The sequence below is a fragment of the Microbulbifer flavimaris genome, from assembly GCF_001641755.2.
Lineage (GTDB): Bacteria > Pseudomonadota > Gammaproteobacteria > Pseudomonadales > Cellvibrionaceae > Microbulbifer > Microbulbifer flavimaris.
This window is the reverse complement of the sequence record NZ_LRFG02000007.1, coordinates 7,501-65,171: the sequence shown is the minus strand read 5'-3', so window position 1 is coordinate 65,171 and position 57,671 is coordinate 7,501. Positions and strand designations below refer to the sequence as shown.

48 protein-coding genes are annotated in these 57,671 nt (G+C 60.5%); 35 read left to right on the top strand and 13 right to left on the bottom strand.

Features of this window, described 5'->3' with window-relative positions; translation table 11 throughout:
- Positions 1-3 precede the first annotated feature (3 nt).
- Positions 4-840: a sugar nucleotide-binding protein gene (locus AWR36_RS15110; RefSeq protein ID WP_096866678.1), complete on the top strand. Its 837-nt coding sequence runs from the start codon at positions 4-6 to the stop codon at positions 838-840.
- Between the two features lie 96 nt (positions 841-936).
- On the opposite strand, the gene fabB is transcribed toward AWR36_RS15110, so the two are convergent.
- Together fabB and fabA are read right to left on the bottom strand one after the other, a co-directional pair.
- Entirely contained in the window at positions 937-2,160 is a 1,224-nt protein-coding gene (fabB, locus tag AWR36_RS15105; protein WP_067086945.1) for a beta-ketoacyl-ACP synthase I, read from the bottom strand.
- Between the two features lie 71 nt (positions 2,161-2,231).
- Complete coding sequence (gene fabA / locus AWR36_RS15100) at positions 2,232-2,756, bottom strand: 3-hydroxyacyl-[acyl-carrier-protein] dehydratase FabA (protein ID WP_067086942.1); 525 nt, start codon at positions 2,754-2,756, stop codon at positions 2,232-2,234.
- A gap of 267 nt (positions 2,757-3,023) precedes the next feature.
- On the opposite strand from fabA, the gene galU reads away from it, so the two are divergent.
- Entirely contained in the window at positions 3,024-3,875 is an 852-nt protein-coding gene (gene galU / locus AWR36_RS15095) for a UTP--glucose-1-phosphate uridylyltransferase GalU (RefSeq protein WP_067086938.1), read from the top strand.
- A gap of 11 nt (positions 3,876-3,886) precedes the next feature.
- Positions 3,887-5,236 carry a phosphohexomutase domain-containing protein gene (locus AWR36_RS15090; RefSeq protein ID WP_067086935.1) on the top strand — a complete coding sequence of 450 codons (1,350 nt, stop codon included), beginning with the start codon at positions 3,887-3,889 and terminating at the stop codon, positions 5,234-5,236.
- Positions 5,237-5,725: 489 nt separating this feature from the next.
- On the opposite strand, the gene AWR36_RS15085 is transcribed toward AWR36_RS15090, so the two are convergent.
- The gene (locus AWR36_RS15085) at positions 5,726-6,688 is read right to left on the bottom strand and encodes a polyprenyl synthetase family protein (protein ID WP_067086931.1); all 963 of its coding nucleotides are present in this window, start codon (positions 6,686-6,688) and stop codon (positions 5,726-5,728) included.
- A 238-nt stretch (positions 6,689-6,926) separates the two neighbouring features.
- Here AWR36_RS15085 and rplU point away from each other — a divergent pair, with 238 nt between their 5' ends.
- From rplU to proB, 4 genes are all read left to right on the top strand, one after another.
- Positions 6,927-7,238 (top strand): 50S ribosomal protein L21, encoded by a 312-nt coding sequence (gene rplU / locus AWR36_RS15075; protein ID WP_067086925.1) that lies wholly within the window; start codon positions 6,927-6,929, stop codon positions 7,236-7,238.
- Positions 7,239-7,256: 18 nt separating this feature from the next.
- Positions 7,257-7,514, top strand: a complete 258-nt coding sequence (rpmA, locus tag AWR36_RS15070) for a 50S ribosomal protein L27 (protein WP_067086922.1) — start codon at positions 7,257-7,259, stop codon at positions 7,512-7,514.
- A 140-nt stretch (positions 7,515-7,654) separates the two neighbouring features.
- Positions 7,655-8,857 (top strand): Obg family GTPase CgtA, encoded by a 1,203-nt coding sequence (gene cgtA, locus AWR36_RS15065; protein ID WP_067086918.1) that lies wholly within the window; start codon positions 7,655-7,657, stop codon positions 8,855-8,857.
- Positions 8,858-8,910: 53 nt separating this feature from the next.
- Positions 8,911-10,044, top strand: a complete 1,134-nt coding sequence (gene proB, locus AWR36_RS15060) for a glutamate 5-kinase (protein ID WP_067086914.1) — start codon at positions 8,911-8,913, stop codon at positions 10,042-10,044.
- A gap of 69 nt (positions 10,045-10,113) precedes the next feature.
- Here the strand turns inward: proB and rpsT are convergent, their stop codons facing one another.
- The 5 genes from rpsT to AWR36_RS16270 form a co-directional block, all read right to left on the bottom strand.
- The gene (rpsT, locus tag AWR36_RS15055) at positions 10,114-10,380 is read right to left on the bottom strand and encodes a 30S ribosomal protein S20 (protein WP_067086911.1); all 267 of its coding nucleotides are present in this window, start codon (positions 10,378-10,380) and stop codon (positions 10,114-10,116) included.
- Between the two features lie 90 nt (positions 10,381-10,470).
- Complete coding sequence (locus tag AWR36_RS15050; protein WP_067086907.1) at positions 10,471-12,543, bottom strand: ATP-binding protein; 2,073 nt, start codon at positions 12,541-12,543, stop codon at positions 10,471-10,473.
- Positions 12,544-12,581: 38 nt separating this feature from the next.
- Entirely contained in the window at positions 12,582-13,271 is a 690-nt protein-coding gene (pdsR, locus tag AWR36_RS15045; protein WP_067087115.1) for a proteobacterial dedicated sortase system response regulator, read from the bottom strand.
- Between the two features lie 135 nt (positions 13,272-13,406).
- Positions 13,407-14,096 carry an OmpA family protein gene (locus tag AWR36_RS15040; protein ID WP_067086904.1) on the bottom strand — a complete coding sequence of 230 codons (690 nt, stop codon included), beginning with the start codon at positions 14,094-14,096 and terminating at the stop codon, positions 13,407-13,409.
- Between the two features lie 156 nt (positions 14,097-14,252).
- On the bottom strand, positions 14,253-14,390 hold the full coding sequence (locus tag AWR36_RS16270; RefSeq protein WP_156417401.1) for a hypothetical protein: 138 nt from the start codon (positions 14,388-14,390) through the stop codon (positions 14,253-14,255).
- A gap of 172 nt (positions 14,391-14,562) precedes the next feature.
- Between AWR36_RS16270 and murJ the strand changes: the two genes are divergently transcribed.
- From murJ to AWR36_RS14955, 17 genes are all read left to right on the top strand, one after another.
- Positions 14,563-16,170, top strand: coding sequence for a murein biosynthesis integral membrane protein MurJ (gene murJ / locus AWR36_RS15035; protein WP_231745364.1), 1,608 nt, complete (start codon positions 14,563-14,565; stop codon positions 16,168-16,170).
- A gap of 75 nt (positions 16,171-16,245) precedes the next feature.
- On the top strand, positions 16,246-17,235 hold the full coding sequence (gene ribF, locus AWR36_RS15030) for a bifunctional riboflavin kinase/FAD synthetase (RefSeq protein WP_067086896.1): 990 nt from the start codon (positions 16,246-16,248) through the stop codon (positions 17,233-17,235).
- A 48-nt stretch (positions 17,236-17,283) separates the two neighbouring features.
- Positions 17,284-20,088, top strand: a complete 2,805-nt coding sequence (gene ileS / locus AWR36_RS15025; protein ID WP_067086892.1) for an isoleucine--tRNA ligase — start codon at positions 17,284-17,286, stop codon at positions 20,086-20,088.
- Positions 20,081-20,602: a signal peptidase II gene (lspA, locus tag AWR36_RS15020; protein WP_067086889.1), complete on the top strand. Its 522-nt coding sequence runs from the start codon at positions 20,081-20,083 to the stop codon at positions 20,600-20,602. The genes ileS and lspA overlap by 8 nt, the downstream gene beginning before the upstream one ends.
- Before the next feature lie 5 nt (positions 20,603-20,607).
- On the top strand, positions 20,608-21,048 hold the full coding sequence (locus tag AWR36_RS15015) for an FKBP-type peptidyl-prolyl cis-trans isomerase (RefSeq protein WP_067086886.1): 441 nt from the start codon (positions 20,608-20,610) through the stop codon (positions 21,046-21,048).
- Positions 21,049-21,096: 48 nt separating this feature from the next.
- A complete protein-coding gene (ispH, locus tag AWR36_RS15010; protein WP_067086882.1) occupies positions 21,097-22,029 on the top strand; it encodes a 4-hydroxy-3-methylbut-2-enyl diphosphate reductase in 933 nt (310 codons plus the stop codon).
- A 259-nt stretch (positions 22,030-22,288) separates the two neighbouring features.
- Positions 22,289-22,786, top strand: a complete 498-nt coding sequence (locus AWR36_RS16310) for a GspH/FimT family pseudopilin (protein WP_067086878.1) — start codon at positions 22,289-22,291, stop codon at positions 22,784-22,786.
- Between the two features lie 10 nt (positions 22,787-22,796).
- Positions 22,797-23,276: a type IV pilus modification protein PilV gene (gene pilV, locus AWR36_RS15000; RefSeq protein ID WP_067086875.1), complete on the top strand. Its 480-nt coding sequence runs from the start codon at positions 22,797-22,799 to the stop codon at positions 23,274-23,276.
- 2 nt (positions 23,277-23,278) lie between these two features.
- Positions 23,279-24,361, top strand: a complete 1,083-nt coding sequence (locus AWR36_RS14995; RefSeq protein ID WP_067086872.1) for a PilW family protein — start codon at positions 23,279-23,281, stop codon at positions 24,359-24,361.
- Entirely contained in the window at positions 24,361-24,921 is a 561-nt protein-coding gene (locus tag AWR36_RS14990; protein ID WP_067086869.1) for a pilus assembly PilX family protein, read from the top strand. The genes AWR36_RS14995 and AWR36_RS14990 overlap by 1 nt, the downstream gene beginning before the upstream one ends.
- Positions 24,922-24,930: 9 nt before the next feature.
- Positions 24,931-28,038, top strand: coding sequence for a PilC/PilY family type IV pilus protein (locus tag AWR36_RS14985; protein ID WP_067086865.1), 3,108 nt, complete (start codon positions 24,931-24,933; stop codon positions 28,036-28,038).
- A gap of 493 nt (positions 28,039-28,531) precedes the next feature.
- Positions 28,532-29,056, top strand: a complete 525-nt coding sequence (locus tag AWR36_RS14980) for a GspH/FimT family pseudopilin (protein WP_067086861.1) — start codon at positions 28,532-28,534, stop codon at positions 29,054-29,056.
- A gap of 9 nt (positions 29,057-29,065) precedes the next feature.
- Positions 29,066-29,539, top strand: coding sequence for a type IV pilus modification protein PilV (gene pilV, locus AWR36_RS14975; protein ID WP_067086857.1), 474 nt, complete (start codon positions 29,066-29,068; stop codon positions 29,537-29,539).
- Positions 29,540-29,541: 2 nt separating this feature from the next.
- A complete protein-coding gene (locus tag AWR36_RS14970) occupies positions 29,542-30,612 on the top strand; it encodes a PilW family protein (RefSeq protein WP_067086854.1) in 1,071 nt (356 codons plus the stop codon).
- The gene (locus AWR36_RS14965) at positions 30,612-31,148 is read left to right on the top strand and encodes a pilus assembly PilX family protein (protein WP_067086851.1); all 537 of its coding nucleotides are present in this window, start codon (positions 30,612-30,614) and stop codon (positions 31,146-31,148) included. The genes AWR36_RS14970 and AWR36_RS14965 overlap by 1 nt, the downstream gene beginning before the upstream one ends.
- Positions 31,149-31,157: 9 nt before the next feature.
- Positions 31,158-34,187 carry a PilC/PilY family type IV pilus protein gene (locus tag AWR36_RS14960; protein WP_067086847.1) on the top strand — a complete coding sequence of 1,010 codons (3,030 nt, stop codon included), beginning with the start codon at positions 31,158-31,160 and terminating at the stop codon, positions 34,185-34,187.
- A gap of 73 nt (positions 34,188-34,260) precedes the next feature.
- The gene (locus AWR36_RS14955) at positions 34,261-34,719 is read left to right on the top strand and encodes a type IV pilin protein (protein WP_067086842.1); all 459 of its coding nucleotides are present in this window, start codon (positions 34,261-34,263) and stop codon (positions 34,717-34,719) included.
- A gap of 11 nt (positions 34,720-34,730) precedes the next feature.
- Here the strand turns inward: AWR36_RS14955 and AWR36_RS14950 are convergent, their stop codons facing one another.
- The 3 genes from AWR36_RS14950 to AWR36_RS14940 all read right to left on the bottom strand — a co-directional run bounded on the left by AWR36_RS14950 (position 34,731) and on the right by AWR36_RS14940 (position 38,503).
- Positions 34,731-35,312 (bottom strand): pilus assembly FimT family protein, encoded by a 582-nt coding sequence (locus AWR36_RS14950; protein WP_067086838.1) that lies wholly within the window; start codon positions 35,310-35,312, stop codon positions 34,731-34,733.
- Positions 35,313-35,417: 105 nt separating this feature from the next.
- Entirely contained in the window at positions 35,418-36,824 is a 1,407-nt protein-coding gene (locus tag AWR36_RS14945) for a sigma-54-dependent transcriptional regulator (protein ID WP_067086834.1), read from the bottom strand.
- 80 nt (positions 36,825-36,904) lie between these two features.
- Positions 36,905-38,503: a sensor histidine kinase gene (locus AWR36_RS14940; RefSeq protein ID WP_067086831.1), complete on the bottom strand. Its 1,599-nt coding sequence runs from the start codon at positions 38,501-38,503 to the stop codon at positions 36,905-36,907.
- Positions 38,504-38,602: 99 nt separating this feature from the next.
- Here AWR36_RS14940 and AWR36_RS14935 point away from each other — a divergent pair, with 99 nt between their 5' ends.
- Positions 38,603-40,231 (top strand): NAD+ synthase, encoded by a 1,629-nt coding sequence (locus AWR36_RS14935; protein ID WP_067087112.1) that lies wholly within the window; start codon positions 38,603-38,605, stop codon positions 40,229-40,231.
- An 85-nt stretch (positions 40,232-40,316) separates the two neighbouring features.
- Here the strand turns inward: AWR36_RS14935 and AWR36_RS14930 are convergent, their stop codons facing one another.
- On the bottom strand, positions 40,317-41,249 hold the full coding sequence (locus tag AWR36_RS14930) for an outer membrane protein assembly factor BamD (RefSeq protein ID WP_067086828.1): 933 nt from the start codon (positions 41,247-41,249) through the stop codon (positions 40,317-40,319).
- A gap of 129 nt (positions 41,250-41,378) precedes the next feature.
- Here AWR36_RS14930 and rluD point away from each other — a divergent pair, with 129 nt between their 5' ends.
- The 7 genes from rluD (at position 41,379) to AWR36_RS14895 (ending at position 53,123) form a co-directional block, all read left to right on the top strand.
- On the top strand, positions 41,379-42,335 hold the full coding sequence (gene rluD / locus AWR36_RS14925) for a 23S rRNA pseudouridine(1911/1915/1917) synthase RluD (RefSeq protein WP_067086826.1): 957 nt from the start codon (positions 41,379-41,381) through the stop codon (positions 42,333-42,335).
- A gap of 105 nt (positions 42,336-42,440) precedes the next feature.
- Complete coding sequence (pgeF, locus tag AWR36_RS14920) at positions 42,441-43,205, top strand: peptidoglycan editing factor PgeF (protein WP_067086823.1); 765 nt, start codon at positions 42,441-42,443, stop codon at positions 43,203-43,205.
- A 108-nt stretch (positions 43,206-43,313) separates the two neighbouring features.
- Positions 43,314-45,926 carry an ATP-dependent chaperone ClpB gene (clpB, locus tag AWR36_RS14915; RefSeq protein ID WP_067086821.1) on the top strand — a complete coding sequence of 871 codons (2,613 nt, stop codon included), beginning with the start codon at positions 43,314-43,316 and terminating at the stop codon, positions 45,924-45,926.
- A gap of 254 nt (positions 45,927-46,180) precedes the next feature.
- Positions 46,181-47,320 (top strand): efflux RND transporter periplasmic adaptor subunit, encoded by a 1,140-nt coding sequence (locus AWR36_RS14910; RefSeq protein ID WP_231745363.1) that lies wholly within the window; start codon positions 46,181-46,183, stop codon positions 47,318-47,320.
- A 31-nt stretch (positions 47,321-47,351) separates the two neighbouring features.
- Entirely contained in the window at positions 47,352-50,420 is a 3,069-nt protein-coding gene (locus AWR36_RS14905; protein ID WP_067086817.1) for an efflux RND transporter permease subunit, read from the top strand.
- A gap of 126 nt (positions 50,421-50,546) precedes the next feature.
- Complete coding sequence (locus AWR36_RS14900) at positions 50,547-51,089, top strand: fasciclin domain-containing protein (protein WP_082679643.1); 543 nt, start codon at positions 50,547-50,549, stop codon at positions 51,087-51,089.
- 168 nt (positions 51,090-51,257) lie between these two features.
- Positions 51,258-53,123 carry a DUF3604 domain-containing protein gene (locus AWR36_RS14895; RefSeq protein ID WP_067086813.1) on the top strand — a complete coding sequence of 622 codons (1,866 nt, stop codon included), beginning with the start codon at positions 51,258-51,260 and terminating at the stop codon, positions 53,121-53,123.
- Between the two features lie 151 nt (positions 53,124-53,274).
- Here the strand turns inward: AWR36_RS14895 and AWR36_RS14890 are convergent, their stop codons facing one another.
- A complete protein-coding gene (locus AWR36_RS14890) occupies positions 53,275-53,763 on the bottom strand; it encodes a DUF4124 domain-containing protein (RefSeq protein ID WP_067086809.1) in 489 nt (162 codons plus the stop codon).
- Between the two features lie 501 nt (positions 53,764-54,264).
- Here AWR36_RS14890 and AWR36_RS14885 point away from each other — a divergent pair.
- From AWR36_RS14885 to ilvC, 3 genes are read left to right on the top strand one after another with little or no spacing between them, the layout of a single operon-like run.
- Positions 54,265-56,001 (top strand): acetolactate synthase 3 large subunit, encoded by a 1,737-nt coding sequence (locus AWR36_RS14885; RefSeq protein WP_067086805.1) that lies wholly within the window; start codon positions 54,265-54,267, stop codon positions 55,999-56,001.
- A 12-nt stretch (positions 56,002-56,013) separates the two neighbouring features.
- The gene (gene ilvN, locus AWR36_RS14880) at positions 56,014-56,505 is read left to right on the top strand and encodes an acetolactate synthase small subunit (RefSeq protein WP_067086802.1); all 492 of its coding nucleotides are present in this window, start codon (positions 56,014-56,016) and stop codon (positions 56,503-56,505) included.
- 25 nt (positions 56,506-56,530) lie between these two features.
- Positions 56,531-57,556: a ketol-acid reductoisomerase gene (gene ilvC / locus AWR36_RS14875; protein WP_067086799.1), complete on the top strand. Its 1,026-nt coding sequence runs from the start codon at positions 56,531-56,533 to the stop codon at positions 57,554-57,556.
- Positions 57,557-57,671: the final 115 nt, after the last annotated feature.

The window sequence follows — 57,671 nt, the reverse complement described above, 5'->3', positions numbered from 1 at the left end:
CCCGTGCAAATTCATCACACCGGCTACGCTCCGGATTCCGTCGCGGTTATCGGCTCCGGCAGTAAAGTTGACGGCATGTTGCAGAAGCGTCTGCAGCGTGCCGGTTTTCGCGTTCAGTTGCTGAATGCGGACGAACTCGATCAGCTGCGGTCCGGGGCCATTGTGGTGAACGCGATCTGTCTCGGCGGCAGTGAGACAATGGACGGGGCCCTGCAGGCCTGCCGCACACTGGCAGCCAGCGAGACCGGGCCGCTGGTGCATATCTCCTCCTACCGGGTTTTCCCCGGAGGTACCCGCAAACGCTACGACGAGGACGACGAGCCCGCACCGAATTCGGAGCAGGGCGAAATGTGGCTCGCCTGCGAAGAGGCCCTGCGGGGCAGGGCGGGCGTGACCACCCTGCGCTTTGGCTGGCTGGTGGACCGCAACGAGCAGGCCCTGCTCGGTCGTATTCTGGCCGGGATTCTCTCGGGCAAGTCACTGGAACTCGACGACCAGAGCCGCGGCAGCCCGGTGACTCTGACGGACCTCTGCCGCGTGGTCGTGGCAGTGGTGCAGCAGCTGGCCAGTGGCGCGCTGCAGTCTGGCACTTACCATTACGGTGCGGCGGATGCCTGTACTGCCTACGAATTCGGCCGCGAGGTGCTGGAACGGGCGCAGTCCTTTTACGATGAGGACTTTGGTGTGGCGTTGAGCCCGCTTCCTGAGGCCGAGAATCACAGCGCGGTACTGGCCTCCGAAAAGCTGCGCGATGTGTTCGGTATTCAGCAGCGCAGCTGGCGTCAGGGGCTGACCCGTCAGGTGGAGCTCTGGCTGGAGCGCCTGGGCAGCACCAAATAAGCAGCGCCAAATAAACTGGCGCCCACAAAAAAGGCGGAACCGCTTCCGGTTCCGCCCTCTCGCTGAGTCAGCGAATCTCTTTCAAGCTTGCCCCGATCAGACCTTGTCAAAGACCAGGCAGGCGTTAGTGCCGCCGAAGCCGAAGCTGTTGGACAGGGCGCGCTGGATTTTCGCTTCACGCTTCTCAGTCACCAGATCCATGCCCTCGGCCTCGGTGTCCCGGTTCTCGACGTTGGCCGATGCGGCAATGAAGTCGTTCTGCATCATCAGCAGGCTGTAGATCGCCTCCTGCACGCCGGCCGCGCCGAGAGAGTGGCCGGTGAGGGATTTGGTGGAGGCAAATGGCGGTACCTTATCGCCGAAGACTTCGCGCAGGGCGCGCAGTTCTGCCACATCGCCCACCGGTGTGGAGGTGCCGTGGGTGTTGACGTAATCCACGCCGCCTTCCAGCCCCTTGCCGTCCATGCCTGCCAGCGCCTGCTGCATGCAGCGCACCGCGCCCTCGCCGCTCGGGGCCACCATATCGTAGCCATCAGAGGTGGCGCCGTAGCCGGTCAGCTCGGCGTAAATGGTCGCGCCGCGGGCCTTGGCGTGTTCCATCTCTTCCAGCACCAGGCAGCCGCCACCGCCGGCGATCACAAACCCGTCGCGATCGGCGTCGTAGGGTCGCGATGCGCGCTCGGGAGTGTCGTTGTACTTGCTGGAAAGGGCGCCCATGGCGTCAAACAGGTGAGTCAGGCTCCAGGCCAGCTCCTCGCCGCCGCCGGCGAAAACGATATCCTGCTTGCCCATCTGGATCAGCTCGGCACCGTTGCCGATGCAGTGTGCGCTGGTGGCACAGGCGGATGAGATGCTGTAGTTCACGCCCTTGATCTTGAAGGGGGTGGCCAGGCAGGCCGATACGGTGCTGCCCATCACTTGCGGCACCCGGAAGGCGCCCACCCGGCGCACGCCTTTTTCCTTCAGGGTCTGGGCGGCGTCGATGATCGCAGCGGTAGAAGTACCGCCGGAGCCCATGACCAGGCCGGTGCGTGGATTGGAAATATCCCCTTCTTCCAGGCCGGAAGTGCGGATGGCTTCCTGCATGGCGATATAGGCATAAGCCGCCGAATCGCCCATAAAGCGCAGGTGCTTGCGGTCGATATGATCTTTAAAGTCGATATCGACCGGTCCGCCGACCTGACTGCGGAGGCCCAGCTCGCGGTACTCCTCCTGGAAGCGAATGCCGCTGCGGCCCTCTTTCAGGGATGCGGTAACCGCATCCAGATTGGTGCCAATGCAGGACGTGATGCCCATTCCGGTGATCGCAACCCGACGCATAGTGGTCTCCGTAAAGCTTGTCGACTGAGGACGTTGTTATTTTTTACTCGGCGCGTTACTCGCCGGACTACTCAGAAGTTGTCCGTGCGGGTGAACAGGCCGACGCGCAGGTCCTTGGCGGTGTAAATCTCGCGGCCGTCTACAGAGACGGACCCGTCACCGATACCCATGACCAGCTTGCGCTCGACCAGCCGGCTCATCTGGATATGGTATGTGACTTTCTTCGCTGTGGGCAGAATCTGGCCGGTAAATTTGACTTCACCGCAGCCCAGGGCACGGCCACGGCCGGGGTTGCCCTTCCAGGCCAGGAAGTAGCCGAGCAGTTGCCACATGGCGTCGAGGCCGAGGCAACCGGGCATTACCGGGTCACCCGGGAAGTGGCAGTCAAAGAACCACAGGTCCGGATGGATATCCAGTTCTGCAATCAGCTCGCCCTTGCCATAGGCACCGCCATCTTTGGATACGTGGGTGATGCGATCCAGCATCAGCATATTGGGGGCCGGCAGCTGGGCATTGCCCGGACCGAACATTTCACCCCGAGAACAGGCCAGCAGTTCTTCGCGGGTATAGCTACTTTTCTGAACGAAATTACTCATTTTGTTCCCGATTTTGGGCGTTTTTGCAAGAGCGGGCATTCTAAGGGTTGGGGATTTATTGTCCAGTCGGTCACCGGGCTATTTGTGACTGGCACGGGGTTTGCTGACTAATTCACAGGGGGTTGCTGCCGCAAATGCCCGCCCTCCGGTAGCGCTTTTGGCCCGGCGTGACACGGGGCCTGCGGCTGAATCCGGTCATGAAAATATGGTAACTTGCCTGTCCGGCGCGGGGGAGCGCCGCTTATCGAATATGGGGATGTCATAAGAATGTTGAGAAAATGTCTTTTCCCGGTGGCCGGTTACGGCACCCGGTTCCTGCCCGCCACCAAGGCCATGCCGAAGGAAATGCTGCCGCTGGTGAACAAGCCCCTGGTCCAGTATGGGGTGGAAGAGGCCATCGAGGCTGGTCTCAGTGAGATCGGCTTCGTGACCGGTCGTGGCAAGCGCGCCATCGAGGATCATTTCGATACCAATTTCGAGCTGGAGCACCAGATCTCCGGCACCGGAAAGGAGCGTTACCTGGACAGTGTCCGCCGGGTGATCGACCAGGCCAGCTTTTCCTACACCCGCCAGGGGGAAATGCGCGGTCTCGGTGATGCCATCCTGCAGGGGCAGCGCCTGGTGGGCGACGAGCCTTTCGCAGTCGTACTGGCGGACGACCTGTGCCTCAATGACGACCTGGGCGTGCTGGGCCAGATGGTGGAACTCTACAAGCAGTTCCGCTGCAGCATCGTGGCGGTGGAAGAGGTGCCGCGGGATCAGATCCACAAGTTCGGCGTCATCGCCGGTAACGAGATCAAGCCCGGCCTGTGGCAGGTGACCGACATGGTGGAGAAGCCGCCGGCGGAAGAGGCGCCCAGCAACATGGCCATCATTGGCCGCTATATCCTCACCCCGGATATCTTTGACCTGATCCGCGAGACCCCGCCCGGCAAGAACGGTGAAGTACAGATTACCGACGCGCTGCTGGCCCAGGCCCAGCGCGGATGCGTGCTCGCCTACAACTTCAGGGGTCGTCGCTTCGATTGCGGTTCCGTGGATGGTTTTGTCGAGGCCACCAATTTCGTCTACGAAAATGTCTACCTGCCTGAACAGGCGGAGCTCGAGAAGAAGCAATAAGGAAGAAATTGATGAGTGCACTGACCTGTTTCAAGGCCTACGACCTGCGGGGTCGGGTTCCCGATGAGCTGAATACCGATGTGGCCTACCGCGTAGGCCGCGCCTTTGCCCAGTTTCTGGGTGCTCGCCGGGTGGTTATTGGCCACGATATCCGGCTGACCAGCCCGGAGCTGACCGACTCGCTGGCCGACGGTCTGCGGGACGCCGGTGCCGATGTATTCCACATCGGCGAATGCGGCACGGAAGAAGTCTACTTCGCCACTTTCCACGGTGACTTTGACGGCGGCATCTGCGTGACCGCCAGTCACAATCCCATGGACTACAACGGCATGAAGTTTGTGCGCACCGGCAGCCGCCCAATCAGTGGTGATACCGGGCTCAAGGACATTCAGCGTCTGGCAGAGGAAAACGACTTTGCCCCGGCGGAGAAGCGCGGCGAGCTGAAGCGCTTCGAGCACCGTGCCGATTTCGTACAGCACCTGCTGGGCTATGTGGATCGCGACCAGCTCAAGCCGCTGAAACTGGTGGTCAACGCCGGTAACGGTGGTGCCGGCTCAGTGGTTGATGCCCTTGCCCCGAACCTGCCGTTCGAGTTCATCCGTGTGCACCATGAGCCCAACGGCAACTTCCCCAACGGCATCCCCAACCCGCTGCTGCCGGAGAACCGCACCTCCACCGCCCAGGCTGTCAAAGACAGTGGCGCTGATTTCGGAATCGCCTGGGATGGCGACTTCGACCGCTGCTTCTTCTTTGATGAGAACGGCGACTTCATCGAGGGTTACTACGTGGTGGGCCTGCTGGCGGAAGCCTTCCTGCTCAAGCAGCGGGGCGCCAAGATCGTGCACGACCCGCGCCTGACCTGGAACACGGTGGATATCGTGCGCGCGGCTGGCGGCGAGCCGGTGCAGAGCAAGACCGGCCACGCCTTTATCAAGGAGCGGATGCGCAAGGAAGATGCCATCTACGGTGGCGAGATGAGCGCGCATCATTACTTCCGTGATTTTGCCTACTGCGATAGCGGCATGATCCCCTGGTTGCTGGTGGCAGAGCTGGTCAGCCGCAGCGGCAAGACCCTGTCACAGCTGGTGGGTGAGCGTATGGCCGCTTTCCCGTGTTCCGGCGAGATCAACTCCAAGGTGGAAGATCCTGCAGCACTGCTGAAAGCGGCGGAAGAGAAGTATGCCGCGGATGCCGAAAGCGTCGAGCACGTAGACGGCCTCAGCGTCGCGTTTGCCGATTGGCGCTTCAATCTGCGCATGTCCAACACCGAGCCGGTGGTTCGCCTGAATGTGGAGTCCCGTGGTGATACAGCGCTGATGCAGGAGAAAACAGAAGAGCTGCTGAAATTGATTCGCGGCTGATCGGCTCCTGTAGTGGTCTCATGAAGGGCGGACATTGTGTTCGCCCTTTTTTATTGGCTGCTTTGTTGGTGTGGGGCGGGCTAGCCGCGCTCTGGTCCGGCTTTGTGGCGGCTGGGGCCCCGGGTGCACCATTTCGAAAACGCTGTGAATACGTCCCTGTATGCTCCGTCGGCGACGTCCCTGTCGCCGACGGTTTCGAAATGGTGCACCCGGCACCTTGCCTTAGCCTTGGGCTGATAGCTTCGCTGCACCCGTAGTGCTGGTGAGTGTGTTTTTATTTGTGGTGAGGTGAGTGTGCTGGTGTCGGTCGCGCTCCCCTGACGGCGAGCGCATTCTTGCCGGATGAAGGCGCTGTTGCTGGTGAATACCTGCCGGACCTTACGCGGCCAAGGACGGCCGCGTAGAGCCTACAGGGATGTATTCACGGCGTGTCCGGCAGGTGTTCGCCTGCGGCAGTGCCGCCACGGAGGTGGTGGCGTGTTCGGGACGTTACACAGTTCGCTCAACTGCAAAACTCGCCAGCTGCTGCAGCGCAGTCTTCTGCTCTCCTTCTGGCAGGAACGTCAGCTGATCCTTCGCTTCACCTACCGCCGCGCGCGCCCGTTCCATGGTGTAATCCAACGCGCCACAGTCCTCGATGGCGGTGACGATTTCGGTCAGGCGCTGGTCACTGCGCTGTTCGATGGCCTCCCGCACCAGCGCCGCCTGCTCGGTGGTGCCGTTGGCCATGGTGTAGATCAGGGGCAGGGTGGGTTTGCCCTCGGCCAGGTCGTCGCCGACATTCTTGCCCAGTTCTTCCGGGTTGCCACGGTAGTCCAGGGCGTCGTCCACCAGCTGGAAGGCCAGCCCCAGGTGGCGGCCATACAGTTTCAGTGCCGTGCGCTCGTCCGGGCTGCAGCCCGCCAGCACTGCCGCGGTCTCACAGGCGGCCTCGAACAGGGCGCCGGTTTTCTTGTGAATGACGGTGAGATAGTTTTCCTCGCTGACCTGCGGGTCCCCCGCGTTCACGAGTTGCTGCACCTCGCCCTCTGCAATGGTGTTGGTGGTGTCGGACAGCACCGCCATGATGTCCATGTCCTTCAGCGCTACCATCATCTGGAAGGCGCGGGAGTAGAGGAAATCGCCGACCAGGACGGCCGGTGCGTTGCCCCACTTGGCATTGGCGGTCAGGCGGCCGCGGCGCCGCTCGGAGGTGTCCACCACATCATCGTGAAGCAGGGTGGCGGTGTGGATAAACTCGATAATGGTGGCCAGGTCGATATGGTTCTGGCCCCGGTAGCCCGCCGCCCGGGCGCAGAGCAGCACCAGTAGTGGGCGCAGGCGCTTGCCGCCGGCTTCGACCAGGTAGTGGCCGATGTTTTCCACCAGGGGAACATCCGAGTGCAATTGGTCGAGAATGCGCTGATTGACCGCGGCGAAGTCGTCCGCGGCGACCCGGTGGAAAGGCAACATGGGTGGGTTCCTTATACTGCTTTATAGGGCTGTCAGAGTCGCCGGCGCTGCGGCGCGGGCGCTATTGTATCAACGACGGGAATTGATTAGAATCTGCGCCCCGTTTGACCGGCCCTCGCGGCCCGTCGGGGACAAGCTGTTTAAAACACACGGCGCAAGCTCCCGAAATGCGGAGCAGTGACTACCAGGTTCTGGTGTCTGCCCGCTGCTTCGTGTCGTCCATCCGGAGCATAGAGATATGTACGCTGTAATTGAGAGCGGTGGCAAGCAGCACCGCGTAGAAGAGGGCGAAGTACTTCGCCTGGAGAAGCTGGAAGTTGCAACCGGCGATTCCATCGATTTTGACAAGGTACTGATGGTCGTCGACGGCGACAAGATCAACATCGGTGCCCCCGTTGTAGACGGCGCTAAAGTGACTGCCGAAGTGGTCAGCCACGGCCGCGGCGAGAAGGTGAAAATCATCAAGTTCCGCCGTCGCAAGCACTCCATGAAGCGCCAGGGCCACCGTCAGTGGTACACCGAAGTTAAAATCACTGGCATCAAGGCATAAGCAGAGGAGTAACGACTCATGGCACACAAGAAAGCTGGCGGTAGTACGCGCAATGGGCGCGATTCCGAAAGTAAACGCCTGGGCGTGAAGCGCTTTGGCGGCCAGGCCGTAGCGGCAGGCAACATCATCGTGCGTCAGCGCGGCACCAAGTTCCACGCCGGCGTTAACGTTGGTATGGGCAAGGACCACACCCTGTTCGCCACTGCGGACGGCGTTGTGAAGTTCGAAGTGAAAGGCCCCAACAACCGCAAGTTCGTTTCTATCGAAACTGCCTAAGCGGTTACCAGCCTTAGCTTCACGAAAGCCCCGCACATTGCGGGGCTTTTTTGTTTTGGCTCCTGCGGGAGCGGGTAGGAAAAGATTGCGCAGGTTACACTGCCAGAGAGAGAAGCAGCCGCTAGCGCGGTGGAGAGAGCATGAAATTTGTCGATGAGGCGCCCATATACGTACAGGCTGGCAAGGGTGGCAACGGCTGCCTGAGCTTCCGCCGGGAAAAATTCGTCGAAAAGGGCGGCCCCGACGGCGGTGATGGCGGTGACGGCGGCTCCGTCTACCTGGTTGCCGATGAGTCCCTGAACACCCTGGTGGACTACCGCTACCAGCCCCGCTACAAGGCCGAGAGCGGCGAGCCCGGGCGCGGGCGCAATTGTACCGGCGCCAAGGGAGAAGACCTGGAGCTCAAAGTGCCTGTGGGCACAACGGTGATCGATACCGACACCGGCGAGACGCTTGGCGATCTCACCGAGCCCGGCGAGCGCCTGATGGTGGCCCAGGGTGGCTGGCACGGGCTGGGCAATACCCGCTACAAATCCAGCACCAACCGGGCCCCCCGCCAGACCACCAACGGTACCCCGGGTGAGGAGCGCAGCCTCAAGCTGGAGCTCAAGGTGCTGGCGGATGTGGGTATGCTGGGCCTGCCCAATGCGGGCAAGTCCACCTTTATCCGTGCCGTTTCCGCTGCCAGGCCGAAGGTCGCCAATTATCCGTTCACCACCCTGGTGCCGAACCTGGGGGTGGTACAGGTGGAGAGGCACCGCAGCTTTGTGATCGCCGATATTCCCGGCCTGATCGAAGGGGCCGCCGAGGGCGCAGGGCTCGGCATTCGCTTCCTCAAACACCTGACCCGCTGTCGCGTTCTTTTGCACCTGGTGGACCTGGCGCCATTCGATGGCACCGACCCGGTGGAAAATGCCCGCGCGATCGAGCGCGAGCTCGAGTCATTCAGTCCCACGCTCGCCGGTCGCGAGCGCTGGCTGGTTCTCAATAAGACCGACCTGGTGCCGGCGGCAGAACTGGACGAGCGCTGCGAGGCGATCGTGCAGGCGCTCGACTGGAAAGGGCCGGTATTCCGGGTGGCCGCTATCCGCAAGGAGGGCACCGGTGAGCTGGCCGGGCGCCTGATGGACTACCTGGAGGAGCGCAAGGAAGAGGAGGCTGCCAATCCCGAGCTGCTCGAAGCGGAGCTGGAGGCGCAGCGGCAGATGCAGCGCGAGGCTCGCCAGCGGATCGAGGAGCTGCGCGAGGCGCACCGGGCCAAGCGTCGCACCGATCAGGACGAGGGTGACGATGATGATTGGGACGACGATGACCACGACGTCGATATAGAATACCGCCACTGAGGTCGGGAGGGCCGGCCTCTGCGCCCCGCTTTGGGGGCAGTTTCGGGGGGAACATGGATTTCGTAGCGGCTCGCCAGCGACTGGCAAAAACCCGGCGCTGGGTGATCAAAATCGGCAGCGCACTGATCACCGACAATGGCCGCGGTGTGAACCGCGACGCCATTTTTCAATGGGCCAGCCAGATGGCCGCACTCCGCGCCCGCGGAATCGAGGTGCTGCTGGTGTCCTCCGGGGCGGTAGCGGCGGGAATGGATCGTCTTGGCTGGCGCAAGCGCCCGGACTCCATTCACCAGCTGCAGGCGGCTGCCGCGGTGGGGCAGAGCCACCTGGTGCAGGTGTATGAGCAGGCGTTCGGCCAGTTCGACTGCCGCACCGCGCAAATCCTCCTCGACCACGACGACCTCTCCAATCGCACCCGCTACCTCAACGCCCGCAGCACCCTGCGGACGCTCCTTTCTCACGGTGTGGTGCCGGTGATCAACGAAAATGACACCGTGGTCACCGACGAGATCCGCTTCGGCGACAATGACACCCTGGCGGCGCTGGTGGCCAACCTGGTGGAGGCCGAGGCACTGCTGATCCTTACCGATGCCGATGGCCTGTTTACCGAGGATCCCCGGGACAATCCCGCTGCCGAGCTGATTCGCGAGGGCGCCGCTGGGGATGCGGCGCTGATGGCTATGGCCGGCGATTCCCGCAGTGGTCTCGGTCGCGGCGGGATGACCACCAAGGTGCGCGCCGCGCAGCTGGCGGCCCGCTCCGGGGCCTGTACCGTTATCGCCGGTGGTGTGGTGGAGAGTGTGATCGAGCGGGTCAGTGCCGGGGAGCGTCTGGGCACACTGCTATTACCGGAGGCGGACCCGATGACGGCGCGCAAGCGCTGGCTGGCCGGTCAGCTGCAGGTCCGCGGCAAGTTGATACTGGATGAGGGCGCTGAGCGCGCGCTGCTGGAGAGTGGCCGCAGCCTGCTGGCGGTGGGTGTCAATGCCGCGGAGGGGCATTTCCGTCGCGGTGAATTGGTGTCCTGCTGCAACGGGGCGGGGGTAGAGATTGCCCGTGGACTGGTGAACTATGACAGCAGTGAAACGGGCCGTATCGTGGGGCAGCCTTCAGAGCGCTTCATCGAGTTGCTTGGCTACCGGGATGACGAGGAGTTGATCCATCGCGATAACCTGATCCTGCTGTAGTGCTGCCGATTGCGGCAACAGAAACAAAAAACCCCGCCGATGGCGGGGTTTTTGCGTTCTGAGCGCGGATCAGGCAGCCAGGGCTTTGATCTTGGCGTTCAGGCGGCTCTTGTGACGGGCGGCCTTATTCTTGTGAATAATGCCCTTGTCCGCCATACGGTCGATGACCGGTACCGCTTCTGCGTAGGCTGTCTTGGCTTTTTCCGCATCACCTGCATCGATGGCCGCAACTACCTTCTTGATGTAGGTGCGCACCATGGAGCGCAGGCTGGCGTTGTGTTTACGGCGCTTGTCGTTCTGGCGCGCGCGTTTCTTCGCTTGAGGTGAGTTGGCCACCGGTTGCTCCTGTTGGAATCTCAAAAACTCTGTAACTAACGGGCCGGGGCCCGATTGGGACGCGACATTATCCCCACAGTTGGTTGTTTGTCAACCGCTTCCGGGGGCTTCTGCAATGGCCCTGTCGCCAGTCACTCCCCGTGGCAGCAACAGCGTGAAGACCGCGCCACTGCGGTCCGCGCGGTTAGCGGCTGCCAGCCGCCCGCCATGGAATTCCGCGATCAGGCGGGCGATGTAGAGGCCGAGCCCCAGATGGCCGCCGCGGTCGCCGCCCGGGCGCACCGAGACCAGTGAGTCGAACAGCTTGCGGTCGAAGCCGTCGGGCAGGGCCGGGCCCTCATTCTCCACCTGCAGGCAGTATCCATCGCCATGGTGCCGGGCGCGCACCAGTATCTCGCTGTCTTGCGGGGCAAAGCTCACCGCATTGTCCACCAGCTTATCCATCAGCTGTGCCAGCAGCTCCGGAGCGCCATGGCAGCGAAGCTCGCCCTCCGGGCGCTCGAGGCGAAAACGGTGCTGGGGGTGTGCGTCCTGGTAGCACTGCACCAGTGCCTGCAGCAGGTCTGCCAGGTCAAAGGATTCGCGCTCTGCGTGGCGAATGCTCGCTTCCAGGTCACTGGCTGCTGAAAGGCTGTTGAGGATGCCGCTCAGGCGCGCACCGCCCTCCTGCGCCCGTTCCGCGTAGCGCCGGCTGTCCGCTGGCAGCTCAGCCATGGCGAGGTTGTCCAGGGAGGAGCGCACCACCGCCAGTGGAGTGCGGAGTTCGTGGGAGAGCTTGCTCGCCAGCGTTCGCAGGTAGTGGTGGTACCGGTCCAGCTCGCCGAGCAGATCGGCAAAGGCGCGATTGAGATCGCCCAGCTCATCGCCCAGACGGGCGCGGGGGAAATTGCCGCGCAGGCGCCCGCTGCTGTCGATGGCGTTGGTGGCGGCGCGGTGCAGGCGCCGCACCCGCCAGGAAAGCCAGCTGGCGTAGCCCAGCAGCAACAGTGCGGCGGCACCGGCTGCAGTAGCGGACAGCAGCCACAGGCGGTGGGCGGCAGATTCCGTCAGGGCCAGCACGCTGTCGCCGGACTGGAGCGCGATTACCCTGCCCAGTACGGGGCGCTCGACAATGTCGTCTGCGCGGGTAACGACGGCTGCGCTGACCGCGCCGATACGCCCGTCCAGCGGGGCTCGAAACCAGTGGCTGGCCAGGGAACGGCCGCCGGGCTCGAAGGTGGGCAGGCCGCTCTCGGGCAGTGCCGGCAGGTTGCTCTGCCTCATGAGCCGGCGATAGGCCCAGCTCTGTAGCCAGGGCGTGTCCTGGTCCCGGGGGCGCTGCTGATGCAGCGTACCGGTAGAGGCGAGCAGAAAGCCCTCGCTATCCACGACGGCGAGTCGCAGCCCCGGGCGCCGGAAATGCTCCAGTTCGGCCTGAAGTGCGTTCAGGGGCTGCACCAGCCGGCCCGGTATACCGTCTGCCGGCAGTGTCGAGGCCAGGCGCGCCGGTGAGCCGCCGCTGCTGTTGTGGCGGTCGATGACGGTGATGGCCATTTCGCCATTGGCCAGTTCGCGGGGCAGGCTCAGTTCCAGCTGGTAGCCCCCCGGGGAGGTGGCCCAGCGGCCCCGCAGGCGCAGTTCGCGCTCAACATTGCCCCGGGTGCGGTTGTGCCACAGCGCCGCAGCCGGGCCCTGGCTGGCTACTGGCAGGGTGTAGTGGCGGTCGCCGGCGTGGATTTCCACGGCGTCACCGCTGGCACGGAGCCCCGTGCGGGGATCGTGATAACTGGGGGTATCGTCGTTGACCGTGAGCAGCAGGTAGATCTGCCCGCCGCGCAGACCCAGTGTCGCTCTTGCCAGGGGCGTGTTCTTCTGGTCGGTAAGCAATTGTGGGCTCAGCGACCACTGGCGCCATTCGTCACCGTATCCGTCGACGAGCGGCGGTTGTGGCAGCGGGTTGAGGTAGAGCTGGGCGCCGTGCGGGCGGTGCTGGCGCTCCGGGTCGGCGAGGATGAGGCTGGGGGCGCTGGCCAGGCGCGCGGCCACAGCGCTGGCGGTGGCTTCGAGTGCCTGCAGTTGTCCGGCGGCGAGGGTCTCGTCCACCTGGCGCAGGTACTGGCAGCCGGCCCAGGGCATTGCCAGCGTGACCAGGCTCAGCAGCAACAGTTGTCGACGCAGTTTCACGCCCTGGCCACCTGCAGCTTAACTGACGTCATCGTCGCTCAGGCCTGCCAGCGGTAGCCGAGGCCATAGGCGGTGGCGATGGCATCGAAGGCGCTGTCCACCGCCTGGAACTTGCGGCGAATGCGTTTGACGTGGGAGGTGATGGTGCTGTCGTCGAGGACTACCTGGGCGGCCTCCATCAGCTGGCTGCGGGATTTGACGTGGCCCGGGCGCCGGGCGAGTGCATGCACGATCCAGAATTCGGTCACGGTGAGATCGACGGCCTCACCGCCCCAGCGGCAGTGCAGGCGCTCTACATCCAGTTCCAGTTCGCCCTGTTGCAGGCGCTCGCCCTCATCGTCGCGATTCTTGAGGACGTTTACCCGTCGCAGCAGCGCGTGAATACGGGCCTGCATATGGGGCAGGGAGATGTCCTTGGTGAGGTAGTCATCGGCACCCAGGCGCAGGCCGGAAATGATGTCCAGTTCCGAGTCGCGGGCAGTGAGGAACAGGATCGGCAGGGTCGGCGCCATGGCCCGCAGTTCGCGGCAGAGCTCGAAGCCCCCCTCGATTTCTGCGCCCAGGCCCACATCGATCACCGCCAGGTCTGGCAAGCGCTGGCGGAATGCCTCGAGCGCGGAGGTGCGGCTTTCGTACAGGTTGACGTGATAACCGCTGCGGCGCAGGGCATCGCGATAGTTTTCGGCGATCGCTCGCTCGTCCTCGACAATGGCAATGTTGGGGGTCATGGGCGCTTCGGCGGTTTTTATACGTGCGCGGGCATGATGCCGCATTTCAGCAGTGGAGGCGAGAGAGCGGAGGCTTGGGTCTCCGGGTGCCCTGAGGGCCCCCGGATTTATGATCCCGACAAAAAATTCAGCGGCTCAGAGGCCGGCAGTGGCTTCCGGTACGGCAAAGTAGATGTCCACCCGGCGCTCCATGGCGTAGGCGTCGATATCGCCACGGGGGGCCTGGGAGTAGGTCGCGCCGAGCGCCTTGCGGAGAATCCTGGCGCTGTCGACGCCCTTGGCAACCAGCGCTCTTTGCACGCTGAGCGCGCGCTGGTCAGAAAGTACATTGTTATAGCCGTCACTACCGCGGGGATCCGCATGCCCCTTGAGGTGCACCTGTAACTGGGGATGGCGTTCCAGGAATTCCGCCAGCGCGGAAACCTGGTGCAGCTGCGTCTCGGCAATCTGGTCGTCACCGGTGGTGAAGAATAACTGGAATTGCAGGCTGTCGGCGGCGAGCTGGGTGGCATCGTTGGCCGAGAGGCGCGCTGCGTCCAGTTGGTGGGCCAGGTTGTCCAGTTCGCTGCGGCTCTCTGTCAGTTGTGATGCCAGCATGGTTGCCTCTTCTGCATGTTTGATCTGCTCGCCCAGCCAGGCGCCACCGAGGGCACCGGCGATAAATCCAACGGGTCCGCCTACTGCCGCGCCCGCAACTGCTGCGCCGGTGAAGACGGTGGCCTGCTTGGCCGGGGTGAGTTTCGATCCTTGATACTCTGCGGTGTCCGCCTGGGCGCTGGAAGCGATTGCTGTTCCCAGGGTCACTGCGATTATTACTTTTTTCACTGTCGTTCTCCTTGCGGTTTCTTCGGCGGGCACCATGTCCGGCCCGGTCGAGAGTTATTTAAAAACCGCAAAGAGGCATCGGCATGGCGCCGATGTGGCAAATTCAGGTGCAATTATGGCGAATGCTGGCATTCACCATCCCGCGCACTCCGCGGGCTAATGTTTGCGCCGGAAGCGCTGGTCCCTGGGGGTGTCTATGCGAACTCTCACCCGTTTGGGGCGGGGACCCAGGGCCACAGCAACGTATAGCAGGACTGCCAGCGCCACGGCGATCAGTATTGCGTTGATGGTCATCCGTCATCTCCTTACGCCACCAGTCCCGTGCGGCGCGTGTTTCGCTCTTCCTGAGTATAGTTTGCCTGTGACCTGCCGGTAGGCAAATGTGGTCGCCGGTGGCGCTTGTCTCACACGTTTTGCGATAGACTTGCCGGCCATTCCACCAATGCCGACTCCGGGAGCCAGCACCTTGTCATCAGAGTCCGCCAGTGACGAAAAATCCACCGCCCGCAAGGCGCCCGGGCTGCTGCGCGGCAGTTCCGTGGTTGGCGGGGCAACACTGCTGTCGCGGGTTCTCGGCCTGGTGCGGGATATGGTATTCGCCCGCTTTGCCGGCGCCGGCGCGGCAGCTGATGCTTTCTTCGTCGCCTTCAAAATCCCCAACTTCTTCCGGCGCCTGTTTGCCGAGGGGGCCTTCGCGCAGGCCTTTGTGCCCGTACTGGCGGAGTATAGGCAAAAGGGCGGCATTGCGGCCGCGCGGGAGCTCAACGACCGTGTGGCCGGCGCACTCGGTGGCACCCTCCTGCTGGTGACCCTGTTCGGGATCCTGTGCGCACCGCTGGTGGCGGGAATTTTTGCATTCGGATGGTGGTGGGACGGCGCTGAGCGGGAAAAGTTCGCGCTGGCCACGGACATGCTGCGAATTACCTTCCCCTATCTGATGTTGATATCCCTGACTGGCTTTGCCGGCGCGGTTCTCAACAGCTTTGATCGCTTTGCCATCCCGGCACTCACTCCGGTACTGCTCAACCTGGTGCTAATCGGCGCGGCGGTACTCGGCACCGGCTGGTTTGAGCCGCCGATCATGGCCCTCGCCTGGGGGGTGCTCGCGGCGGGGATAGTGCAGTTGCTGTTCCAGGTGCCCTTCCTGGCCCGCATGGGTCTGTTGCCCAGGCCGAAATGGGACTGGCGTTACCCCGGGGTGCGCAAGATCCTGCGGCTGATGGCGCCGGCGATCTTCGGGGTTTCGGTAACCCAGATCAGCCTGGTGCTGGACACAGTGTTGGCGTCCTTCCTGCCCACCGGCAGTGTGTCCTGGCTGTATTTCTCTGACCGTCTCGTCGAGCTGCCGCTCGGTGTCTTTGGTGTCGCTGTGGCCACGGTCATCCTGCCCAACCTGTCGAGGCAGCATGTGGGCGGTGACCCGCAACGCTTCAGCCAGACCCTGGACTGGGCCCTGCGCTCTGTGACCCTGATCTCCCTGCCCGCGGCGCTGGCGCTGATCGTGCTGGCGGAACCGCTGCTGACCACATTGTTCCAGTACGGGCGTATGGAGCCGCGGGATATGGCAATGGCTGCCTGGTCGCTGCGCGCCTATGCGCTCGGCCTGCTGGGCTTCATGCTGATCAAGGTACTGGCACCGGGCTATTTCGCCCGCCAGGACACCTACACCCCGGTGCGCTTTGGCCTGATTGCCATCGCTGCCAAAATGCTGCTCAGCCTCGCCTTCGTGATCCCGCTGCACCACTATTTCCGCCTCGGCCACATGGGCCTGGCCCTGGCCACCGCGGCCCAGGCGGCCCTAAACGCCTGGTTGCTGTTCAAGGGCTTGCGCCGGGACACGGTTTATCGGCCGGAACGGGGGTGGCCAGTCTTCCTGTTGCGCCTTCTGGCGGCGAACCTGGCGATGGTCGGTCTATTGCTGGCGGCCCTTGCGGTCTGGCCGTCGTGGAGCGACTGGTCCTGGTGGCAACGCGCCTGGCGCATGGGAGTGCTGGTGGCCGGCGGTGGCGGCACCTACCTGCTGGTGTTGCTCGCCAGCGGCCTGCGACCACGCCATTTTCGTGCTCAGGCCTAGCGGCTGTGGCCACTGACCGGCCACCCTGAATCCGCTATACTGCGGCGCTTGATTTTGTGAGGATGGGAAGGCCCCTTGTTCCAGGAGCGCGAACTGATTCGCGGGTTGCACAACCTGCACCCTCGCCACCGCGGTTGCGTGGCCACTATCGGCTCGTTCGATGGAGTGCACCGCGGCCATCAGGCGATCATTGCGCAGGTTCGCGAGCGCGCGCGGGAGCACGGTGTGCCCTCGGTAGCCATGATCTTCGAGCCCCAACCCCACGAGTATTTCTCTGGTGAGCGGGCGCCGGCGCGCCTGATGCGCTTTAAAGAGAAGGTGCTGGCACTGTTCGATGCCGGTGTCGATCGCGTGCTGTGCCTGCAGTTCAATGAGCGCCTGCGCAGCCTGAGCGGTGAGGCGTTTATCCGCCAGATCCTCGTGGATGGCCTCGATGTCCGCCACCTGGTTGTGGGGGATGACTTCCGCTTCGGTTGTGACCGCAGTGGCGACTACCAGCTGCTGCAAAAGATCGGTGCCGAGGCAGGCTACTCCGTGGAAGACACCGCCACCGTGGAGATCCGCGGGGCACGGGTCAGCAGTACGCGCATCCGCCAGGCCCTGCAGGATGGGGATTTCGAGCTGGCGGAAACCCTGCTCGGCAAGCCTTACCAGATTACCGGTCGGGTGGCTCCCGGGCGCGCCCTGGGGCGCGAGCTGGGGGCGCCGACCGCCAATGTGCGCTTGCACCGCTATCGATCGCCCCTAGTCGGCGTCTACACGGTGCGGGTGCGGGCCACCGATGACCGCGAGCTGGCTCCCGGCCGCCGGGAGATCGACGGCGTGGCCAATGTCGGTTTTCGCCCAACAGTAGAGGGCGAGGGCGCCCAGCCACTGCTGGAGGTGAACCTGTTCGACTTTGCCAGCGATCTCTACGGCCGTGAACTGGCGGTGGAGTTCTGTCACAAGCTGCGCGACGAAGAGAAATTCGATTCCCTCGAAATCCTTCGGGCGCAAATCGCCCGGGACATCCGCGATGCGCGGGCCTGGTTTGAAAACAATCCCCGGCCGTCGGATAGCCACTGAATCCACTGCCTCAAGCAAATTTCCAGTCTAGAGCTGAAGTAGCACCCAATGACCGATTACAAAGCGACACTGAATCTGCCCCATACCGACTTTCCCATGCGTGGCAACCTGCCGCAGCGGGAGCCGGCCACCCTCAAGCAGTGGCAGGAGGGCAAGCTCTACGAAAAGATTCGCCAGGCCCGCGCCGGACGCGACCAGTTCATCCTGCACGATGGCCCGCCCTATGCGAACGGCGATATCCACATCGGCCATTCGGTCAACAAGATCCTCAAGGACATTATCGTCAAGTCCAAGACCATGAGCGGTTTCGATGCCCCCTATGTGCCGGGCTGGGACTGCCACGGCCTGCCCATCGAACACCGGGTGGAAAAGAAAATCGGCAAGGCGGGCGCCAAGGTCGATCACCGCACGTTCCGCCAGAAGTGCCGCGAATATGCCGCCAAGCAGGTGGAGGGGCAAAAGAAAGACTTCATCCGCCTGGGCGTGTTTGGCGAGTGGGGTAACCCCTACCGCACCATGGATTTCCAGTTCGAGGCGGACATCATCCGCGCCCTCGGCCGCATCGTGAATAACGGCCACCTGGCCCGTGGCTTCAAGCCGGTTTACTGGAGCGTGGTCGGTGGCTCTGCCCTGGCGGAAGCGGAAGTGGAGTACCAGGACAAAACCTCCTTCTCCATCGATGTCTGCTACCCGGTTACCGAGGAGACGGCGCTGGCGATCGCCGATGCTGCCGGTGGCCATGCCGGTGACGGCGAGCTGTCAGTCGTGATCTGGACCACCACCCCATGGACCCTGCCGTCCAGCCAGGCGATCTCGGTCAATGGCGAGCTGGAATACGTGGTGGTGCAGGTGGGCGAGCGCCGCCTGCTGATGGCCGAAGACCTGAAGGACGCGGTGCTGGAGCGCGCCGGCCTCGAGGGTGAAGTCGTGGGCAACATCCGCGGCGCGGCCCTGGAGCACCTCAAGGTCAACCATCCGTTTTACGACAAGACCCTGCCGATGGTGCTGGGGGACCACGTCACCACTGACGCCGGTACCGGCTGTGTACACACCGCCCCGGACCACGGCCCGGACGATTTCCAGGTGGGCAAGAAATACGGTATCGATACGCTCAATTACCTGGACGAGAACGGTGTATTCCGGGACAACGTCCCCGTATTTGCCGGCGAGCATGTGTACAAAGTGGACGAGAAAATCGTCGAGTATCTGAACGAGAAAGGCACGCTGCTGCACGAGGGCAAGCTGGTCCACAGCTACCCGCACTGCTGGCGCACCAAGACGCCGCTGATCTATCGCGCGACGCCGCAGTGGTTTATCAGCATGCAGCAGAACGACCTGCTGGACCACGCGCAGAAGGCGGCGGACGAGGTGACCTGGATTCCCGGCTGGGGCAAGGCCCGCATCGACGCCATGCTGGATGCCAGCCCTGACTGGTGTATCTCCCGCCAGCGCACCTGGGGTGTGCCCATCGCGCTGTTCGTGCACAAGGAGACCCACGAAATCCACCCGGATACCCCGGCACTGATGGACCAGGTGGCCCAGCGTGTCGAGGAAGAGGGCATGGATGTCTGGTTCGACCTGGATGCGGCGGAGCTGCTCGGCGACGAAGCGGATCAATACCTGAAGGTCACCGATACCCTGGATGTCTGGTTCGATTCCGGCGTAACCCACTATGCCGTGCTCGAGCGCCGCGATGGTCTGCGCTTCCCGGCGGATCTGTACCTGGAGGGCTCCGACCAGCACCGCGGCTGGTTCCAGTCCTCCCTGAAAACGTCCATCGCCATCAACGACTGCGCACCCTACAAGCAGGTGCTGACCCACGGCTTCACCGTCGATGCCGAGGGACGCAAGATGTCCAAGTCCATCGGGAATACTGTGGCGCCCCAGGATGTGATCAACAAGCTGGGTGCAGACGTGCTGCGCCTGTGGGTGGCAGCCACCGACTTCAGTGGTGAGATGGCGGTCTCCGACGAGATCCTCAAGCGCACGGCGGATTCCTACCGCCGCCTGCGCAACACTGCCCGTTTCTTCCTGTCGAACCTGGCCGGTTTTGATCCGGAAAAAGACCTGCTGCCGGCGGGAGAGCTGCTGGCACTGGATCGCTGGGCCATCGACAAGGCGGCGCGCCTGCAGGACGAGATTATCGCGGCCTACGACAACTACCAGTTCCACCAGATCTACCAGAAACTGCACAATTTCTGTGTGGTGGAAATGGGTGGTTTCTATCTGGATATCATCAAGGACCGCCAGTACACCACCCGCGACGACAGTGTTGCCCGGCGCTCGGCACAGACCGCGCTCTACCACATCGTGCAGGCGTTCACCCGCTGGGTGGCGCCGATCCTGAGCTTTACCGCTGAAGAGCTCTGGCAGTTTATCCCCGGTGGCAAGGGTGAGAGCGTGTTCCTGGAAGAGTGGTATCCGCTGGAGAAACTGCCGGCCGATGCGGACAAGGGCGCGGAATTCTGGGCTCAGGTCGCCAGCGTGAAAACCGCAGTGAACAAGGTGCTCGAGGAGCAGCGCAACGCCGGCCAGATCGGTGGCTCGCTACAGGCTGCGGTCACCCTCTATGCGGACGATGCCCTGCGGGAGAAACTCTGCGCGCTGGAGGACGAGCTGCGCTTTGTGCTGATCTGCTCTTCCACTTCCGTGCAGCGCCTGAGCGATGCCGCCGGTGCCCACGAGACCGAACTGGAAGGCCTCAAGGTGGATGTGCGCAAGGTGGATCATCCCAAGTGTGCCCGCTGCTGGCACTACCGCGCTGACGTGGGGTCTGTGCCGGAGCACCCGGAGATCTGCAGCCGCTGTGTGGAGAACGTGGCCGGCGCCGGCGAGGAGCGGCATTATGCCTAAAGCCCTTTCGCTTTTCGGACATCCGTGGCGCTGGTACTGGCTGGCGCTGGCGGTGATTGTGCTGGATATCGTCACCAAGGTGTGGGCGGTAGAGCGCTTCATGTACGGACCGGAACTGCAGATCATTCCCGGCCTGTTGCAGTTCACCTACGCGGAGAATTATGGCGCTGCCTTCAGTTTCCTGGCCGATGCCGGTGGCTGGCAGCGCTGGTTCTTTGGCGCGGTTGCCCTGGGTTTCAGCGCAATGGTTATCGTTTGGCTCTGGCGCCTGCCGGCGATCAAGCGCTGGGAGCCACTGGCCCTGGCCCTGATTCTGGGCGGGGCGATCGGCAACCTGTGGGACCGTATCGTGCTGGGCTATGTACGGGATTTCATTTCGGTTTACTACGGCAGCTGGCACTTTCCGGTATTCAACGTGGCTGACATGGCGATCAGTGTGGGTGCCACAATGCTGGTAATCGAGCTGCTGTTTTTTGCCGAATCCAAAGACGCTGAAAAGAGCGCAGAAGTTTAAAGAGTATGAGTAACAACGTAATCGGCGAGCACAGCCGAGTCACCCTGCATTTCAGTCTCAAGCTGGACGACGGCAGCGAAGTGGATACCACCTTCAAGGGCGACCCCGCCAGTTTCACGGTGGGAGACGGCAGCCTGCTGCCCGGCTTTGAGAAGGCACTGTTCGGCCTGCAGGCCGGTGACGAGGCGGAGATTGAGATTCCGCCGGAGGTGGGCTTCGGTCAACGCAATCCGTCAAACATCCAGAAGGTGCGGCGCGACCATTTCAGCCCGGACCTGGAGCTGGAGCCGGGGCTGGTGGTCTCTTTCGACAACGGCAGTGGCGAGCTGCCCGGCGTTATCCGCGAAGTGGGTGATGACGAGGTCACGGTGGATTTCAATCATCCGCTGGCTGGCCAGACGCTGAATTTTCACGTAAAGATTATCGAGGTGGCCTCCGTCAATTAAGGGGCTGACGGGTGCCTCTTGCAGGGTGCCCGAGCGAGGTAAGTGACTATGCAAATCCGACTGGCAAATCCCCGCGGCTTCTGTGCCGGCGTCGATCGGGCGATCGATATCGTCAATCGCGCCCTGGACGTGTTTGGTGCGCCCATTTATGTGCGCCATGAGGTGGTGCACAACAAGTTCGTGGTGGAAAGCCTGCGTGACCGCGGCGCGATCTTCGTGGACGAGCTCTCCGAAGTGCCCGACGACGTAATCGTGATCTTCAGTGCCCACGGTGTTTCCAAAGCGGTGCAGCAGGAAGCCGCTGACCGCGGCCTGAGAGTGTTCGATGCCACCTGTCCGCTGGTGACCAAAGTCCATATGGAAGTGAGCAAGTTCAGCGGCGACGGCAGCGAGTGCATCCTGATCGGTCATGCCGGCCACCCGGAGGTAGAAGGTACCATGGGCCAGTACGACACCAGTGGTGGTGGTGCCATCTACCTGGTGGAGGATGAAGAGGATGTGGCGAAGCTGGCCGTTAAGGACGAGAGCAACCTCTCCTTTGTGACCCAGACCACCCTGTCCATGGATGACACAGCCAAGGTCATCGACGCCCTGCGCGCGCGCTTCCCCAATATCCGCGGCCCGCGCAAAGACGACATCTGCTACGCCACCCAGAACCGCCAGGATGCGGTGCGCCAGCTTGCGCTGGAGAGCGACCTGGTGCTGGTGGTGGGCAGCCCCAACAGTTCCAATTCCAACCGCCTGCGCGAACTGGCGCAGCGCTGTGGTGCTTCGGCAAAGCTGATCGACGGCGCGGCGGATATCGACCCTGCCTGGCTGACCGGGAAGAGTGCCATCGGGATCACGGCCGGGGCCTCGGCACCGGAAGTGCTGGTGCAGGAGGTGATCGATCGCCTGCAGCAGCTGGGCGCCGAGCCGCCGGCCGAGATGTCTGGCCGCGAGGAAAACATTCGTTTCTCGCTGCCCAAAGAGCTGCGCTAGCGAGGATTTGCACCAAGTTTTCGCCAGGGAAGGCGAAACCCCTACCGAGCCATGCCGCGTATTTCCACCACGTGGTTGGTAAATCCGCTGAACTTCTGGCGTCAAATGCCAAACCTCCCGCCATTTTCTCGCCCGCTCGTCTGTTGAGCACGACCTTTGATCCCTTTCTGTAGCTTCCTGCGCCAACCGCTATTGCGCCGACGTCGACGCCAGCGATACAAAGGGTCGTAGTCCAACGACTGGACAGGAAACGACAATAATGATGAACGGATTCTCGAGGCGCGCCGGGTTTACCCTGGTGGAGCTACTTATCACTGTGGCGATTCTGGCTATCGTAACTGCCCTGGCCGCCCCCTCTTTTAATGACTTGATTCAGCGCAACAAGCGAACTGCTTGTGCGAATGCCCTCGTGGGAGTGTTGCAGTTTGCCCGCAGCGAAGCCGTTCGCGTGGTTGCTCCCGTCACCGTTACCGCGCCTTCCGGCATCGCAGCGGGCGTGACCGTATACCGCGATCTCGATGGTGGCAGTGATGTTGATCCCGATGAGGTGCTGCGGCGGACCAGCAGCTGCAATGGACCCGCCGTCTCTATCGCCAGCGGCAGTATCGATTTTTCTTACCTGCCTGACGGCCAGACCACTATGCCGGGTCTCCTTGAGATCGAGATCTGTGAGGACTCTACCAGTGGAGAGGCGGGGCGCAAGCTGAGCGTCCTTTCCACCGGCGTACTCCAAAGCGCGCCGCTTACCTGTAGCTAGGGAGAAAGTGATGAAGGGAATCATGCGCAGACAGGAAGGCGCAACCATGATCGAGGTGCTGGTGACCATCCTGGTGCTTGCCGTCGGTCTCCTCGGGCTTTCCGCCACCCAGGTCATGAGCCTGAAAAATGGCAACAATGCTCACCATCGCTATATGGCTGCGCTGGCAGCACATGAAATGGCCGAGCGGATGCGGGCTAACCCGGATGGGCTGGAACTCGCCAGTTATGACGGCAAGACCGTGGACGGAAGCGAGACCAGCGTCGCCTGCAGCAGCGCGTGCAGCGCCTCCAATCTCGCCAGTATGGATCTCTACGAATGGGGGCAAGTGATCTCCACTAACCTGCCAGCGGGTGAAGGAGAAATTAACCGGGTAGGGCGAACGGTCACACTCATAGTGACCTGGAATGAACAGCACACCGGAGAGAATCGTGGTACCGCGGCCGGCGGTACCGAGGAATCCACTTTTCGGATGGTGGTGGAGCTTTGAAAATGAATTTACTTGGAAATCAACGCGGCCTGTCGCTGATCGAGCTGATGATCGCTTTACTGCTCAGTGCGATGTTGCTCTGGGGGGTGCTGCAAATTTTTGACGGTAATCGCAACACCATGCAGATGCAGACGGCTTTTGCGCGGGTGCAGGAGAGTGGCCGCTTTGCTACTGACCTGCTGACCAAGGAGATCCGCATGGCGGATTATTGGGGCTGCGCGCCGGACAAGGCCAGCATTCAAAACCATCTCGATACCAGCGACCCGGACTACAGCGGTTCGTCGGCAAAGGATCTGTACGATCAGATCGGAGCCGACGGCGTTGGTGGTGTGGACAATGCGAGCAGTCTTACGATCGGTGCCGTCCCAGTGTTGGACGGGACGGATACATTGACTATTCGTGGCGCAGACGATGCCTGTGGCGGCACGGGCCGCATGGTCCCCAGTGTCCAGGCTGCTGCATTGCATGTCAGTGCACAGTGCGAGGTAGAGCCGGGTGATGTCATTCTCCTGACGAATTGCCAGAGTGGCGAACTGATGACCGTCACCTCTGTGCAGGGGCAAGGCGGTTGCAACACGACGACTAGCGTAAACAACACCGATAACAGAAAAAAAACCATCACGCACAATACCGGCGCCTGTAACCAGGTTGGGGCCATCGATAACGCCACGAAAGCACTGCAGCGCCAATATGGCGCCGATGCAAGAATTCTCAAACCCTTTGAGCGCACCTACTTTATTGCCAATAGTGGGGTAACCGGCGAGCCCTCCCTGTATGTCGCCGACACCGGCAACACTGCCATGGAACTGGTGCCCGGTGTGGAAGACATGCAGATCCTTTACGGGCGTGATGCTGACAATGACGAGGTCGTGGACACATGGACTTCCTCCGCCGGGTTGTCCGCTGCGCAGATGGAGCAGGCGGTGGCCATTAAAGTTCAGCTCGTCGCAACCAGCGATACCAGTGTCCGGGCAGATGATATGGATGTCGCGGATCTGGATGGCCAAATTACCACTTATACAGATGGCAAGCTGCGCAAGGTCTACCTGACCACTTCAAAAGTGCGCAACCGGGGGAGGCTCTAATGACCATGCCTGGACGTTCGCATATTGCAGGCCTTTCGCGACAGCGTGGTGCCGTGCTCGTCGTCAGCCTGATTGTCCTACTCGTTCTCACGTTGATTGGCGTTTCTGCAGCGCGCACCGTGCTGCTGGAAGAGAAAATGACTTTTGCTTCACGGGACGCAAAAGTGGCCCTGGAAGTTGCAGAGTCATTGGTCAGGGCCGCAGAGACGGAGATCGAGGGGATGTCGACCACGGGAGGTTTTGGAGTGATGGCTCATCTTCACCCTGAAGGCGAGGGACCGGACAGCCTTTTTGATAGCGCGACCTGGGGTAGCGGCAATTCCGCATCAAAAACTGTGAGTATGCAGGCGCCGGATGGCACCGCCCTGAACGGCCGTTATTACATTGAGCTTGCCGGCAATGCCGATAAAGAAGACCCCGCCGACAGTATTACGGTCGGCGGCTATGGGCAAACGACCGGGGGTGGGGAAATCAAAGTATTCCGCATCGTCGCCCAGGGTCGGGGCCTGACCGATAGTACCACTCGGATCATTATCAGCCATTACGGAAAGCGCTTCTAGGGAAGAAAAATGAACAACAAGCAGCTGAAGAAATTCGCGCCGAGGCCACTTCTGTACATGCTTTTTGGCTTTGGATTTACTTTCTCAACCTGTATAAGTGCCGAGCCCCTTACGCTGTCGAATGTTCCCCTGCAGGCCACGGGTAAGGTAGAACCAAACCTGATGATTCTGATGGACTCATCAGGCTCAATGGCCTGGTATCTGGATAGCCAGACGACAGCGACAGACCCGACAGACAGCCGGCTTTATATCGCCAAAGAGGCGGCCAAGACGGTGGTGCGAGGCCTTGGGGATCTGAGGGTCGGTCTTGCCCAGTTCAATGGTGGGGATGGTGCTGAAATTTTGTTGGGTCTGCGCAGTATTTCCGAAGATGGTGCCCGAGATGCTCTCTTGACCGAGATCGATCTGATCAATGCCGATGGTGTGACTCCGTTGGCCGAGGCGCTGACGGATGTGGGCTATTACTTTGTGGAAGGTTATACCGGGACTGATGACAAAGTAACGATTCACCCCGGGGATGCGGACAACAGTGAAGATGTTTCTGCCGGTGCAGTTCTGGGCGCGAGTAGTAACCCTGGCCCCGTGTATGCATCAGGAGCCGCCAAGCCGACACGGGATAATCCTGCGATTCAGGAGTACTGCCAGGCAAACTTTGTCATGGCACTGACCGACGGTCTGCCGAATAATGATTCGGCATACACCAGCTATCTCGCGAACTATGACCTGGACGATGACTCCACCAACGGGGACGCACTAGATGATGTTGCCAAAGCTTTATATGACATCAACTGGCGACCGGATCTTGATGATCCCAATGATACTTCCCATAAAAATAATATAACCAGCTATTTCATTGGCTTTGCAGATCCTGCCCTGGCAACGAATAACTTGCTGGAATCAGCAGGTGCCCAGGGGGGTGGCAGCTATCAGTTCGCCGATAGTGCGGACTCCCTGGCCAGCTCCCTCAATGATGCCGTTAACTCAATCTCGAATTCTGTCGGTACCCAGGCCTCGGTTGCATTTAACTCCACCTCGCTGGATATCGGCTCTGTCATCTATTCTGCAAAATTTGACACCTCGGATTTCAGTGGTCGCCTCTATGCGCGTTCGCTGAATCCCGATACCGGTCGAATCGCCAATACCCTGTGGGAGGCCTCCGAGGAGCTGGCTGATGAATCCTCGTCCACGAGGGAAATCATTACCTATTTGAATGGCAGGGGCGTGTCGTTCACAGCCGACAGCGCGGGTGTCGATACCGATTTGCCGGATTCTCCTCACGAAGACGACCTGAATATAAACAAAAGTACAGGTCTGGATGATGGCGCCTGGGTAGACCGCCTCAGTTATATCCGCGGCGATACCACCAATGATGGTGTTGGCAATTACCGTCAGAGGGGCAGTTTCTCCGCGCTGGTTGATAACATGACTGGCCCCAAGCTGCTCGGCGATATTGTTCACAGTACACCAATTTATGTTGGCAAGCCTGAGTTGAACTGGCCGAGTACTTTTGGTGGCAACAATGCAAGTGAATCCTACGAGCAGTACCGCATCGACAATGCGGATCGGACCCCGATGGTCTATGTGGGTGCCAATGACGGTATGCTGCATGGTTTCAATGCCAACACGGGCGAGGAAATCTTTGCATATATTCCCGCTCTACTGCTGAATAGTGGTCGTCACGAAGGGCTGCACAGCTTTACCGATAGCACCTATCAACATAGCTATTTCGTGGATCTGACACCTACAGTTTCTGATGTTTATATCGATTCGGACGGCAATGGAATTGACGAATGGGCGACAGTGCTGGTGGGTGGTTTACGAGGGGGTGGCAGGGGTTATTTTGCTCTGAATGTTTCCGGTGCTGGCAAGAGTGATGCAAGCGGCACAGTTACCCAGGGGCACCAGTTTGATGAGGCGAATGCAGAAGCTGTTGCCCTGTGGGAATTTGACGGTGGGACTGATGCCCAGTACCTCGGCTATTCCTACTCCGAAGCGCAAATTGCCAAACTTAATAATGGCAAGTGGGCGGTAATCTTCGGCAACGGTTACAACAGTGAGAGCGGTGTCGCCGGTCTGTTTATCGTTTACATCGAAGAAGGCGCCGACGGCAGCTGGGACGCGGGCGATTGGGAGTTTATCTCCACCGGTGCTGGCGCTGTGGGTGAGCGCAAGAACGGCTTATCGTCTCCTCGTCTGATCGATCTGAACGGTGATCGGATTGTAGACCGCGTCTATGCCGGGGACCTGATGGGTAATCTATGGTCCTTCGACCTTTCTGATCAGGATGGCAATGTCAGCGGAGGTAATGACAGCGAGACGTGGGGGCCCTATGTCGGCGTTCCCCTGTTTACCACAGGCAATACAGGTGAGCCAAACAACGCGATTCTCTCCGCTCCACTGGTAGCCCGCAATACGAGTGTGGCGCCAGCCGGCAATGGAGCCAATGTGCTGGTGATGTTCGGCACAGGCCAATACCTCAATACCGGAGATCTTACCGGCAGCACCCCGGGAGCTTTTTACGCTGTATGGGATAACGATTACACACTTGCGAACGGTGCAATAACTGGCGATGACCTGGCCGCGCAGGTGTTGAAGCCCGTTGGCACTAATCGGACCATTGATGAAAATTTAAGTGTCGCAGTGGACTGGGCAACCCATCAGGGCTGGAAAATGGTCCTGGATGATGGCAGTGGGTTTGGCTCTGCTTACGCGGCGGAGCGTGTGATTACATCACCAACCGTACGCCGCAATACCCTCTTCTTCAGTACTGTCAGCCCCAACCCCCAGCCCTGTGCATCGAGCGGCTCCGGTTATCTGATGAGCCTGGACTTCCGAACCGGTCGTGCTGGCAATGATGCCGTTGCTGACTTTAACAATGATGGTGAAATCAATGCGCAGGACGAGGGCTTCGTGGGCAAGCAGTTCCAGGCCTGTACTGAGGACTGTGGCGAAGGTGGCGGCTCGGGTGGTGATCCGGGCATGCCCGGCCAGTCAGGTTTTATCGGTGACGTGCGTTGTACCCCGGGTAGTAGCGGTGATGTGATCTGCGATGATATCGATGTGGGCAATGAGGCGCGTGAGGGGCGCCTGTCCTGGGAAGAGTTCTCGCCCAGGTAAAGCTTCCTGCGATATCGGTGATATCACAGTCGAAAGCGGCCGGAGCGGCGTCGTTGTCCCGATCGCTCCGGCAGTGGGATAAGTCAATGACGGTAGAGGCAAACGCGATATTCATGTCAGCGGGACCGCAGCCTGTAGTGATTGCAGATGGCCTGTAGGCAGCCTGGAGCGGGCGCCAGCTTGGCAGGGGGCAGCCCCGTACCAATACTGCATCCTCTCAGATCGCTGGCCGGACTGGCGCAGGGGTCCGGGCAAGGCTTCTGGATTGCGCCAGAGGGCTTTCTGCTTTTTGGCCAGCATCGCAGTCTCTGTGAGACCAGCTTCTCACCTGGCGAATGGTGATATGCCGCTTGTCGGGAGGAATTCGCCGCTCGTCGATCTGGCTTCTTAGTCAAATTCATTCCAATTCTCCTCGGTTAGAATCCTTTCCGCCAATCTCTTAAGGACAAGGGCTTGGTCAGCTGTGTCATGTTTCGGAAATGGGTCAACCGCGATGTTAACTTCTCGTGCCAGTCAAGCTGGCTTTACCCTGGTTGAGCTGATGATGGTAGTGGCGATCCTCGCCATCGTCATGAGTATCGGGGTTCCTTCCTTCAACACCATGATCAAGAACAACCGCCTGACGGCGGCCTCGAATGACGTGGCCGGTGCATTGCACTTTGCCCGTTCTGAGGCCGTGCGCCGCGGCCGCGACGTGCAGGTAGAGGCGCTCGACAACGACATCGCCAATGGCCTGCGTGTCTGGTTCGACGAGAACGGCGATGGCGGCTTCGATGCCGGTGAGGAGCTCCGCGTGGTTCGCCTCCCGGCGGCCTCCGGCCTGGTGATTTCCGGCGAGGTTGATGGCACGGCGCAAGCGGACATCGACATGAGCTACAGCCCCCGTGGCGCGGTGAACGGTGGGGGCAATGTGATGGAAGTCACTGTCTGCGATGACCGCACCGGCAATCACGGCAAGAAGCTCAGGCTGCTGGCCTCCGGGGTGCTGCGCGCCTCTGCCGGCGAAGCATGTAGTTAAGGAGGCACGATGAAGCAGCAAACTGGCGCGACCATGATTGAGGTGCTGGTGACCATCCTGGTACTGGCGGTGGGCCTTCTCGGGCTATCGGCGACCCAGGTCATGAGCCTGAAGAATGGTAATAATGCGCACCACCGCTATATGGCCGCACTGGCAGCCCACGAAATGGCCGAGCGCATGCGGGCAAACCCGGATGGCCTCGAACTCGGCAGCTATGACGGCAAGACCGTAGACGGCAGCGAGACGGCACCAACCTGTGGTGCGACGCTTTCTTGCTCTGCCGGAGACCTCGCCAATCTGGATCTGTATGACTGGGGGCAGGTTATCGATAGCAACCTGCCGGCGGGCTCTGGTGAAATCACCCGGGTCGGCCGCACGGTGACTTTGACCGTGGGCTGGAACGAGCAACATACCGGCGCAGACCGGGGCACCGCTGCTGGCGGCACAGAAAACTCCTCCTTTGTGATGGTCGTGGAGCTGTAGACATGAAGTTACTTGCCAGACAGCGAGGCCTGTCGCTGATTGAACTGATGATCGCAATCCTGCTGAGCGCCATGCTGCTCTGGGGCGTATTGCAGATCTTTGACAGTAACCGCAACACCATGCAAATGCAGACCGCATTCGCCCGGGTGCAGGAGAGTGGCCGCTTCGCCATGGACCTGATGACCAAGGAAATCCGCATGGCGGATTACTGGGGTTGTGTACCGGATGAAAGCGCGATTCAGAACCATCTCGACACCACGGATGCTGATTATGCCAGTGCCCAGGACCTGTACGACCAGATTGGGGCTGACGGTGTGCTGGGTGAGGACAATGTCAGTGGGTTGACTATTGGCACGGTCAACGTTGTCGATGGAACCGACACCCTGACGCTGCGTGGTTCGGACGATGCCTGCGGCGGTGCTGGCCGCATGGTTCCGAGTATCCAGGCCGCGGCGCTCCATGTCAGTGCCTCGTGTGAAGTGGACGCCGGCGACATCGTGTTGCTGACCAACTGCCAGAGCGGCGAATTGATGACCATCACTTCTGTGCAGGGGGAGGGTGGCTGTAATAATTCCGGGGCGGTAAACAACACCAACGCTAATAAGAAGACAATCACGCACAATACCGGCAGCTGCAACCTGACCGGTGCCGTCGACAACGCCACCAAAACCCTGCAACGCCAGTACGGTGCCGATGCGCGGATCCTGAAGCCCTACGAACGCACCTACTTCATTGCCGAGGGAACCGGCGGTCCCTCACTGTATATCTCCGCCACCGGCACTGGTGTGCAGGAGCTGGTGCCGGGCATCGACGATATGCAGATTCTGTATGGCCGTGATAATGACGGTGATGAAGTGGTCGACGGCTGGACCTCGGCCGCGGGCCTTACAGCGGCGCAAATGGAAGAGGCTATTGCGGTAAAAATTCAGCTGGTGGTTGCCAGTGACAGTGCCGTTCGTGCCGACGACCTGACGGTGACTGACCTCGATGGTGTTGATACCACTTACAGTGACGGCAAGCTGCGCAAGGTTTACCTGAGCACGGCCAAGATCCGTAATCGGGGGAGAATGTAATGAGAGTAATCTCGCAACAGAGAGGCGCAGTACTGGTTGTCAGCCTGATCGTATTGCTGGTTTTGACCCTGATTGGAGTTTCGGCGGCCCGGACAGTCTTGCTGGAGGAGAAAATGACCTTCGCCTCCCGCGACGCCAAAGTGGCATTGGAGGTAGCCGAGGCACTGGTCAGGCAGGGCGAGCAGTATATCGATGGCATCTCCACCACGGGAGAATTCGGCAGCCTGAACTGGTTGCATGCGGAAGGGGAGGCCCCAGATGATCTGCTGGCAGCTGCCACCTGGAGCGACGCATCGTCAAACCTGTTTGAGGTGCCGATGAAAGATGCCAAGGGCAATCAGTTATCGGGGCGCATGTATATCGAAATCGCCGGCAATGCCGACAAAGAGGATCCCGCTGACAGTATTACCATTGGCGGCTACGGCCAGACCACCGGCGGCGGGGAGGTAAAAGTGTTCCGCATCATTGCCAGAGGGCAGGGCCTTACCGACAGTACGACTCGAGTGATCGTCAGCCACTACGGCAAGCGCTTCTAGGAAGGATTCATGAACAAAACAATGCTGAAAAAATTTGCTCTGAAGCCGCTCTTTTACGGTCTGTGCGGTTTTTCTTTTACTTTTTCTACCTGTATCAGTGCCGAGCCCCTGACACTTTCTGATGTTCCTCTGCAGGCCACTGGTAAGGTTGAGCCTAACCTGATGATCCTGATGGACTCCTCGGGTTCAATGAATAACACCCTTGCGAGCGGGGAAACCCGCCTGGAAGTGGCCCAGCAGGCGGCGACCAAACTGGTCGGGGGGCTGGGGGAGCTGCGGGTTGGTCTGGCCCGGTTCAATGCCGGGGATGGCGCGACGGTGCTGCAGGGGCTCACAAGCATCTCTGATACGGGTGCGCGTGATAGCATCATCACCAAGATCAATGCGATTGAGGCTGGCGGTGTTACTCCCCTGGCCGAGGCAGTAACCGATCTTGGCTATTATTTCGTTGAGGGCTTTACCGGCAATACCGTAACAATCCACCCGGGCGATGCAGTTAAGGAAAAAAGCACGTTTACCGCCGGGCAGGTGCTGGGTGACCCCGGTAACCCGGGCCCGAACTACTCTGGCGCGACAGCCCCGACAGCGAGCAACCCGGCGATTACCAATTACTGCCAGGCGAACTTTATTCTGGCGCTGACCGACGGCCTTCCCAACAATGACTCTGCCTACACTACCCACCTCCAGGACTACGATGGGGATGGCAATGTTGACGACGCCGATGCGCTCGATGATGTGGCCAAGGCGCTCTACGATATTGACTGGCGCCCGGACCTGACCGATCCAACGGATCCGACTCACAAGAACAACATCACCAGTTACTACATCGGCTTTGCCGATACCGATCTGGCTGACAACGCGCTGCTGCAAAGTGCGGGCTCACAGGGCGGGGGCAGTTACCAGTTTGCGGACAGCGCCGATGCGCTGGCGGCCTCGCTGAACGATGCAGTGAATGCCATCTCCAACTCCGTTGGTACGCAGGCGTCGGTTGCCTTCAACTCCACCTCACTGGATATCGGCTCGGTTATCTACTCGGCAAAGTTCGATACCTCGGATTTCAGCGGGCGCCTGTATGCACGCTCGTTAAATCCGGATACTGGTCGGATTGCTTCCACCCTGTGGGAGGCCTCGGAAGAGCTCTCGGACGAAACCTCCTCGACGCGGGAGATCATCACCTACTTCAATGGCCAGGGGGTGCCGCTGACAGCGGGAACTACGGGTGTCGATGGAGATCCGGACTCGCCGCATGAGGATGACCTGAACATTGATGACGGCACTGGCAATGCCGACGCTGCCTGGGCTGATCGCCTGACTTACCTGCGTGGCGATACGACCAACGATGGCGTCAACGGTTACCGTCAGCGGGGTACCTTCTCGACCCTGCTGGACGGTTTTACCGGTCCGAAGCTGCTGGGTGACATCGTCCACTCGACCCCGATTTATGTCGGAAAGCCGGAGCTGAACTGGCCCGCCAGTTTCGGTGGTAACAATAACAATGAAAAGTACGAGCAATTCAAGATCGATAACACCTCGCGCACACCGATGGTGTACGTTGGTGCCAATGACGGCATGTTGCACGGCTTCAACGCGGAAACCGGTGAGGAAGTTTTCGGCTATGTCCCTTCGCTGGTGCTGGATGCTGCCAGATACGAAGGCCTGCACTCCTTCACCCACAGCGAGTACAGCCACAACTATTATGTCGACCTGACCCCAACGGTCTCGGATATTTACATCGATCCTGATGGTGGCAACAAGGAGGAGTGGCTGTCAGTGCTCGTGGGCGGGCTGCGTGGTGGTGGCAAAGGATACTTTGCCCTCAATGTGACTGATCCGGCCCGGCTCAATGAGACCTTCGCCGATGAGATCGTAATGTGGGAATTTGACGGCGCAGATGACGCGGCCAATCTCGGTCATTCCTACTCCGAGGCGCAGATCGCCAAGCTCAATAACGGCAAGTGGGCGGTGATCTTTGGTAACGGCTACAACAGCGATAACGGCGAGGCCGGTCTGTTTGTTGTCTACATCGAGGATGGCTTGGATGGCAGCTGGACCGCCGGTGAGTGGAAATACATCTCTACTGGAATGGGTGCTAGCGCTACCGGTCGTAAAAACGGCCTGTCTTCCCCGCGGCTGATCGACCTCAATGGCGATCGCATTGTCGACCGCGTTTACGCAGGCGACCTGATGGGTAACATGTGGTCTTTCGACCTCTCCGCCACTGCGGACAGCGGCTGGGGCGTGTATGGTGGCAAGCCGCTGTTCAGCGCCGGTGCGCAAGCTGGTGAACCGTCTGCGGCGATCATGTCTGCCCCCCTGGTGGCGCGTAACACTGCAGTCACCGGCGCTGGTGCAAATGTGCTGGTGATGTTCGGCACCGGGCAGTACCTGAACAGCGGCGACCTGGTTGATGATACCGCCAGTGCTTTCTACGCGGTTTGGGACAATGACTACACACTCGGCAGCAACTCAGTTGTCGCCGATGACCTGGCGACGCGCGTGCTGGCAGACGATGGCACCGCGCGGCAGGTGGATTATGACAACCCACTGACAGAGGCGTTGGACTGGACCAGCCAGCAGGGCTGGAAGATCCTGCTGGATACTGGCGATGTGAATGGTACAGGCTTCGCCGGTGAGCGGGTCATTTCGTCCGCGACACTGCGCCGTAACACCCTGTTTTTCAGTACCGTCAGCCCGAACCCGCAACCCTGTGCTTCCAGTGGCCGTGGCTATCTGATGAGCCTCGACTTCCGCACCGGTGAAGCCAACGATGACGCTGTTGCGGACTTCAACAACGATGGCTCTATTGATGCCGGCGATGACGGTTATGTGGGTATGGCCTTCGATGCCTGTGTGGGTGGGGGCTGTGATGAAGATGGCGGTAACGGCGGCAGCGATCCGGGTATGCCGGGCCAGTCGGGCTTTATCGGCGATGTACGCTGTACCCCGGGCAGCAGTGGTGATGTAATCTGTGATGATATCGACGTGGGCGACGAGGAGCGGGAAGGGCGCCTGTCTTGGGAAGAGTTCTCACCAAGATAAGTCGATGGAGAGATGCAGAGGGCCCCAAAAAGGGGCCCGTTCCCAGAACAGTAATACCTAGGGTGTGATAAAAATGATCAAGCAACAGCGTGGTTTTACCCTGATTGAATTGATGATCGTGGTGGCCATCGTGGCGATCCTGGCGGCCGTAGCCTGGCCGTCTTACCAGAACCAGGTGCGGTCCACCAACCGCGCTGATGCCCAGGGAGCGCTGTTGGGGCTGGCACAGGCGATGGAGCGGCACTTTACCCAGAATGGTACCTATGAGGCGGCTGCAGTGTCAGATGCCGATACGGGAGCGCCTCAGATCTTTCCGACTGAGTCACCTTTAGACGGTGCCAACAAAACCTATGACTTGCGCATCACGGCCGCCGATGGTTCCTCCTATGTGCTTCAGGCTCAACCGAAAGGTAGCCAGGCTGCAGATGGAATCGTCCAGCTTTCCTCAAGTGGCGAAAAAGTCTGGGACCGGGATAATGATGGCGACCTGACAGAGGCCAGTGACCTCTGCTGGAACAAGACCTGCAACTGACATCGACCAGCTCAAACGGTGGTGGGGCAATTCAGGTTTTCCCCGCTGCCGTTCTCCGCTCTCCCATCGCCATCGTTGTCCCTGCCGTAATAGGGGCGTCCCATCGCATTCAGCACGATAATCCAGCCATATTGCTCATTGCCGTCCGGTGGGCAGTAACTGAAATTACCACTCTGGTTGGGAGTTAATCCATTCGGGCGAAACTGCAAATAGGGCTTGTTGCCGAAGCTGCTCCAGGTAAGGGATGCACCATCAGGTAGTGGCTCCATCACTCTCTCAATCTCCTCGTCACTGGTTCGGGAGCCGTTTCCATCGGTATCTGCGAAAAATAGTGCGCCGTCGGCCCAGGTTCCGCTACAGGTCTGCCGGTCTGCGCTGCCGCACAGAGTGTAGATTTGACCGTGGCCATAGGCTTTGCTTCGGCTCAGGGCGATGAGGTCAAAAAGCTTCTGCCTCTGAGCTTCGGCCTGGTAGCGCTTGAGGAAATCACTCATCGGTGGTGCAGCGAGAGAGATTGTTACACCGAGGATCGTAATCACCAGCATCAGTTCAATGAGGGTGAATCCCCGATTATTTTTTATTATTTTTTTCATTATGGAGTCCTCTGTCCGTGAGGGATCTCCAGCATAATCCATCGGATGCAAAAGCCAATCACACGCGCTTACAGCACGTGCGTATCAGATATAAACTGAGCGTCGCTAGTCCTCGAGGCCGAGCTTTTTCAGGCGGTAGCGCAGTGAACGGAAGCTGATGCCCAGCTTCTGTGCAGCGGCTGTGCGGTTCCAGCGGGTTTCCTGCAGGGTGTTCTCGATGGCCTGCCGTTCAATACTCTCCAGGAATTCATCCAGCGAGCTGTAATGGCCGGTCTCGAACTGGCCCTGATACCGCTCGAGGGAAGGATCGGGCTTTGTCGGTGGGGTTGCAGGGCTGATGGGCCTGGGCGGTGTCGGGGCGGCATCCTGCTCCAGGTTCAGATCCTCCCCGCGGATGACACCTTCCTCACACAGCGTAAAAGCGCGTTCGAGGATATTTTCCAGCTGGCGGACATTGCCCGGGAATCTGTAGCGTTGCAGGGCGCCGAGCGCGGCTGGTGCCAGCTCCGGTGCCGGTATGCCCGCGGCGCGGGCAATACGCCGCAGGATGGTATCGGCCAGCAGCGGTATATCACTGGCGCGCTCGCGCAGCGGCGGCACCGCAATTTCAATCACGTTAATGCGGTAATAGAGGTCGTTGCGAAAACGTGCCGCCCCGACCTCCTGGGCCAGGTCCTTGTGGGTCGCGCACAGAATGCGCACATCCACCGGCACTTCCTGGCTGGCGCCGATCGGGCGCACCGCTTTTTCCTGGATCGTACGCAGTAACTTGACCTGCATGGGCAGCGGTAAATCTGCCACCTCATCGAGAAATAATGTGCCGCCGGCGGCGCTCTGGAAAAGGCCCGGCTTGTCCCGGTGGGCGCCGGTAAAACTGCCTTTTTTGTGCCCGAAAAACTCGCTCTCCATCAATTCCGCGGGAATAGCGCCACAGTTGACCGCTACAAACGGCTGCTCGGCCCTGGGGCCCTGCAAGTGGATGGAGCGGGCTGCGAGTTCCTTGCCGGAGCCGGATTCGCCACTGATATAAATGGGGGCATCACTGCGGGCCACCTTGGCAATCTGCGCGCGCAATTTTTGCATCGCCGGTGCCTCACCCAGCAGAAGGTGGGGGGCAGAGGAGCTGGCGCGATCATCCCGCTCGCGGTTCAGTCGCAGCGCCAGTTGCACCAGGCTGCGGAGCCGCTCCAGATCCACCGGTTTGCTGACGAAATCAAAGGCGCCGAGCTTCAGGGCGCTGATGGCGGTATCCGTGTTGCCATGGGCGGTGATGACGGCCACTGGCAGCTGGCCATCCAGCTCCCGCTGAATCAGCTCCACCAGTGCCAGGCCATCTCCATCCGGCAGGCGCATGTCGGTGAGGCAGAAGTGGTAGTGGTGCTCTGCCAGCAGGCGGCGGGCTTCCCCCAGGTCGGCAGCCGTGTGACAGCGCACATCCATGCGCTGCAGGGTCAGCGTCAGGAGTTCACAAATATCCGGCTCGTCATCGACGACCAGGGCCAGTGGTTGCATGGATCCGCTTACTTTTATTGTTGCTTCCGTAAAGTGCTGGATTATGACAGAGATCCGGGCGGATTTGGGGCTGCGTCTGGTCAGTGAACCGGGGAGTCCGCCGGGGCAAACTCGGCCCGGAAGCAGCTGCGCCCGTGGTGGTCGCGGCAGTGATGGAGGTTGATCTGGTTAGCTTCGCCAAGCTCCCGGGCAATATACAGGCCGAGCCCGCTGCCGCCCTGGCCGGTGGTGAAGAAGGGCTCGAAGATCAGCTCAAGGTTTTCTGCCGGGACACCCGCTCCCAGGTCACTGATGTCGAGCACCGGACAATCGCTCTGCGGGTGGCGATAGACCTCGACCCCCAGCCAGCGGCGCCCGCTGTTGAGTTTGGAATGGTGCAGGGCGTTGTTGCACAGGTTGGTGGCGATCTGGCCCAGCTGGTGGGCATCAAAGCGGGCCGGGATCTCGTCGGCGGGCAATTCCAGCTCGATGACGGTGTCGGCGGGGGCGCCGGCGCGGAAGTCTGCCACAAACTGCTCGGTCCAGAGGGCGAGATCCTGCAGGCGGGGCTCCGCCGGCTGGCGCCGGGAGAGCTGCATGACATTTTCCACGATCTGGTTTACCCGCAGGCTGTGGCGACAGATGATATCCACCAGGTGGCGGTCTTCCTGATTGAGGCCCGGGGATTCGGACAGCAGCTGCGCCGCGTGGCTGATGGCGCCGAGGGGGTTGCGTACCTCGTGGGCGATAGAGCCCGTCAGGTGGCCCAGCGAGGCGAGCTTGAGTTTCTGTGCCGCCTCCGCCAGCTTGCGGTTGTCCTCCACGAACATCAGGGTGCTGTCGCCGTGTTCCCGCGGCAGGCTGGTGAGGTTCAGACGTAAATCGCCGCCATTTTCCGTCGGCAGCAGCGGATTGCCCCGCCCCGGATCCATTCTCCAGTCGCGCACCAGCTTGCCCAGTTCACTCTGGCCGCTTTCGCCATTGCGCAGCCGCTCCCCCAGCAACTGTTGTGCCGCACGGTTGACCAGCTCTGGCTTGTTGGCTGAATCCAGCACCAGCACACCGGTGCGCATCCGCTCCACGATTTGTTGTGCCAGGCGCTGTAGGTGGGCGGCCTGGCGGCTCTGCTGGTCCGCACGGAGCGTGGCGCTGCGGATACGGCCGGAGAGGTATTGAAGGGCACTGACGGTGGCGAAAAGCAGGATGCCGAGGCTGCCGGCGGCAACGATATCCTGGGTATCGGCAATGCCTGCCAGTAATCCGTAGAGTTGTTGCCCGATCACCGCCATGCTGGCAACGGCGGCGAAGAAGGCCCCCATGCGCCGGTCCAGCAGCATCGAACCCACGGAACAATTGATCAGCAACAGGTAGCCGAGCCCGGAATTCAGGCCGCCGCTGGACTGGATCAATACGAGAAATGCGAGGATGTCGCAGCCGAGGATGACGCCCACCTGCCCGGCGTTGGTGCGATAGTGGTTGTGACGCAGGTAGACCAGCCAGCCCAGGTTGAGCGCGCAGTAGGCGACTACCGTTTTCAGGTAGAGAGCCGGTGCGCTGTTGCCCACGGCGCCGCGACCGAATTCAGAATTGAAAATCCCCAGCAGTATCAGCGCGATGGCGACCCGGTAGTAGGCATAGATGCGCAGCAGCTCATGATGTTGCAGGGTGAGGCCGCTGGCGGTGGAGGCTGTGCTGCTCACAGTGGGAATCCCGGAATTTTTTGTCGTTATTCTGGCGGCCGGTGCTGACATTGTCCGGCTCGCGGTACAATTGCGGTCTGTATGGACCGAGGTGAGAAGATGTCTACTTTGCAGCTAGTGCTGGCACAAATCAATTCCCTGGTGGGAGACATTCCCGGCAATACCGAGCGGGTGATCGACACCGCTCGCGAGGCCCACCGGGAACACGGTGCTGATCTGGTGGTTTTTCCTGAACTGACCCTGTGCGGTTACCCGCCGGAAGACCTGTTGCTGCGGCCGAGTATGCAGCGGCGCATCGATGCAGCACTGGCCCAGCTGAAGGCGGCTGAGCTTCCCTGCGCCGTGCTGATTGGCTATCCGCGGGTAGTGGCCGGGGCGGTATTCAACATGGCCGGCCTGCTGGTGGACGGAGAGCTGGTAGCCGAGTACGCCAAGCAGAAACTGCCGAATTACCAGGTGTTCGACGAGCTGCGCTATTTCGTGGCCGGCGATCAGCCCTGTGTAGTGGACATTCGTGGCATTCCCACGGCGATTACCATCTGTGAAGACATCTGGCACCCGCAGCCAGTGGCCCAGGCCGCGGCGGCGGGCGCGAAGTTGATGCTCAACATCAATGCCTCGCCCTTCCATCGCGGCAAGGCGCAGGAGCGGCTGGAGCTGCTTGGGGGGCAGGCCCGGGCCGGCAATATGCCGATCGTCTATGTGAACTGGGTGGGTGGTCAGGATGAGCTGGTGTTCGATGGCGGCTCCTTTGCTGTGGACAGCCACGGCAAGCTTGCCGTCCGCGCGCCGGAGTTTACCGAGAAGCTGCTGCCGCTGGCGGTGGGGTACGAAAACGGTGCTGTGAAACTGCAGTCCGGAGAGGTCACCCCGGCTCTGGAAGACCTGGCATCCGTGTACCAGGCTCTGGTGCTGGGGGTGCGAGATTACGTCAACAAGAACGGTTTCAATGGCGTGGTGCTGGGGCTCTCTGGCGGGATCGATTCGGCCCTGACGCTGGCTATTGCCGTCGATGCCCTGGGTAAAGACCGGGTCGAGGCGGTGATGATGCCGTTTCGCTACACCTCCGAGCTGAGTCGCAATGACGCCGCCGATCAGGCCGAGCGCCTGGGCGTCAATTACCGGGTCATCAGCATCGAGCCCATTTTCGATGCCTTTATGGCGGCCCTGGCCAGCGAATTTGACGGCCTGGAGCGGGATACCACCGAGGAGAACCTGCAGGCCCGCTCCCGGGGTGTGCTGCTGATGGCGATCTCCAACAAGAAAGGTTCCATGGTCCTGACGACCGGCAACAAGAGTGAGATGGCGGTAGGCTATGCGACCCTCTATGGCGACATGGTTGGTGGCTACAGCGCACTGAAAGACGTGCCCAAAACGCTCGTGTATGCCCTGTCCCGCTATCGCAATACCCTCTCTGACGTGATACCGGAGACGGTGATCACACGCCCGCCCAGTGCGGAGCTGGCCCCGGACCAGGTGGATTCCGATAGCCTGCCGGATTACGACGAACTGGACCAGATCCTGCACCTGTACGTGGATCAGGACCTGAGCGCGGCAGATATCGTCGCCGAGGGATTCGAGCGAGAGGTAGTAGAGCGGGTGGTGCGGCTGGTGGATCGCAATGAGTACAAGCGGCGTCAGTCGGCGGTGGGCGTACGGATTTCCCGCCGGGGCTTTGGTCGTGATCGCCGCTATCCGATCACCAATGGATGGAAGGCGGGGGAGTAATCCCCTATTGATCCAGTAAAAGCAGCCCCCAACAGAAAACGGCGCCTTCTGGCGCCGTTTTTCGTACAGTTGATCGCGGATGCCGTTACATCAGCTCCGGCGGTAGCGGCGCCTCTTCGCGACGATACTCGACGTTGTACTGCTCGCGGCTGTCGAAGCCGCGGGGGTCGGACTTCTCGAACAGGCCGAGAGTCAGGCGGTGCACGATGCTGCGGCCGCTGGCGCCCTTGTAGTAGTTGTAGTTGAAGCTGCCGTCACTGCGGAAGGCCGGGTGATCCGGATAGTTGGCCTGCAGCACTTGGAGAGAGTTGGCTTCCAGTTCCGGCTTTTCCATCAGGTGGTAGCCCTGCACCATCACTGCCAGCGCGTCCGGCACGGCCGGGGTCTGCTGGAAGTTTTCCACCACGTAGCGGCCGCGGTTGGTAGCGGCCAGGTAGGCGCCGCGCTTGAAGTAGTAGTTTGCAACGTGAATCTCGTAACGGGCCAGCAGGTTACGCAGGTGGATCATGCGTTTCTGGGCATCGGGCGCGTAGCGGCTGTCCGGGAAACGCGCCATCAGCTGGGCGAAATAGGCGAAGGACTCGCGGGCGGAGCCCGGGTCACGGCGGGTCATATCGGTGGGCAGGAAGCGCTCAAACAGGCCGCTGCCCTCGGTGAATGAGGCCAGGCCCTTCATGTAATAGGCGTAATCCACGTTGCGATGCTGCGGGTGCAGGCGGATAAACCGGTCTGCGGCGGCGATGGCAGCGTCGTTCTCGTAGTTGCGGTAGTAGGCGTAGATCAGTTCCAGCTGGGCCTGCTCGGCATAGCTGCCGAAGGGGAAGTTGTCTTCCAGGGCGCGCAGGTTCTTGATCGCCAGGTCCCACTGGCTCGACCGCAGCTGGCGCTGGGCCGCTTCGTAAAAGGCCTGCTCGGTGCGGCTGCCGGAGGGCAGCCCCTCTTCTGACTCGTCGGTACTGGCACAGGCGACCACAATTGCGGACATCACCACCAACAACAGGGTTTTCCAGGCCTGCATAGTGCCTCGCTCTATCATTATTACTCTCTACCTTATTAAACTACGCGCCATCCGTTCATTTCGGGGCGGCCCGACATTTAACCACAGTCGCGCACCTGCCCAAAGTTTTCGTGCCCGTAGGCCCAGAGTATGACCGACGAGATACAAGTGGACATCGTAGTGCCTCCCCGCCTGTCCGGTCACAGGTTGGACCAGGTGGCAGCGGAATTAATTCCCGAATATTCCCGCGCCCGTCTCCAGGGCTGGATCAAGAGTGGCGCTCTGACGGTCGATGGTCGCCGTGGTAAGCCGAAAGACAAGCTGTTTGGCGGTGAGCAGCTGGCGCTGCGGGCCGAGCTGGAGCCCCAGGGGGAGTGGGTCGCAGAGGACCTGTCCCTGGAAGTCGTGTATGAAGACGACAGCCTGCTGGTGATCAACAAGCCCGCCGGGCTGGTGGTGCATCCAGCCGCCGGCAACCCGGACGGCACGCTCCTGAATGGCCTGCTGTTTCACTGCCGGGAACTGGAAAAGATTCCCCGGGCCGGCATCGTCCACCGCCTCGACAAGGACACCAGCGGCCTGATGGTGGTGGCGAAGACGCTTACTGCCCAAGCGAACCTGGTCAACCAGCTAAAGGCGCGCACGGTCAGCCGTCTATATGATGCAGTGGCCCAGGGGGCCATGACCGCCGGTGGCACGGTCGATGCCCCGATCGGCCGGCATCGCCAGAACCGCCTGAAAATGGCGGTGCTCCCAGCGGGCGCAGCCGGCGCCCGAGAGGCGGTAACCCACTACCGGGTGGTGGAGCGCTTTGCCGCCCACACCCTGTTGCGCTGCCAACTGGAGACAGGGCGTACCCATCAGATCCGGGTCCACATGGCCCATATTCACCATCCACTGGTGGGCGATCCGCTCTACGGTGGGCGCGGTCGACTGTCCGCCGGCGCCTCTCCGGAACTGAGGGAGACGCTGCAGTCGTTCCCGCGCCAGGCGTTGCACGCTGCGGAGCTGTCACTGCAGCACCCCGAACACGGCGAGACACTGCACTGGAGTGCCGCGATGCCTGAGGATATGCTGCACCTGCTGGCCAGCTTGCGGGCCGGCTGACGCCGGCCTGCGGACTCCGCAATATCCGCAGATCCGACACCCGGGCGGGGGCGGGACTAAATTTCCCGTAGCCCGCTTTTCCGCATCCCTGCCACAGGAGACATCATGGCCCTCGATCACTACCTGTTCCCGGACTGGCCCGCACCCGCCAACGTCCGCGCGGCCGTTACCCTGCGGGGCGGTGGTCACAGTGAGGGCCCCTACGCTTCCTTTAACCTCGGCAATCATGTGGGGGACAGCGAGGCCGCCGTGTTGGCCAACCGTCAACAGTTGCAGGAGGAGTTACAGCTGCCGGCGCCGCCCCAGTGGCTGGAGCAGATCCACAGCGATAAAGTGGTAGAGGCCAGGAGCGATGGGACCATCCGCACCGCAGACGCCAGTCATACCACCAGCGTGGGCGTGGTCTGCGCGGTACTGACGGCGGATTGTCTGCCCGTGCTGCTCTGTGACCGCGCAGGTACCCGAGTGGCGGCGGTGCACGCCGGTTGGCGGGGACTGGCCGGTGGCGTGGTGCGCAACGCTGTGTCCGCCCTCAACTGCAAGCCAGGGCACCTCATGGCCTGGCTGGGACCGGCCATCGGCCCCGAGGCCTTTGAAACCGGCGTCGATGTGCTCGAGGCTTTTTTCGAAAGTGCGCAGAATCCCGAGCACGCGGAAAAGATGGCGCAGTGTTTCCGGCCACATATGCAGAAGCCGCTGCATTTCCTCGCCGATATCTATGGGCTGGCGCGGGCCGAACTGGAAAGTCTCGGAGTGAGTGAGATCTCCGGCGGCGACCGCTGCACCGTGACTGACGCAGAAAACTTTTTTTCCTATCGCCGCGACAAAGTCACCGGGCGCATGGCTTCCCTTATCTGGCTGCAACCCTGACCGTCGGAAAGTCCACACTTCGCGTATTGAAAAAGCCTCAACCGGCCGCACATCTGTAACTAGACTCAGAAGCTGTGCTGTCGCATCAAACTGAAAGAGGATTTTTTCGTGCGCATAGACCGTATGACCAACCCGCTCCAGTCAGCAATTGCCGATGCGCAGTCGATTGCTGTCGGCCGCGACCACAACCAGATTTATCCGGAACACCTCCTGCAGGCACTGCTGAACCAGAACAATGGCAGCGTGCCCGCTTTTCTGTCCCAGGCCGGCTTTAACCTCAATGGCCTGCGCAATGATCTGGCCAAGCGCCTCGATGCGTTGCCGACCATCAGTTCCCCGACTGGCGATGTGGGTATGTCGCAGGAGCTGGTGCGTCTTTTCAACCTGGCCGATAAAAAGGCCCAGCAGAATGGCGACTCCTTCATCGCCAGTGAAACCGTGCTGCTGGCTGCCTTTGATTCGGCGGCCGGCGAGGTGGCAAAAATCCTGCGCGCCAATGGCGATGTGAAGCAGCTGGAAGACGCCATCAAGAAAGTCCGCGGCAGCGAAAAGGTCGACGATCCGTCTGCCGAAGATGCCCGTCAGGCACTGGATAAATACACGCTGGACCTGACCGAGCGCGCAGTTGCCGGCAAGCTCGACCCGGTGATCGGCCGCGACGATGAAATCCGCCGCACCATCCAGGTTTTGCAGCGCCGCACCAAGAACAATCCGGTGTTGATTGGTGAGCCCGGGGTGGGTAAAACCGCCATCGTCGAGGGGCTCGCCCAGCGCATCGTCAACGGTGAAGTGCCCGAGGGGTTGAAGGACAAGCGTCTCTTGTCGCTGGACCTGGGTGCGCTGCTGGCGGGTGCCAAGTTTCGCGGCGAGTTCGAGGAGCGCCTGAAAGCCGTGCTCAACGAACTGTCGAAACAGGAAGGCCGCGTCATCTTGTTTATCGATGAGCTGCATACCATGGTCGGCGCTGGCAAGGCGGAGGGCGCCATGGACGCAGGCAATATGCTGAAGCCCGCCCTGGCCCGCGGTGAGCTGCACTGCGTCGGTGCCACCACCCTGGACGAATATCGCAAATACATCGAGAAAGACGCCGCGCTGGAGCGCCGTTTCCAGAAGGTCCTGGTGGACGAGCCGACAGAAGAGGACACCATTGCTATCCTGCGCGGCCTGAAAGAGCGCTACGAAGTGCACCATGGTGTGGATATCACCGACTCGGCAATCATCGCGGCTACGCGCCTGTCCCAACGCTATATCACCGACCGCCAGTTGCCCGATAAGGCCATTGACCTGATCGACGAAGCGGCCAGCCGTATCCGCATGGAGATCGACTCCAAGCCGGAGGCAATGGACAAACTGGAGCGCCGCTTGATTCAGCTCAAGATCGAGCGCGAGGCGGTCAAGAAAGATAAAGACGATGAGGCAGCGCAGAAGCGACTGGCGAAGCTGGAAGAGGACATCAACCAGATCGAAAAGGAATACGCCGATCTGGAAGAGGTGTGGAAGGCCGAAAAGGCCCAGCTGGCTGGCAGTCACGATATCAAGGAGAAGCTGGAGCAGGCCAAGCTGGATATGGAGGCGGCGCGTCGCGCCGGCGACCTGACCCGGATGTCCGAGCTTCAATACGGTGTCATCCCGCAGCTCGAACAACAACTGCAGGCCGCCTCGACCGCCGATACAGAGACAGCGGAAGAACCGAGGCTGCTGCGCAACCGCGTCACCGATGAAGAGGTGGCAGAAGTGGTTTCCCGCTGGACCGGTATTCCGGTATCGAAGATGCTCGAGGGTGAGCGGGAAAAACTGCTGCGCATGGAGGAGGCGCTGCACGGCCGTGTTATCGGTCAGGACGAGGCTGTCAACGCGGTCTCCAATGCGGTGCGTCGTTCCCGCGCGGGGCTGGCGGATCCCAACCGGCCCAATGGCTCCTTCCTGTTCCTCGGCCCAACCGGTGTGGGCAAGACCGAGTTATGCAAGGCGCTGGCGCAATTCCTCTTTGATACCGAGGACGCCATGGTGCGCATCGACATGTCCGAGTTTATGGAGAAGCACTCCGTGGCACGGCTCATCGGCGCGCCTCCGGGCTATGTGGGATATGAAGAGGGCGGTTACCTGACCGAGGCGGTGCGACGCAAACCTTATTCGGTCATCCTGATGGATGAGGTGGAAAAGGCGCACCCGGATGTGTTCAATATCCTGCTGCAGGTGCTGGAGGATGGCCGGCTCACCGATGGCCAGGGCCGCACGGTGGACTTCCGTAACACCGTGGTGGTGATGACTTCGAACCTGGGCTCCGACCTGATCCAGAAATATGCCACTGCCAAGGAAGAAGACGAGCTGGACAGTGAGATTCGCTACCAGCAGATGAAGAGCGCGGTGATGGAAGTGGTGGGCGATCATTTCCGGCCTGAATTCATCAACCGTATCGACGAGGTCGTGGTGTTCCACCCGCTGGGACGCGAACAGGTGCGGGAGATTGCCGAGATCCAGCTGGATCACCTGCGTCGGCGGCTTGCCGACCGGGAGCTCAAGCTGGAAGTTTCCGAAGAACTGCTCAACAAGCTCTCAGAAGTGGGTTTCGATCCCGTCTATGGCGCGCGGCCCTTGAAGCGCGCCATCCAGATGTGGCTGGAAAACCCGCTGGCGCAGGAGGTACTGGCAGGGAAGTTTGCCCCCGGCGACACCATTCACGCCGATGTCGAGGGCGACAAGGCAGTGTTCCGCAACTGAGCCCTGACGGCGGCGGGGCTTTTCCCGCCGCCTTTGCTCTCCCTGTTGCTGGAGCCGGCAATGCCGGCCGCTCAGGCGCACTTCAAATCCTTTCACCGTCCGTTAACGATCCTTTTCTCTCTCGCTTTCCATTCCGCACTCGAGTCTCCAGCAAAGTGCATCGGCCGCCGATTGCCTATGCTGTCAGCGATGGTGTCCGTCAATAAAGAGGGCTCCGAGGACAGCGCGTAGATAAGAAACGGGACTTTTAGTTAGTGGCGGCAAAAAATCGAGTCTTCAATAAGCCCATGCTGCTGATGCTACTCGGCTGCCTGCTGCTGTTCGGTGGCATTTTTGCCTTTAAGATGTTTGGCAAGATGATGATGAACCGGGCCTTCGACACCATGGCCCTGCCACCTGCCACGGTGACGTCGGCCTCGGTAGAACAGCAGACCTGGAGCACGCGGCTCAGTGCGGTGGGGAGTCTGCGGGCGGTGAATGGCGTCGAGGTCACCACGCAGGCCGAGGGAGTGGTCAGCAATATCTATTTTAAATCCGGCGAAACGGTTGAGGCCGGTGCATTACTGGTAGAGCTCACTGCGGAACCCGAGCGCGCCCAGCTCAAGGTGCTGGAGGCGGAACTGCAGCTGGCGCGGCGGGACTACGATCGGATTAAAAAGCTGCACGGGCGGGGCGTGACCACCGATGCGGAACTGGATGACGCCCTGAGCACCCTGGAGCAGGTACTGGCCAGCATTGAGGTACAGCGTGCCACTGTGGCGGAGCGTCGGGTGAAAGCGCCTTTTTCCGGTCAGCTGGGCATCCGCCAGGTAGACCTGGGCGAAAATATCAGTCCCGGCGATCCGGTGGTTTCCCTGCAGCAGCTCTCGCCCATCTATGCAGACTTTTCGCTCCCGGAGCAGCATTTTGCGCAGTTGCAAGTGGGGCAAACCATCTCGCTTCGCACCGGCGCCTACCCGGAGCGCAGATTTGCCGGCCAAGTCACTGCGATCGATCCGAGAATCGACAATGAGAGTCGCAATTTTCTGGTGCAGGCCACATTGCCAAATGACGGTCAGGAATTGCGACCGGGCATGTATGCCGATGTAACCCTGGAACTGGCGGCAGAACGTAGCGTGCTGGTGGTGCCCCGCACGGCCATCCGGTTCGCACCCTATGGCAACTCGGTTTTTGTGTTGCAGGAGGCCACGGAAGGAGAGGGCTACGTTGCCAACCGTCGGGTGGTGCAGACCGGGGAGGAGCGCGGCGACCTGGTGGAAATCCTCAAGGGCGTGGAAGCCGGTCAGCAAGTGGCAACCAGTGGACTGTTGAAACTGCGTAATGAAGGAGCCGTGATCATCAACAACGAAAACCGGCCATCGTCAGAGATCGACCCCAACCCGGAAAATCGTTGATCAGCAACAAGGAGCCGCCAGGGAAGCACCGGTGAATTTTACCGAGATTTTTATTCGCAAGCCGGTTCTGGCCACGGTAGTGAGCCTTTTTTTGTTACTGCTTGGCCTGCGTGCAGCAACAGAGCTCAACGTGCGCGAGTACCCGGAGCTGGAGAACGCGGTGATCACGGTCAACACCGTGTATGTGGGTGCAGATGCGGACCTGGTGCAGGGTTTTATTACCACACCGCTGGAGCAGGAAGTGGCGACCGCCGACGGCATCGATTACATGGTCTCCACCAGTGTGCAGGGCCTCTCCTCCATCCAGGCCTATGTGCGGTTGGGGTATAACGCCAACGAGGTGCTTACCCAGGTTGTGGCCAAGGTCAACAAACTGCGCAGTGAGTTGCCGGAAGAGTCGGAGGACTCGACTGTGGACATGGCCATCGGCCAGACCGTTGCCGCCATGTACCTGTCCTTTTCCTCTGAGCTGCTGGATAACAACCAGATTACTGATTACCTGACCCGTGTGGTGCAACCGAAGCTCTCCACCATCCCCGGTGTACAGCGCGCGAGACTGCTGGGCAACCGCACCTTTGCCATGCGTATCTGGCTGCGCCCGGCGGATATGGCCGCCTTCGGAGTTACGCCGGGGGATGTGAGTGCCGCACTGCGCACGAACAACGTGCTGTCTGCGGTCGGCAGCACCAAGGGCACCATGGTCACGGTGGAAATTTCCGCAGATACCGATATCGCCACCGAAGAGGCGTTTCGGCAGCTGGTGGTGCGCTCCGATGGCGATCAGATAATCCGATTGCAGGATATCGCCAAAGTAGAGCTCGGCTCGGAGTCCTACGACAGCTCGGTCACTTTCAACGGCCGCTCCGCGACATTTATCGCAGTCGAGGTGGCGCCAGATGCCAATGCCCTCGATGTGATTCGCATCGTGCGGGAGAAGCTGGATCGGGAAATCTTCCCGCAACTGCCACAGGGCATGATCGGCGAGATCCCTTACGACAGCACCGAGTATATCCAGGATTCCATCAATGAGGTCATCAAGACGATTGTCGAGGCGATCCTCATTGTCATCGTGGTGATCTACCTGTTTCTCGGTTCACTGCGCAGTGTGGTGATCCCCGCGGTCGCGGTACCGTTGTCGCTGGTCGGTGCCCTGTTTCTGATGCTGTTGATGGGTTTCTCCATCAACCTGCTGACGCTGCTGGCGATGGTCCTGGCCATCGGCATCGTGGTCGACGATGCGATTATTGTGCTGGAAAACGTGCACCGACATATCGAGGAGGGGCTCAGCCCGAAAGAGGCCGCGATTATTGGTGCCCGGGAACTGGCTTGGCCGGTGGTGGCCATGACCACCACCCTGATTGCGGTGTATCTGCCAATCGGCTTTCTCGGTGGCCTTACCGGCACCCTGTTTCTGGAGTTTGCCTTCTCCCTGGCGGGCGCGGTGCTGTTGTCCGGGGTAGTGGCGCTGACCCTGTCGCCGATGATGGCGTCGAAGATACTCCGGCCCCACAGTGAAGATGGTGGCTCGCGGCTCGAGCGGTGGCTGGGGAAACGATTTGACCGGCTGCAGCAGGGTTATGAGCATCGCCTGCACAATGCCCTTGATGACCGCTTTGTCATCCTGGTGTTCGGCCTGATCGTGATCACCAGCTGTTACTTCCTGTTTATAACCAGCCCCGCAGAACTGGAGCCCGATGAAGACCGTGGCTTTGTGCTGACGATCTCATCGGCAGATGCCTACGCCACCCTCGATTACCTGGAGCTGTTCACCCGCGAGCTGGATGGTATTGCCGAGCGCAACCCGGAAGTGGAGAACATCTTCCTGCTCAATGGTGTGGGTGGTGCCGCCAACGCCACCAATAGCGCCATTGCCGGCTTTGTGCTGGATTCCTGGAACAAGCGCGATAAAGACACCCAGCAGATGCAGGAGATTATCAGTGGCGAAGTGGCGCAGATCGCGGGGTTGAAAGTCGCAGTGGTCGTGCCGCCCAGCCTGCCCACCGCCGGGGGTAACCTGCCGGTGGAGTTCGTGATCGGCTCGACCGAACCGATGGAAAACCTGGCGGGGTTCGCCGACGAAATCATGGGGCGCGCACTGGCCAGCCGCAAGTTCATCTTTCTCGATTCTGATCTCAAGATCGATAAGCCCAAACTGGCCGTGACGATCAACCGGGACAAGGCCGCCTCGGCCGGGGTGACGATGGCGGAGATCAGTCGAGAGCTGGGTGCGATGATGTCCGGTGCCTATGTCAACCGCTTTTCCCTCGACAATCGCAGTTACAAAGTCATTCCCCAGGTGGTCCGTCGTGAGCGGCTGACCGGCGAGCAGCTCAGGCAATATTATATTCGCACGGGCAGTGGCCAGCTGGTGCCCCTGTCGACGCTGGTTAGCTTGCAGGAAACTGTCGAACCCCAGCAACTCAAACGTTTTCAGCAGTTAAATGCCGTCACTATCTCCGGTGTTCCCCGCCCGGGTATCACCCTGGGTGAGGCTCTGGGTGTGCTGGAGAGCGCCGCGGGGCAGATATTGCCGCCGGGCTATTCCATCGATTATTCAGGCCAGTCCCGCCAGTACAAGGCAGAAGGGTCGGAGTTGGTGCTGACTTTCTTCTTTGCCCTGATCGTCATCTACCTGGTCCTGGCAGCACAATTCGAATCCTGGCGCGACCCGCTCATCATGCTGGTGACCGTACCCATGAGTGTCTGTGGCGCGATGATTTTTGTGAGCCTTGGGTTCACGACCATGAATATTTACACCCAGGTGGGGCTGGTCACCCTCATCGGGGTCATTTCCAAGCACGGCATCCTGATTGTGGAGTTTGCCAATAAACTGCAACAGGACGGCCTGGACAAGCGCGAAGCCATCGAGCGCGCAGCGGCTATCCGGTTGCGGCCAATCCTGATGACCACAGCGTCCCTGGTACTCGCCATGGTGCCGCTGCTGATTGCCGCCGGACCTGGTGGCGGGGCGCGGTTTGCCATGGGTCTGGTGGTCGCTTCGGGGATGACGATCGGTACCCTGTTCACTTTATTTGTGGTGCCGGCCATGTACGTCTATCTGGGCCGGGATTATGGCCATGGTGAGGCAGCGACAGAGTAAAGCCAGCTTCGCCTGCGGGTTGCTGTGGGCAACCTCGCCTGCACCCTATACTGCCGGGCAGCTCCATGCACTCCGGGCTTGCATCCGCTGCCTGGTTTTCTTCGAGCTTCACTTTGGAGGTGAACCATGCGTTCTGTACAAGTCTTTTTTGCCAAGTTTCTGCTGGCGCCAATGATGCTGGCGGCTCTTTATTGCGGATCGCTCCAGGCAGACGAAAGCAAAACTATTGCTGCCAATGCCGCGGGGGCGGAAGCGCTGTCTACGCTCGCTGCAGCCGTAAAGGCAGCCGATCTGGTCGATACCCTCAACAGCGAGGGTCCTTTTACCGTGTTTGCGCCGACCAACGATGCCTTCGCGGCTCTGCCGGCCGGCACTGTGGAGACGTTGCTCAAGCCGGAAAACAAGGGCAAGCTGCAGAAAATTCTCGGCTATCATGTGTTGCCGGGTAAAGCCACTGCAGCAGTGGTGATGGATTTGACCAAGAAAGGCGGTGGCCACGCGAAAGTCGCTACTGTTCAGGGTGAGGAGCTAACCCTGAAGGTGGATGGCGATAAGGTAACGGTGACGGATACCAAGGGTAATACTGCGACTGTGGTGCAAGCTGATATCATGAGCTCAAATGGTGTCGTGCATGTCATCGATGGCGTGCTGATGCCCACGAAAAAATGATCGGGCAAATGATAAGAGAGGCGGCCTTCGGGTCGCCTTTCTTATTTCAGGCATAACATTCATTTTGTCAGCCGGAACATGCAAGATCGCCAGCTAGAATTTCCAGCAATAAAGTGATTCTTCGGTTTTCCGGTTATGTCAGGTGCCACTCAATTTCAATGGGTCAGAATGCCCTTTTTCACCGTTGCAGCGGTCGCGCTCGCAACTGTTCTGGTGCTTGCCAGTCCGTTGTCGAGCGCGGAGGACGGTGAGGAATTTTCCCCGTACGTAGAGCGTGACTATCCCACCCGGGTCTACTGGGGGGATACCCATCTTCACACGGATATCTCGGTCGATGCCGGCACCATGAACCGGCTGGGGCAGGAAGAGGCTTTCCGTTTCGCCAGAGGCGAGGAGGTGAAAACCACCCATGGCCTCAAAGCCCGGCTCTCACGCCCGCTGGATTTCCTGGTGATCTCTGACCATGCAGAAATGTATGGTTTGATGCCGAGGCTGCTGGCGGGCGATAAAGCCATCCTGGCTACGGAGAAAGGCAAACGCTGGTATGACATGCTCAAGGGCGGCGACCGGGACCAGATCTTCAAGGCGGCCATGGAGATTGTCGCATCTTTGTCCGAGGATGATCCTCCCTTCAAGAGTGACAAGATCGTCCGCGAGTCGTGGCAGGCCTATACGGCTCTGGCTGACAAGTACAATGAGCCCGGCAAGTTCAGTGCGATCATCGGCTACGAATGGACGGCGATAGGAGGCAATAACCTGCACCGCAACGTTTTGTTCCGGGATGGCTCCAAGGTCGCGGACAAGACAGTGCCTTTTTCTCAATTCGATAGCAAGAACCCGGAAGACCTGTGGCGAGCACTCCGCCAGTTCGAGCAGCAACAAAACACCAGGGTCATTGCGATTCCGCACAACGGTAACCTCAGCAATGGCCGCATGTTTACGGTGGAGACCTTCGCCGGGAAGCCGCTGACGAAAGAGTTGGCAGAACTGCGAGCCCACTTTGAAACGCTGGTGGAGGTAACGCAGATCAAGGGGGATGGGGAGGCGCACCCCGCGCTCTCACCTAATGATGAGTTTGCCGATTACGAGACATGGGATAAATCGAACCTGAACGGCACCGAACTGAAGTCCCCGGAAATGCTGCGGTGGGAATATGCCCGTGAGGCGCTGAAGACCGGCATGATGCTGGAAGGCCAGCTGGGCGTGAATCCCTACAAGTTTGGCATGATTGGTAGTACCGATTCCCACACCAGCCTTGCTGCTGTGGAGGAGGAAAATTTCTTCGGAAAGCATTCCGGCGTAGAGCCTGAGCCGGATCGCTGGAAGCACGCGGTAATCGAGGCCCCGAATCCCGAGTTGACGGTTTATGGTTGGCAGATGGCGTCCTCTGGCTACGCGGGTGTGTGGGCGAAAGGAAACACCCGCGAGGCTCTGTTTGATGCCATGCTGCGCAAGGAAACCTACGCAACGACCGGTCCCCGTATGGTGGTACGGTTTTTCGGCGGCTGGGATTTTGCCGATGATGATGCCAGTTCGCGCTCGATAGCGGATGTCGGTTATGGCAAGGGTGTCCCCATGGGAGCAGACCTGGAAGCGCCACCCGGCACGTCGTCCCCCAGCTTCCTGGTTGCGGCGATGAAGGATCCGCTGAGTGGTAACCTGGATCGCATCCAGATCGTAAAGGGATGGATGGAGGCTGATGGGAAGCTGCAGGAAAAGGTCTACGATGTTGCATGGAGCGGTGACAGGAAACCGGCGCGAGACGGCAAACTGCCCCCAGTCGGTAACACCGTGGATGTGGCCAATGCCACCTGGCGTAATTCAATTGGCGCTTCAGAGTTGAGCGCGGTCTGGCGAGATCCGGACTTCGACCCGGCGCAACGGGCTTTTTATTACGCGCGTGTGATTGAAATTCCCACACCTCGCTGGACGGCCTATGAAGCCAAGCGGTTCGGGCTCAAAATGAACAAAGATGTGCCCATGACCACGACCGAGCGCGCCTATACATCCCCGATCTGGTACACACCCGAGTGATGGTCAGAGTGTTTGATGGCCAGGTGCTTGGTGGGAGGGGAGCAGATAGCCGATTTGGGCTCTAAGTCCAGCCTCATCGGCGGACCGCAGGAAAGAGCGTGAGGCTGGGGGAATCGCACGGGCCCTTTCCGGGCCCGCCCGGGAAAGCTGCTTAGCAGTTTTCCTGGATGATTTGCTTGGCGCGCGCGATACGGGCCTGCCGCTCTTCCTCTGGCAGTACCCGCTGCTTGCCGTCGGTACCGATTTCACGCACCCGGCTGTGGGTGGTCAGTGACTCCAGGTTAGTGCGCGCCAGGCGACACCGTTGTGCCCTGACCGCCATTTCCGCCTTGGTGAGCTGTTTGACCTCGGACTCCTGTTGATTGGGTGCAGCTTCTGCAGCCTGTTGTTCAGCTTTATCCTCACTCCCCGCTTCGCTTTTCACTGCCGCCTGTGTAGCCATCTGCTCGGACTCCCACTGGCGATAGCGCTCGGACTTGGGTTTGCGGACCACCTCTACCTGCTTTTCTTTCTGGGGTGGCTGGGATCCAAAATGCACCACGCCATTTTCGTCCACCCACTTGTAAATGCCATCGGCGTGGGCAGCCAGAGTCAGGGTTAAGGTCGTAAGGGTTGCGAGCATTGCGAGTGCAGAGCGCATGAGAGCCTCGGTCTTATGGATCTTATTAGGTTGGACGTATGTGCACATTGTACAGGCCTCGGGGAGCTTGCCTACAACGCCTTTAACACTTTCGGACGGTAATCGGGTTATGAGGGCCCCGCGCGGTTGACAGTGCCCGCTGAGTTTGGACAATCATGGCCCTCCTCGACAAGCAGAGGCCACCGCGCACCCTGCGGTTCGGCTGCCTTACCGGCGGCCAGGGTCACTGCCGCTCCCGGGCCAAACGCCCGCCACTACTCGTCGAGATGGCTCTCCCCACCCCCTGGAGGCCTGAAGTCCACAGTGGTCGTAAACCCATCGTGGACCGGCGCACCGCACCGAGCGATAAAGTTATCCTAAAAGTTGCCGGAAAAGTGCGTTTCAGGCTGATATTTGTCACAAGTTTCCTTTACAATCGCCTCTGGCATCCTCGTCAGGCAGTGATTTACGGTCTTTCGGGTGATGAATATCCTAATTTTCGTCAAAGTTTAGGGGGCTCCCGTGGAATTACTCTCCGGCGGCGATATGTTGGTTCGCGCGCTGCAGGATGAAGGGGTAGATCTTATCTTCGGCTACCCCGGTGGATCGGCGTTGCACATCTACGACGCCATCTTTCGGCAGAAGAAAATGAAGCATGTTCTGGTGCGCCATGAGCAGGGCGCCACGCACGCGGCGGACGGCTATGCCCGGTCCACTGGCAAGGCGGGTGTGGTGCTGGTGACCTCCGGTCCTGGCGCCACCAATGCGATAACCGGTATCGCCACTGCCTATATGGACTCTATTCCCATGGTGGTGATCTCGGGTCAGGTGCCCAGTGACAAGATCGGTGAGGACGCCTTTCAGGAAACCGACATGGTGGGCTGCTCGCGCCCGATCGTGAAGCACAGTTTCCTGGTCAAGAATGCCGAAGAAATTCCGACGGTGGTCAAGAAGGCTTTCTATATCGCCAATACGGGTCGACCCGGGCCGGTGGTGATCGATATTCCCAAGGATGTCACCAATCCAGCGGATCGTTTTCCCTACCGCTATCCGGAGAAGCTTCGGATGCGCTCCTACACGCCGGCGGGCAAGGGGCATACCGGACAAATTCGCAAGGCCATCGCGCTGCTGTTATCTGCCAAGCGTCCGGTGATTTACGCCGGCGGCGGCGTGGTCCAGGGAGATGGTTCCGGGCTGCTGACGGAGTTGGCGCAGCGGCTCAACTTCCCGGTCACCAATACCCTGATGGGGCTCGGCGCTTATCCGGGTAGCGACCGCCGTTTCCTCGGCATGCTGGGCATGCACGGTACTTTCGAGGCCAACACCGCCATGCATCACGCCGACGTGATTCTGGCTGTTGGTGCGCGCTTCGATGATCGCGTGACAAACACGCCGGGAAAATTCTGCCCCGGGGCCAAGATCATCCATATCGATGTGGATCCGGCCTCTATTTCCAAGACCATCGTCGCCGACGTGCCGATCGTGGGCACGGTGAAGTCGGTACTTGGGGATATGGTTGAAATGCTGAAAGGCACCGACGAGCAGCCGGATCAGTCCGCCATTGTTGACTGGTGGCGGCAGATCGATGATTGGCGCGAGCGTCACGGCATCTATGCCGCGCCCCGCTATCGCACCGACGGTGACATGCTGATGCCGCAGGAGGTAATCCGCGCGGTCCATGAAATCACGGAAGGCGATGCTTTCGTCACCTCGGATGTGGGCCAGCACCAGATGTTTGCCGCCCAGTATTACCTGTTCGACAAGCCACGTCGCTGGATCAATTCCGGTGGCCTCGGGACCATGGGCTTTGGGCTGCCGGCGGCACTGGGGGTGAAGATCGCCCACCCGGATACTGACGTGGTCTGTGTTACCGGTGAGGGCAGTATCCAGATGTGTATCCAGGAGCTGTCTACCGCTACCCAGTACCATCTGCCGGTGAAAATCCTGTGCCTGAACAACCAGGCCCTGGGCATGGTGAAGCAGTGGCAGGAGATGCAGTACGAGGGCCGCCTGTCTCACAGTGTCTACGAAGAGTCATTGCCGGACTTCGTCAAGCTGGCGGAGGCCTATGGTCATCTCGGTATGAAGATTGAGCATCGCGACGAACTGCACGGCAAGCTGCGCGAGGCCTTCGCCATCAAGGATCGCACTGTCTTTATCGATGTTTATGTGGATCCGTCTGAGCATGTTTATCCCATGCAGGTGATGCCCAATGGCTCTATGCGGGATATGTGGCTGAGTAAGACGGAGCGGACGTAGGGAATCATCGAGATGCGCAGAATTGTTTCAGTATTGATGGAAAACGAACCCGGGGCGTTGTCACGGGTTGTGGGGCTGTTTTCCCAGCGCGGCTACAACATCGAGAGCCTGACGGTAGCCCCGACGGAGGATCCCACCCTGTCGCGGTTGACGCTGGTGACCATCGGTGATGACCACAAGATCGAACAGGTAACCAAGAACCTGAACAAGCTGATTGATGTGGTGAAGCTGGTGGATCTCACCGAGGGATCACATATCGAGCGGGAGTTGTTGCTGGTCAAGGTGCGCGCCACTGGCGCCCAGCGCGATGAGGTAAAACGCAGTGTGGACATCTTTCGCGGCCAGATCGTGGATGTCACCAGCAATATGTACACCGTGCAGGTGGCCGGCACCGGCGAGAAGCTGGATGCCTTCCTGCAGGCTCTCGGGGAGCACACCATCATGGAGGTAGTGCGCTCCGGTGTCTCGGGTATTGCCCGCGGTGAAAAAGTTTTGAGTGTTTGATTAAGTAAGAAACAGGAACAGAAGAATGCAAGTTTATTACGACAAAGATTGTGACCAGTCCTTAATCCAGCAGAAAACCGTTGCCATCATCGGTTACGGCTCCCAGGGGCATGCGCACGCCAACAACCTGAAGGACTCCGGTGTCGAAAATGTCGTTGTGGGTCTGCGCAAGGGCTCAAGCTCCTGGGCCAAGGCCGAAAAGGCCGGGCTTCGTGTGGCGGAAGTGACCGATGCAGTAAAAGATGCCGATGTCGTCATGATCCTGGCGCCGGACGAGTATCAGGCTGCCATCTACCGTGAGCAGGTGGCACCGAACCTGAAAGCGGGTGCCGCGCTGGCGTTTGCTCATGGCTTCAATGTCCACTTCGAGCTGATCGAGCCGCCGAAGGATGTAGACGTCATCATGATCGCCCCGAAAGGGCCGGGCCACACGGTGCGCTCCACCTATCTTGAGGGTGGTGGCGTTCCCACCCTGATCGCCGTGTATCAGGATGCCTCCGGCAAAGCCAAAGAGTTGGCGCTGTCCTATGCCTCCGCTAACGGCGGCGGTCGCTCCGGGATCATTGAGACCAATTTCCGCGAGGAGACGGAGACGGACCTCTTCGGTGAGCAAGCGGTGCTGTGTGGCGGTGTGTCCGCGCTGGTGACCGCGGGCTTTGAGACCCTGGTAGAGGCGGGCTACGCGCCGGAGATGGCCTACTTTGAATGTCTGCACGAGCTGAAATTGATTGTTGACCTGATGTATCAGGGTGGCATCGCTGATATGCGCTACTCTATCTCCAATACCGCTGAGTACGGTGATTACGTCACTGGCCCGCGCATCGTCACCGAGGAAACCAAGGCAGAGATGCAGCGCGTGCTCAAGGATATTCAGGCCGGCCGCTTCGCCAAGGACTTCATGCTGGAGTCTCTCGCCGGTCAGCCGCGTCTGAAAGCGGAGCGTCGCATTGGTGCTGAGCACCAGATCGAGCAGGTCGGCACAAAGCTTCGTGCGATGATGCCTTGGATCAAGGCCAATAAAATCATCGACAAGACCGAGGGCAACAGCTAAAGCTGGTTCTCGATCGGAAAAGCGGCGGGGGAGACCCCGCCGTTTTTTTTTGGGCTGTGCCCGGGTGTGCTCTTCGCTGTACACTCGCCGGCTGCGTAAAGCACTAACGGAGAAG

Excerpts from the sequence above, each read along its gene's own strand:
- fabB (WP_067086945.1), bottom strand. The coding sequence starts at position 2,160 with ATGCGTCGGGTTGCGATCACCGGAATGGGCATCACGTCCTGCATTGGC.
- fabA (WP_067086942.1), bottom strand. The coding sequence starts at position 2,756 with ATGAGTAATTTCGTTCAGAAAAGTAGCTATACCCGCGAAGAACTGCTG.
- galU (WP_067086938.1), top strand. The coding sequence starts at position 3,024 with ATGTTGAGAAAATGTCTTTTCCCGGTGGCCGGTTACGGCACCCGGTTC.
- AWR36_RS15090 (WP_067086935.1), top strand. The coding sequence starts at position 3,887 with ATGAGTGCACTGACCTGTTTCAAGGCCTACGACCTGCGGGGTCGGGTT.
- AWR36_RS15085 (WP_067086931.1), bottom strand. The coding sequence starts at position 6,688 with ATGTTGCCTTTCCACCGGGTCGCCGCGGACGACTTCGCCGCGGTCAAT.
- rplU (WP_067086925.1), top strand. The coding sequence starts at position 6,927 with ATGTACGCTGTAATTGAGAGCGGTGGCAAGCAGCACCGCGTAGAAGAG.
- rpmA (WP_067086922.1), top strand. The coding sequence starts at position 7,257 with ATGGCACACAAGAAAGCTGGCGGTAGTACGCGCAATGGGCGCGATTCC.
- cgtA (WP_067086918.1), top strand. The coding sequence starts at position 7,655 with ATGAAATTTGTCGATGAGGCGCCCATATACGTACAGGCTGGCAAGGGT.
- proB (WP_067086914.1), top strand. The coding sequence starts at position 8,911 with ATGGATTTCGTAGCGGCTCGCCAGCGACTGGCAAAAACCCGGCGCTGG.
- pdsR (WP_067087115.1), bottom strand. The coding sequence starts at position 13,271 with ATGACCCCCAACATTGCCATTGTCGAGGACGAGCGAGCGATCGCCGAA.
- AWR36_RS16270 (WP_156417401.1), bottom strand. The coding sequence starts at position 14,390 with ATGACCATCAACGCAATACTGATCGCCGTGGCGCTGGCAGTCCTGCTA.
- ileS (WP_067086892.1), top strand. The coding sequence starts at position 17,284 with ATGACCGATTACAAAGCGACACTGAATCTGCCCCATACCGACTTTCCC.
- lspA (WP_067086889.1), top strand. The coding sequence starts at position 20,081 with ATGCCTAAAGCCCTTTCGCTTTTCGGACATCCGTGGCGCTGGTACTGG.
- AWR36_RS15015 (WP_067086886.1), top strand. The coding sequence starts at position 20,608 with ATGAGTAACAACGTAATCGGCGAGCACAGCCGAGTCACCCTGCATTTC.
- ispH (WP_067086882.1), top strand. The coding sequence starts at position 21,097 with ATGCAAATCCGACTGGCAAATCCCCGCGGCTTCTGTGCCGGCGTCGAT.
- AWR36_RS16310 (WP_067086878.1), top strand. The coding sequence starts at position 22,289 with ATGATGAACGGATTCTCGAGGCGCGCCGGGTTTACCCTGGTGGAGCTA.
- pilV (WP_067086875.1), top strand. The coding sequence starts at position 22,797 with ATGAAGGGAATCATGCGCAGACAGGAAGGCGCAACCATGATCGAGGTG.
- AWR36_RS14995 (WP_067086872.1), top strand. The coding sequence starts at position 23,279 with ATGAATTTACTTGGAAATCAACGCGGCCTGTCGCTGATCGAGCTGATG.
- AWR36_RS14990 (WP_067086869.1), top strand. The coding sequence starts at position 24,361 with ATGACCATGCCTGGACGTTCGCATATTGCAGGCCTTTCGCGACAGCGT.
- AWR36_RS14985 (WP_067086865.1), top strand. The coding sequence starts at position 24,931 with ATGAACAACAAGCAGCTGAAGAAATTCGCGCCGAGGCCACTTCTGTAC.
- AWR36_RS14980 (WP_067086861.1), top strand. The coding sequence starts at position 28,532 with ATGTTAACTTCTCGTGCCAGTCAAGCTGGCTTTACCCTGGTTGAGCTG.
- pilV (WP_067086857.1), top strand. The coding sequence starts at position 29,066 with ATGAAGCAGCAAACTGGCGCGACCATGATTGAGGTGCTGGTGACCATC.
- AWR36_RS14970 (WP_067086854.1), top strand. The coding sequence starts at position 29,542 with ATGAAGTTACTTGCCAGACAGCGAGGCCTGTCGCTGATTGAACTGATG.
- AWR36_RS14965 (WP_067086851.1), top strand. The coding sequence starts at position 30,612 with ATGAGAGTAATCTCGCAACAGAGAGGCGCAGTACTGGTTGTCAGCCTG.
- AWR36_RS14960 (WP_067086847.1), top strand. The coding sequence starts at position 31,158 with ATGAACAAAACAATGCTGAAAAAATTTGCTCTGAAGCCGCTCTTTTAC.
- AWR36_RS14955 (WP_067086842.1), top strand. The coding sequence starts at position 34,261 with ATGATCAAGCAACAGCGTGGTTTTACCCTGATTGAATTGATGATCGTG.
- AWR36_RS14950 (WP_067086838.1), bottom strand. The coding sequence starts at position 35,312 with ATGAAAAAAATAATAAAAAATAATCGGGGATTCACCCTCATTGAACTG.
- AWR36_RS14945 (WP_067086834.1), bottom strand. The coding sequence starts at position 36,824 with ATGCAACCACTGGCCCTGGTCGTCGATGACGAGCCGGATATTTGTGAA.
- AWR36_RS14935 (WP_067087112.1), top strand. The coding sequence starts at position 38,603 with ATGTCTACTTTGCAGCTAGTGCTGGCACAAATCAATTCCCTGGTGGGA.
- AWR36_RS14930 (WP_067086828.1), bottom strand. The coding sequence starts at position 41,249 with ATGCAGGCCTGGAAAACCCTGTTGTTGGTGGTGATGTCCGCAATTGTG.
- rluD (WP_067086826.1), top strand. The coding sequence starts at position 41,379 with ATGACCGACGAGATACAAGTGGACATCGTAGTGCCTCCCCGCCTGTCC.
- pgeF (WP_067086823.1), top strand. The coding sequence starts at position 42,441 with ATGGCCCTCGATCACTACCTGTTCCCGGACTGGCCCGCACCCGCCAAC.
- AWR36_RS14900 (WP_082679643.1), top strand. The coding sequence starts at position 50,547 with ATGCGTTCTGTACAAGTCTTTTTTGCCAAGTTTCTGCTGGCGCCAATG.
- AWR36_RS14895 (WP_067086813.1), top strand. The coding sequence starts at position 51,258 with ATGCCCTTTTTCACCGTTGCAGCGGTCGCGCTCGCAACTGTTCTGGTG.
- AWR36_RS14890 (WP_067086809.1), bottom strand. The coding sequence starts at position 53,763 with ATGCGCTCTGCACTCGCAATGCTCGCAACCCTTACGACCTTAACCCTG.
- ilvN (WP_067086802.1), top strand. The coding sequence starts at position 56,014 with ATGCGCAGAATTGTTTCAGTATTGATGGAAAACGAACCCGGGGCGTTG.
- ilvC (WP_067086799.1), top strand. The coding sequence starts at position 56,531 with ATGCAAGTTTATTACGACAAAGATTGTGACCAGTCCTTAATCCAGCAG.